This is a genomic window from Enterococcus songbeiensis (genome assembly GCF_005405265.1).
GTDB classification, from domain to species: domain Bacteria; phylum Bacillota; class Bacilli; order Lactobacillales; family Enterococcaceae; genus Enterococcus_C; species Enterococcus_C songbeiensis.
In genome coordinates this window covers 1-57,671 of sequence record NZ_BJDS01000016.1, presented here as the reverse complement: position 1 = coordinate 57,671, position 57,671 = coordinate 1, and the positions used below count along the sequence as shown (strand labels likewise).

Sequence of the window (57,671 nt, the reverse complement as noted above, 5' to 3'; positions counted from 1 at the left end):
ATTGATGACCCGATTAACGGTGGTAATAATCTCAGATGTATTAACAATTTCTCCTTCTAAAAGCCCTTCCAAAATGACCGTATACAAATTGTCTTGTTTTTCCAGCAGAGTACCTAATCCCTGATTGATAGGCTGAACCACAACGGCACTCCCGTTGAAGTGTCCGGCTTTGTTCATTTGCTGCAATTGCCAATCAAAAAAGCCCCGCATAAAGTTGCCTTCACCAAATTGAATGACCTTTTCTGGATAAAAAGTAAATTCTTGATACTGCTTGTTTAATTGTTTCATAAGTTCCTCCTGTCTGCACACGTTAACATCAAATTTATATTTTTTCCCCTTCCAAGTTCGAAGGGGCTAAATAACGGAATCACGTATTTCTAATGAGGTGTCAATCAAAATTTGTTTTTCTTGAACGACTTCTTTTTGGATCAAATGCAACAACGCTTGAGTGCCCGCCTGACTGATTTTCATCACTGGTTTGCGAATGGTTGTCAGTGCCGGAGAGGTGTAGTGGGTAAAAGGAATCCCATCAAATCCCATCAAGGAAATATCCTCCGGTACATGTAATCCATGGGCATGGCAAGCTTTTAGAGCCCCGATGGCCATATCATCATTGGAGCAAAAAATTAATTTTGGTACTTGAGAAAGCTGCAGCAGCTTTTCGCAGGCGATGCGTCCGCTTTCGATACTGTAATCACCGACTGCAACCCATTCTGGACGAAACGGAATCATGTGTGCCGCTAAACTATCAAGATAGCCTTTTTTTCGTTCAATGGTGGAACGAAAGCCTTTTTTGCCTTCGATAAAACCAATTTCACGAATTCCTCGAGCAATGGCATACTCCATTCCTTGGAGGACTCCTTGGCGATCGTTGCTGGTGACACTAACAAAATCTTTCGGGTCTGCCTGACGGTTCAAAATGACAAACGGAATTGCGGCTGTTTGCAGTGCCGTAATAAATTGATCATCTTGATCAGTTTGGCTCATAACGATGACCCCGTCAAAACGTTGCAGTGAAAGAAAATCAAAATTTTTAAGGGTATCGATCCCTTTGACGGAAAGATTGTATTGATCCGGCAAAACGGAATTGATGCCTTTAATAACTTCTACTAAAAAACTATCACTGGTTCCATGTTCCAGAGAGGAAAAAAACAGCCCAATCATAAAGGAACGCTGCGTCACCAAACTTTTTGCATTGACGTTGGGCACATAATTTAATTCCTCTGCGATTTTATGTATTTTTTCTTTCGTTTCGGGACGAATCAACGAACTGTTATTTAATGCTCGTGAAACGGTCGTGTGAGAAACGCCGGCAATTTTTGCGATATCTTTGATAGTAACCATTTTGTGACGCTCCTCTCTGTACAAAAATAGCATATAGTGAAATGAGTAAAATGTCAATACAACAATGATGCACACGTTAAAATGATTATATAAAAAAGACCTTGTGATATTGTTTCAATATGATAGAATGAATGAGATGAGAAAATGATTATTTAATTCCCAGTAAAAAGTAAAGGAGTCTGTCGATGAAAATAAGGCAAAGATTTAATCATTCCGGTTTTTTTTATAGTATTTTTATCCCGGTTTTTCTTGTAGGAATGTTGATGATCATCAGCTTCAGTATTTACACCTACCAGAAAACCTACCAGACAATTCAAGAAAATTTAATTGAAGATCGAGCCAGTAACCTTCAGCAAATCAAAAACAACATAGAACAAAAGGTAAAAACCGTTGAATATTCTTTCTCTACATATAGTACCACCAGCAATTTTCAAAAAATTATCGCCAAACCCCTCACTTACCGCAGCTACACAGATGTTCGTGAAGTCACTTCTCAGCTTGCCTATATTAGTGTGATGGGAATTGAAAACGCCTCCTATGAATTGATCAGTCTTGAACAATCTTGGCGGATCGCCAATGGCTCGCTGGCATTTTTGACGGAGGAAGAAAAAAATGAAATCGATCAAATGACGCGGGACAGTTCTTCCTATCTTTTTTGGCAGCCGAAGAAAAAAAGTATTCAGATGTTTATTTCTTTGCCGATTTTTAAAACCAGCCGTTCTGCGGTGGGACGAGTGACAATTCCTAAAACGACCATCAATCAATTACTGACAGGCTCACAGGAACAGCTGCTTGATATTTACACGTATGATGGGCAGCAGTTATTTGCCAATAAAGAAAGTCTGTCGAAAAAACAGCAGCAGATTCTTAATCAGACAACGGATAAAAATGGAACTTTTAGTGATGAAGCCGGAGATATTTACCTGTACAGCAAATCTGATTACAACCAGTGGGTCTATGTTTCCCGACTGACCCATCAGCAGGTGACAGGCGCAATTAGAAATCTGGTGATTGGTTTAGTTGCAATTACTTTTGTGGTTCTCATTTTGCTGGTGTTTGTTTCCTATCTGGTAGCTAACCAAGCAGCTCGACCTTTGCGGGAAATTCGGGATCGTTTGGAAGTCCCGCGAACACCCGGCGGACGAAAAGCAGAAATCAATCAGATTCTTGGAGGGATTGAAGAAATTGTCGTGCAAAACGAAGGCATGACCAACAAACTCAAGACCCAACAACCCGAGCTGGAAACTCTATTTATCCTCAACCTATTTCGTAATCAAGTGGCGGTGGCGGATATTCCTCGACGTTTGGCACAATTTGGTTATTCGGAGGGAAAAGAATTTGTCACGTTGCTGATTCAAATCGATGATTTGGGTGGACGACAAGAAAGCACAAGAGATATTCTACTTTTAGCTTTGGAAAAAGTCGTAGGAGAAATTCTACCGGCATCCGAGCGCTTTTTGCCCATTGTGTTGAATAATGACACTCAAGCAACGATTTTACAAATTTCAGAAGAGCAGTGGAAGCGTCAGATTATCACTTACTGTCAGGCGATTCGAAAAGCCGCCAAAGACTACCTGAAAATAAAAATCAGTTTTGGTATTTCACAGGTTTATGCGTCATTGGAAGAAAGCAAACAAGCAGTCGACAATGCGAAGGAGGCACTGCATTTTCGAATCAATCTGGGAGCAGAGGCATTGATTTTTTATGATGAGATTGCTCCACAGTTGGATGCAAACTCGGTTGTGAAATATCCGGTGGACGAAGAATTGCTGCTAAACGATGCGATGCGGGCCGGTGACCAGACAGGGATCGATCAGGCATTTTCAACCGTGATTACCAGTATTTTTTCTGCCAATCATACACCTATTACTATTGAGACGGCCTTGTTACGATTGGTAAACAATATCATTCAACTAGGACAGCTTTTAGGCGCAGATGCCGAAGTTTTCCAAAATAATCATCGGATTTACTTAGATGTGCTGAATAATGACAATCCTGAAAAAATCAAAGGATTGATTTACCACGCATTGATTTTGCCTATCGTGTCAACAATTCAGGATAAGACAGACCGGGAGATTCGTTCCCTGTCGCAAAAAATGGTTCACATCGTTCATCAGCAATATGATCAAGAAATATCTTTAGACATCATTGCCGATCAGCTTCATTACAATCCCAATTATTTAAGCAGTGTGTTTAAAAAAGAAATGCAGTCCAACTTCGGGGATTACTTGCAAAATTATCGGCTATCTGTTGCTAAGGATTGGCTTATCAACACGAATTACACCATCAAAGAATTATCCGAGAAACTCCAATACAACAATCCGCAAAACTTTATCCGTTTCTTTAAAAAACGGGAATGTATGACGCCAGGCGAGTATCGCAAACAGTTTAAAGCATAAAAAAGGTTGTGATGTCACCCGCGTGACACCACAACCTTTTCAATTGATTTATCCTTTGACGGAACCGATCATTACTCCTTTGACAAAATAGCGTTGTACAAAAGGATAAACGATCAGCATTGGCAAAGTAGCCAGCATGATGACAGCCATTTTTACGGATTGTGCAGGAGGAACGACATCAAAGCCGGAAGCATCGGCGTTCATTCCGCTAGAGACGATGACAATCTGTCGCAACAATACTTGGATCGGCCATTTGTCAGAGCTGGTGATGTAGAGAATGGCTCCTTGATAGGTGTTCCAGTAAGTGACTGCGTAAAACAAAGAGATAGTAGCAATAGATGGCAGAGATAAAGGCAAAATGATTCGGAAGAACACGCCCCAGTCGGTACAGCCGTCCATTTTTGCGGATTCTTCCAAACTGTCTGGAATTCCTTGGAAGAAGTTTCGCATGATAATCATGTTGTAGGCACTAATTGCTCCCGGTAAAATCAAGGACCACAGAGAATCAATCAATCCTAATTGTTGCACCAAAATAAACATCGGAATCATACCACCGCTGAAAAGCATCGTGAAGACTACCATAAAGTTGATAATTTTTCTGCCGTGCAGGTATCTACGAGAGAGTGCATAGGCCATAAATGAAGTTAGAACCATGCTGACAAAAGTCCCCACCACTGTGACGAAAAGGGATACGCCGATACTTTTAAAAATCGTAGGTGTAGAAAGAATGTAGCGATAGGCATCCAAGGTAAAGGTTCGCGGGATCAGGATGAAAGGACGAGTTGAGATTTCTCCTGCTGTTGCGAAAGAACTAGCCAAGATGTTCAAAAAGGGCAGTAAACACATAAGAGAAAAAATAACTAGGAAGGCGATAATTAAGCCCTGCACGATTTTTTCACTAGTTGAAACGCGAATCTTCTTTTTTATTGTTGTTTCCATATTAAGAACCTCCAAATTCTTTTTAAAGTAATAAAACGTTTACAAATTGACTTTAGCATCCCCCTTTCATGACGTATATAATCACCTTTACAGATGCTGAAATGAAGAAAAGACCGTCAGTTTTCAGCCGAAAGAAAAAAACACGAAAAATCTGTGTTATAACAAGGTTTCTTTTGGAAAAAGAGTGAATGCGGTTACATTTGTAATGAGATGATTATATACGTAATGAACCATCACAACGTATGCTAGGACTATCAATAAAGAAAGAAATGGAGGAAATCATTGTGGAAACATCCGTTGTGATTGAACAAACAAAAAAACAAGAAAAAATTCGTGCACGAAAAAAGAAATGGGCGCAGATACGAACCAATAAATGGTTGTATGCGATGGTCCTACCCGGTGTGTTATATTTTGTTATTTTCAAATATATTCCTATGACCGGACTTGTCATTGCTTTTCAAGATTATCAACCATTTTTAGGAGTCATGGGGAGTCCTTTTGTCGGTGTTAAACATTTTATGCGGTTATTCACGGAAGACACTTTCCGTTTACTGATGCAAAACACGCTGGCTGTCTTTGGTTTGAATATCGCATTTTCTTTTCCTTTCCCTATCATTTTGGCATTGATGTTGAATGAATTGCGCCAAGAAAAATTGAAAAAAGGCATTCAAACAATCATCTATTTGCCTCATTTTATGTCATGGGTAATCGTTGTTTCGATTTTTTATGTATTGCTGACAACTGAAGGCGGCGTGATCAACAACTTAATTGAAGCACTTGGCGGCGAACGAATTTCCTTCCTAACAAGCCAAACGTGGTTGCGGCCGATGTATATCTTCCAACAAATGTGGAAGGGCGCTGGTTGGGGGACAATCGTGTACTTAGCAGCCATCACAAATGTAGATGAACAATTGTATGAAGCAGCTGAAATGGACGGTGCCGGAAAATTACGGAAAATGTGGCACATCACATTGCCTTGTATCCGACCAACAATTGTTACCTTGCTGATTCTAAAAATCGGAGATGTGCTGGAGCTTGGATTTGAGCATATGTTCCTATTAATGAATTCAATGAACAGAGAAGTAGCACAAATTTTTGATACCTATGTGTACACAGCAGGTATTCAAAATGGACAGCTGAGCTATTCCACAGCAGTTGGTTTGTTTAAAGGTTTAGTCGGACTGCTCCTCGTAGTTATGGCAAATAAATTAGCGAAAAAAGTCGGCGAAGACGGCGTTTATTAAGAAAGGTGACACAAAATGACCCTCGAAAAAATCAATAAAATGAACGATGTGTTAATCGGGATTTTAAAAGTTGCCTATTTGAATCTATTGTGGCTGGTGTTTACTTTACTGGGATTGTTTTTTTTCGGCATTGGTCCGGCAACCTATGCCATGATGAAATACTATGACCGCTGGCTGCGGTTGAAAGAAGCTTTGCCGGTAACAAAAAGTTTCTGGCGTTTTTACAAAGAACGCTTTCGTCAATCCGTGGCAATCAGTTGGATCTATTTAGTTCTATTCGGTATTTTGTGGGTCAATTTGTTTTCATTGACTCAGTGGTACTTGCAGGCGGCAAATGTTGTGATTCTGGTGGTGGTTTTATTTTCACTGACGCATGTTTTTACTGTCATGGCAGCGACAAGTTTTAAAAAGATTTGGGAAGTTTTGCGGGGAGCAGCATTGTTGGGATTGGGGTATTTGCATTACACCATTATCAGCTGGACCGTTATTCTTGGCGGGTATGTGCTTTTAGCAAGAACCGCACCGGCAGTCGTTTTTCTTTTTGGTGTAGGTGGAGCAGGCTTTATTTTAGGCATAGCCGGAAAATTGATTTTGGAAGGATTCATGGAACCAGAGGAAGTACCAACAGAAATATAAACAAAGCACACAGATTTATTAATGGAGGGAACAAGGTGAAATTATCAGAAGTTGCACTAAAAACAACCATGGAACGCTATCCATCACTGCCGGAGGTCAAACGCTATCACGGTAAATGGTCTTATGACTTTGGGGTTGTCTTAAAAGGGATTCAGGCGGCCTATCAGCAAACCAAAGAGGAAAAGTATTTTAACTACATTCAAGAGACCATGGATTTTTTCATCCAGGAAGATGGCAGCATCAAAAACTATTCCTATGAATCTATGAATATTGATTACGTCAATAACGGCAAATTATTGTTCCTGCTGTATCAAGAAACCGGAGCAGAAAAGTACAAAAAAGCATTGGATACCTTATTTGACCAATTGCAACATATGCCTCGTACCTCAGAGGGAGGATTTTGGCATAAAAAAATCTATCCATACCAAATGTGGTTGGATGGTTTATACATGGGAGCCCCTTTTTACGCAGAATATCTACTGACCTTTAAAAATGGAGAAGGTATGGAAGATGTTATCAAACAGTTTGAGCTGTGCTATCGCCACACACTAGATGAAACCTCCGGGCTGCTTTATCATGCCTGGGATGAAAAGAAAGAACAATTTTGGGCAGATCCCAAAACTGGTGTATCACCGAATTTCTGGGGACGTTCACTGGGTTGGTTCATGATGGCGCTGGCAGATACGATGACTCTTTTAGAAGGAGAACAACAAGCAAAACTGCAAACCATGTTTATTGATTGTTTGACTGCATTGCAAAAAGTACAGGACAAACAAACCCATACGTGGTATCAGGTTTTGGATCAAGGAGCACGACACGGCAATTATTTAGAAGCCTCAGCTTCCAGCATGATTGTTTATGCAGCAGCAAAAGCATTGAAGGCTGGCTTGCTTGAAGAAAACTGGCGGGACTTTGTTGAAAAAAGTTATCAAGGTCTAGTGGATGAATTTGTTTTTTATACGGAAGAAGGCTGGATTAATTTGATCCGCAATTGTGAAGTCGCCGGTTTAGGAGGCGAGGACAAACGAGACGGTTCTTTCGTCTATTACATCAGTGAACCGATCATCACCAACGATTTCAAAGGCTATGGGGCATTCTTACAAGCAACAGTAGTTATGGAACCATTGAATCAATAATTGGAGGCTTGAAAAATGGTACAAACAAGGATTACAGATTTTGGTGCAACAACAGATGGAACGCTGGTCACAAAAGCAATCCAGCAGGCAATTGATCACACTGCCGCACAAGGTGGCGGTCGGGTCAGTGTACCGGCGGGAAGATTTTATACCGGTGCTCTTTTCTTAAAAGACAATATCGAGTTGCATTTGATGAACGGTGCAGTGCTGGTATTTTCGGACGATCAAGCAGATTATCCAGTAGTAACTTCTCGATGGGAAGGCGTGAAGCAGGAAGTATATGCTTCTTGTCTTTATGCAGAAAATGCCCGCAATATTGCGGTCACTGGCTTTGGAACTTTAGATGGTAATGGACAGAAATGGTGGCACGTGTTTCGAAATGAGCGGGAAAGTCTGCGCTATCCTCGTCCAAAACTGATTAGTTTTGATTCCTGTGAACGAATTACCTTGAAGGATTTTCAAGCAATCGATTCACCAAGCTGGACGATCAATCCGATTCTTTCGGAAAATATCACCATTGACAACCTCAGCATAAAAAATCCAGCTGATTCCCCGAATACAGATGGAATCGATCCGGAATCTTGCAAAAATGTCCGCATCAGCAATTGCAGCATCGATGTCGGTGACGATTGTATTGCGATCAAGGCAGGGACCGAGGATACGGCACAACGGGTTTCCTGTGAAAACATCACTATCACAAACTGTACGATGGTCCATGGTCATGGCGGTGTGGTTTTAGGTAGTGAAATGAGCGGAGATATCCGCAATGTCACCATCAGTAATTGTGTGTTTCAAGAAACCGATCGTGGCATACGGCTAAAATCTCGACGGGGTCGTGGGGGAATCGTTGAAGATATTCAAGTAAGCAATATTGTCATGGATAATGTCATCTGTCCTTTTATTTTGAACTTGTATTATTTCTGCGGTCCTCGAGGCAAAGAAAAATATGTATGGGATAAAAATCCGTATCCAATCACGGAAGAAACACCCATGTTCCGTCGAATTCATTTTGCCGATATCACTGCAAGAAATGTTCACGCTTCCGCTGGGTTTATCTATGGACTGGCTGAACAATTTATTGAAGACATTACTTTCCACAACATTCATTTGTCTATGGCGCAACAAGCGATTCCAGGCCGTCCGGCGATGATGACGGGAATTGAGGATATGACGAAACAAGGCTTTTACCTTGGTTGCAGCAAAAATATTTTGTTTGACCGAGTAACGATGGAGGGCTGTGAAGGTCCGGCATTCCACATCGAAAACAGTCAGGAAATCGAAATTATTCATTGCCGTGAAAACGGCGAACCAATCGTTTATGAAGAAGGCGTGACGGTTGACAACTAGAGAAAAACTCGTGGCTTTTTTGGGAACACCGCTGACGGTAGAACCTAAAGCGCAACGATTGGAAAAACAGGTTTTTGAAACGTATACGCTAGAAACATTGCAACTGACGTTGAATACAGTAGAGACCGTACCTGCCTATTTCGCCTATCCTAATCAGAAAAAAGCGGCACCTCTTGTACTGTTCAACCATTCTCATGGAGGAGATTTTACACGGGGAAAAAACGAGCTGCTTCACAGTAGTGCGTATCTGCAACCGACTTCTTTTTTGGAAACCTTGATTGACGAAGGTTATGCCGTAGGGTGCATTGATATGTGGGGGTTTGGTGAGCGACAAGGAAAAAAAGAAAGTGAATGGTTCAAGGAATTTCTGGTCAAAGGTCACACACTCTGGGGCATGCGCCTGTTTGATAACCAACAGTTTTTGACGTATTTGCTGCAACGACCGGAAGTTGATGAAACCCGGGTCGGCACGATTGGGCTGTCGATGGGGGGATTAATGAGCTGGTGGTTGAGTGCAATTGATCAGCGAATCACCTGTTGCGTGGATCTTGCTGGACAGGTTGATTTGGCGGCATTGATTGAGCAGCGGGGATTGGATCATCATGGCTTTTATTATTATTTGCCGGGAATTTTAACGGCCTTTCAAACGATTGATATTCAACGGCTGATCCTTCCCCGTCCGCGATTAAGCATCGTGGGGCGGGAAGATCGCATGTGTCCGGCAAAAGGAGTCGCATTTTTAGATGACCAGTTGAAGGAAGCCTATGCTGCCAATGGCGTGCTGCCAAATTGGCAATCCTTGCAGTTAACGGGAGGACATCAGGAAACAAAGGAGATGCGAGAAGCATGGAAGCACTTTTTCCGAAAATGGCTGTAACAACGAAATATATTGGATCAGCAGCTTTTTGTGATTATCCAACAATCACAGCGGCTTTTCAAAAAGCACATTCCCACACGATTTTTTATCTATTGCCGGGAATTTATCAGGAAACACCACGGCTGTATGGGAAAGAAATCCAGGTGATCGGTTTGGGGGAAGTCATCATTGAAGGCAAACTTTCCGCAAGGCAAAAAGATGCAAACGGCAAGCCGTTAGGTACTTTTCAAACAGCAACTTTTTTCGTAAATGGGGAAGAAATTCTTCTAAAAAATTTGACGATTCGAAATGCCGCAGGTCCCGGTGAATGTGTCGGACAAGCCGTTGCTCTTTATCTTGAAGGCACGAAAATCACGGTGGAAAACTGTTGCCTGCAAGGACATCAGGACACCCTTTGTCTAGGCCCCTTGCCGGAAAGCGATAAACATGGACGACCACTTCAAAGTCCATGGCGAGAAAAAACTTATGAGCAGCAACAGACGCGGTTTATCCAGTGTGAGATTGAGGGCACAGTTGATTTTATTTTTGGCGGTGGCAACGGACAGTTTATGCACTGCCTTTTAAAATCGCTGAAACGTGTGGATTCCGACACGTCCAATTATTTGACCGCAGCTTCCACTTGTAAAGGACAACCGGGATTTGTTTTTGAAAACTGCATTGTAGTGGGTGAGCAACCTTACTTTTTAGGTCGTCCGTGGCGGCCGCACGCAGCAACCCGCTTTTCCCATTGTTTTTTTGATAAAAAATTAGCGCAAGAGGGGTGGGAGGACTGGAACAAACCGGAACAACGGCTGACCAGTCGTTATGCAGAAGAAAATTGCTGGTATGAAGCTTCCCCGAAAAGAGCAGAATGGATTACCTTCAAATCTAAGGAGGACAAACAAGATGAATCGTAAAATCGAAAAGGGATTGGGAATCGTCGGGATGGTGTTAGTGACACTTTTTCTGGGAGGATTTTCCGTCGTCATGAACCAGTTATCCACAGAAAGCTATCAAAAAATTTTTCAGCCGGTTTTCAGTGAGGTAGTAAAAAATCTTTCTGTCGATGAGGGCATTCTGTTATTTAAAACGCTGGGAGCCTGGTTTGCCATAACCGTTGTCGTAGTCCTATTCGTAGGAGCGGCAGCCAGTTTGTTCATCACAAAAAATAAATACCCGAAATTAGCGGGAATTTGCTATTTCATTGCAGGACTTGCCGCATTGATTGGGAGTCAATTACTGGCTTTTCCTTTTGCCTTTTTATTCTTTGTAAGTTCGATATTATGTTTTTTCAGAAAGGATACTCTCAATGGTACAAACAACAATCAAGAACCCCATTCTGCGTGGGTTCAATCCTGATCCGAATATTTTGCGGGTGGAGGACACGTATTATTTAGCCGTTTCATCTTTTGAATGGCTGCCGGGAATTCGAGTGTACACTTCTAAAGATCTGGTTAATTGGGAACATGAAACAGATATTTTGACCGACCAGGTGGAGTTGCAGGGCAATCCGCAAAACGGCAGCATTTGGGCACCGCAGATCAGCTATTGCGATGGACTGTTTTATTGTATTTATACGGATGTCAAAAGTACCCGTCGCCCCTTCAAAGATTGTCATAATTATTTGATTACCGCACCCAGTATCCATGGTCCTTGGCAGACACCAATTTATTTAAACAGCAGCGGATTTGATCCTTCCTTGTTTCATGATAATAACGGGAAAAAATGGCTGTTAAATGAAATTTGGGATTATCGAATGACCACTGGGAATAAATCAGCGGGGATTGTTTTACAAGAATACGATGCAAAAAAAGCTCGTCTAGTTGGTCCCGTACACAAAATTTTTGATGGGACACCATTGGCAAAAACAGAGGCACCGCATCTTTACCGTCACGGCGACTATTATTATTTGATTACAGCAGAAGGCGGGACCGGGAAAGATCATTCTGTTACAGTATGTCGTTCGAAAACACTCACAGGTCCGTATGAAGTTGATCCTGACTATCCCATGCTGACAGCCAGCGACAAACCGGATTCACCGTTACAATGTTCTGGACACGGCAGTATCATCCAAACGCCCCAAGGAAAATGGTACATGGCCTACTTGACTACCCGTCCGCTGCTGAGTGCGGCGATTCTTGGCAGAGAGACAGCAATCCAAGAAGTCGTTTGGACAAAAGAGGGGTGGTTACGTTTAGCCAGTGGGAAAAATGCACCAGAGCTTACCACTACAATCGAAACAGCAGAACCCGTCACGCAAAAAATTCAAACGGATTTTTCTGATAATTTTAGCGGAAAACTAAAAAAAGAGTGGAACACTTTACGGATTTTGGCGAAAGAGACATGGTGTGACCTTCAAAGCCGACCAGGTTATTTACGCCTATCTGCCGGCGAATCGCCACAATCGTTATTTGACCATCATATTTTAGCAATTCGACAAAAAGATTTTGCCTTCGAAGCAAAGACCCGAGTCGATTTCGAGCCGCAAACTTTCAATCAAATGGCAGGCTTGCTCCTTTATTTAAATGATACCAACTATTTATATGCGTATGTGACTTACGAGGAGAATCAGGGGAAAGTGTTGCGTTTCATGCGTTGTGAAAATGGCGAATGCCATATATCTGAAACAGCTATACCATTAACAGAGGCAACAACTTGCTTAAAAGTATCCGTCAATGGTCCGACCGGAAAATTCTATTATCGGGAAGATCAGAAAAATAATTGGCTGCCTCTTAATGAAGTACAGGACTTGTTATTTCTTGCCGGTGGGTTTACCGGAAATTTTGTTGGAATTGCTGTTCATGATATGGACAAAAAAGCTGGTTGTTTTGCTGACTTTGACTTTTTTGACTATCACGGGAATGACAGCGAATAAATAGTTATTTTAATCGGATAAAAAAGGATAATCAATTCTTATCATTGAGCACATAGAACAGGGAATAAACCAATAAATAAAGCGATTTCATCATGTTAAGAATTGATTATCGACTTATCCTAAATAGAAGTGTACCATTTTTAGTGTAATTGAATGCGCTGTCAAAGGTGTTCGAAATAATAATTCATTCTAAAGGAGCGAAGAAACATGTTAAAGAAAAAAAATTGGGGCAAAGCTTTGGGCGGGTTACTTCTAGCTAGTCTAGTTTTAGCAGGCTGCAGCGGAAATTCAGGAAATGAAGCAAGTGGAAAAGATTCGGAAGGAAGCACCAAAGATTCTGTTTCATGGATGGCCATGCTACATACACCAACACCTCCGGCCGGTGATATCGAAAATAAATTGGAGGAATATACCGGCGTAGATATTGAATTTAACTGGGTTCCAGATGCATCAAAAGATGAACGAATCAATGCAGCCTTAGCATCTAATTCCTTATCAGACATTGTTTCATTAACACAAATCTCTAGTACTACTGTTCGAAATGCGTTAGGTTCCGGCATGTTCTGGGATGTTGAACCTTATTTGAAAGATTATCCGAATTTAGCAAATATTTCTGAAGATCGATTGGAAGCATCACGAATCAAGGGACATATTTACGGTGTGCCTTTCCAAAAACCGATTGCCCGTTATGGAGTTTTAGTAAGAAAAGACTGGTTAGAAAACTTAGGTTTGGAAACACCAAAAACATTGGATGAATTGCGGGAAGTGGCGCAAGCCTTCACCGAAAACGATCCTGATGGTAACGGACAAAAAGATACTGTCGGTTTTGTTGAGCGAAATGAATCCTTCAATGTTGGTTTCCGTTCATTGACTGGGTACTTTGGCGCCGGCAATCATTTCACTGTGACAGAAGAGGAAGAAGTCATTCCATCCTTCATGCAACCTGAATACAAAGAATCGATGGAATGGTTCCGTGATATTTATGAAAATGGCTGGATGAACTCTGATTTTACCGTTATGGCGAAAAATGATCAAAAAGATTATATTGTTCAAGGAAAAGGCGGAATCGTTATTTCCGGCTTGCAGGAAGTCCGCAACTATGTAAACGATGCTAAAGGAACCGATCAAGAACATATGGAATGGGAATTGATCAATGACATGACGTATGGTGACGTAGAACGTCGAATTCTATCTGATACCAACGATGGTATGGGCGGATGGCTATCAATTCCAAAACAACAAGTAAAATCAGAAGAAGATTTAAAAGTTGTTTTGCAGTTCATCAACGATTTGATGGATGAAGAGCCTTATACGCTGATGACACAAGGGGTTGAAGGGGAACATTTCCAAATTACCGATGATGAAGCCTACGAGCAAATCGATACGACGAAATGGCAACAAGAAGTACAACCATTTTCTTCTTCTCGCCCGTCTGAATTGGTAACGACCTTTAAATCAACCGATTCTTATGCCAACTTAGCAAACAAAAAAATTGCCGAAAACGAAGAATTTGCTATTACGAATCCGGCACAACCATTGACTTCAGAAACTTATGATACACAATGGTCAACACTGATCGAAGGAATAGAAGATGCCTACTATAAATATATGATGGGTGACATCGACATGGACGGTTTCGACAAGGCGGTTGAAAACTTCCGCAACAGCGGTGGCGATACAATGATTAAAGAATTCACTGAAAGCTACAAAGAAAGTAAATAATCGATTTTTCTTAAACGTCAGCGAACTTGCTGACGTTTTTTTCTACGCTTTGAAAGCGTTTAGTACATAGAGTATACTAGCGTAAAAGAAGATGTTTTTATGGGAGGTGCTGGCAATGGAACGAGTGGTTGTTAGTAAAAATGATGAGCTGTTGCAGGCGTTAAGGAGACAATCGGATGAGATCTTAATTACCGGAGATTTAGCCGATAGGATCCATCAATTATTCCAGCAACAGTTAAGTGATGAGGCACGTATGGGAGTAGAATTAGGCACTCAGGGAAGCGCGACACTTGTTGAGCCGGTGTTGAATCACTTGTTTGGAAGTTTTAAAGGTGCAACAAAGGAAGACACAGCGATAAATAAGCAGCTGCTCACTTTGTATAAATTGAAAAGAAAGCAGCCTAAAATTGCTTTGGTCCGCTTGAAACAGTTGGAATATTAGAATGAATCAATTATACAAAGAGAGAAAGCCCAATGCTGAATTAGCATTGGGCTTTCTTACTAGGATATATATGGAAAAAAGGGGGAGCGGATTAAGGAAGCTTGATCACTAGTTCTGTTTCTTTGTCGAAGAAGTGACCTTTACTAATATTGAATGCCAAGTTGATGTTTTCGCCTGGTTTATGGAAATCTCGAGCGTCAACTTTAGAAACAAATTCTGTTTCGCCAGTTTTTGTATACAACATGGATTCAGCACCAAGCAATTCAGAAACGACGACTTGAGCGTTTACTGTTGCTTCTGGTGAAGCTTCAATAGCGATTTGTTCGCTATGGATATCTTCTGGACGAATACCAAAGATAATTTGTTTGCCTTCATAGCCTTTTTCAACTAAGACTTTATTTTTCCCTTCAGGAATACGTAATTTCAAACCAAAACCGTCTGTGATAACGCCTTGATTTAGTGTTACGTTAAAGAAGTTCATTGCAGGTGATCCGATAAAGCCGGCAACGAAAACATTTACTGGTGTATCGTAAACTTGTTGTGGTGTGCCGATTTGTTGGATAAAGCCGTCTTTCATGATAACAATCCGGTCAGCCATGGTCATTGCTTCTGTTTGGTCATGGGTAACGTAAATTGTTGTTGTTTCCAAACGTTGGTGTAATTTAGCGATTTCAGCACGCATCGCCACACGCAATTTTGCATCCAAGTTAGATAAAGGTTCATCCATCAAGAAGACTTTTGCATCACGCACGATGGCACGTCCAAGAGCTACCCGTTGTCGTTGTCCACCAGATAAAGCTGCTGGTTTACGGTCTAGATATTCAGTCAAGCCCAAAATTTCAGCGGCATTTTCTACCCGTTTTTTGATATTTGCTTTGTCGTATTTACGCAATTTAAGTCCGAAAGCCATGTTATCATACACGGTCATATGTGGATATAATGCGTAGTTTTGGAATACCATGGCGATGTCGCGGTCTTTTGGAGCCACATCGTTCATGACTGTTTCACCGATACTTAATTCACCTTCTGTGATATCTTCCAATCCAGCGATCATCCGCAAAGTTGTTGATTTTCCACAACCGGAAGGACCAACGAAAACGATGAATTCGCGATCTTGGATGTTTAAATTGAAATCGGTAACAGAATAGTTTTCTGCGTTGTCGTATTTTTTATACACGTGATTCAATGCCATTTGTACCATAAAAAATTCCTCTTTTCTTTTTCTTATGGGTTAACTATAAATGAAAGCGCTCCACATGGTAAGTGGCAAAGTGCACAAAAACCAAAAGAAATTCTTGTGCAGTTTGTTGAAAGCCTTTTATCTAAAAATACAAAAAGAAATGAAATGGAAAAAATCCATCTCATACAATTAATCAGCGGTGAGTCAATTAGTTGCCACACCTGCGGATATCATTGATAATAAAAGAAGGACTTGAAAATAATTAATAAAAGTATATTTGACTATTAATAAAAATAGCAGTAGGATAGCTGTGAGTTTAAGTCTAATTTACTTTTATTGAAAGAAGGAGTTTTCTTATGACGACGATCTATGATTCAAACGCGTATTTAGAAAAAATCGATGCTTGGTGGCGTGCAGCCAATTTCATTTCAGTTGGTCAATTATATTTGAAAGATAATCCTTTATTGAAGCGTCCTGTAGAAAAAGACGATTTAAAAGTCCATCCTATTGGACACTGGGGAACGATTGCTGGTCAAAATTTTATTTATGCCCACTTGAACCGAGTTATCAATAAATACAAACTGAATATGTTTTACATCGAAGGACCGGGACACGGCGGACAAGTGATGGTTTCAAATGCTTATTTAGATGGTAGTTACACTGAAATTTATCCTGAAATCACCGAAGATGAAGCAGGGTTGGCGAAACTTTTTAAACAATTTTCCTTTCCGGGTGGGGTAGCATCTCATGCGGCACCAGAAACTCCTGGATCCATTCATGAAGGTGGCGAATTAGGTTATTCAATTTCTCATGGTGTCGGAGCAATTTTGGATAATCCTGATGTTATTGCAGCAGTTGTCGTAGGGGACGGGGAGTCAGAAACTGGGCCGTTGGCGACAAGCTGGTTTTCCAATACATTCATCAACCCAGTGAATGACGGGGCAATTTTGCCGATTCTTTACCTCAATGGTGGAAAAATTTCCAATCCTACGATTTTAGCTCGTAAGTCAGATACAGATTTACGGAAATATTTTGAAGGAATGGGTTGGGATCCACTTTTTGTTGAAGGAACAGATCCGGAGAAAGTTCATCCGATCATGGCAGAAAAATTAGACAAAGCCATTGAAAAAATCAAAAAAATTCAAGAATTTGCCCGCTCCAGTGTGGCGGAAAAAGCAGAAATGCCTCAATGGCCTGTGCTGATCGTCCGAACACCAAAAGGCTGGTCAGGACCAAAAGAATGGGATGGCGAACCCATCGAAGGTGGTTTTCGTGCTCATCAAGTACCGATTCCGGTTGATGCCGAACACATGGAACATGTTGATGCATTGACTGATTGGCTGAAGTCTTATCGACCAGAAGAATTATTTACACCAGAAGGAAAATTAAAACCAGAACTTAAAGAATTGGCACCAAAAGGTAATTACCGGATGGCGATGAATCCAATTACGAATGGCGGATTAAATCCTCGTCCGTTGAAAGTGACGGATTGGAAAAAGCATGCCATTGATACCCGCACACCGGGAGCGGTCACTGCACAAGATATGATTGAATTTGGTAAATTTGCGAAAGATTTGATTGTTGCCAATCCGGATAATTTTCGGATTTTTGGGCCAGATGAAGCCAAATCCAATCGTTTGAACAAAATTTTTGAAGTGACCAACCGCCAATGGCTGGAAGCAAAAAACGATGCTTATGATGAATGGATTTCTCCTGTTGGTCGAGTAATTGATTCGCAATTATCCGAACATCAAGCAGAAGGCTTTTTGGAAGGGTACGTTCTAACCGGGCGGCACGGATTCTTTGCTAGTTATGAAGCCTTTTTGCGAGTGGTAGATTCCATGATTACCCAACATTTCAAATGGTTGCGAAAAGCCAAAGAGCAAACGTGGCGAAACCATTATCCTTCCTTGAACTTGATAGCAACGTCAACCGTTTTTCAACAGGATCATAACGGCTATACTCATCAAGATCCAGGGATTTTGACCCATTTAGCTGAAAAGAAAGCAGAATTTGTTCGAGAATATTTGCCAGCAGATGCAAATAGTTTGATGGCGGTGATGGCGGAAGTTTTGAGCAGCGAAGAAAAAATCAATTTGGTGGTTTCTTCAAAACACCCTCGTCCACAGTTTTATTCGGCGGAAGAGGCAGAGGTTTTGGTCCGAGATGGCTTGAAAATTATTGATTGGGCATCAACGGACGGAGACAGTGAGCCGGATATCGTGATGGCTGCTGCTGGAACTGAACCTAATTTGGAAATTTTAGCAGCAATTACTCTCTTGCATGCAGAATATCCAGCGTTGAAAATTCGTTTTATCAATATTGTCGACATTTTGAAATTACGTCATCCATCAATTGATCCGCGGGGCTTATCTGATGAAACGTTTGATACCTACTTTACGAAAGACAAACCGATTATTTTTGGCTATCATGGTTATGAAGGCATGATTCGTGATCTATTCTTTGATCGCCACAATCATCGTGTGCATATTCACGGATATCGTGAGAATGGGGATATTACCACACCATTTGATATGCGGGTCCTTTCTGAATTGGATCGTTTCCACCTTGCACAAGATGCGGCAACCGCTGTCTACGGAGAAAAGGCTGGCGAGTTTGCTCAAAAAATGACCGATCAATTGAACAAACATCATGATTACATCCGGACGTATGGCGTTGATCTTCCTGAAGTCAATGAGTGGCAATGGCAGTTGAAATAAGGAATAGCTCTGGTAATTTGCGAAGCCAATAAAAAAATAGAAGCGGGCTCCTATCGATAATGGATAAGGGCCCGCTTTTATGGTGTATTTCTGAAAAAATTCGTTGGCACTGTGCGTCATTTTACTGTATCAACTCCAACCACCAAAGAGAGTGATTAGAGCGACAACTGCAACGGCAAGTGCAAAGACGATGCTTGACCACAGACTGACCAGCAAAAAGGAAGAAGTTGCCTCATTTCCTTGTTTCTTTGTGTTGTCTAGCGTTTGTTTGGTTGCCCAAAGTTGCCAAACAGCCAAAACTAAAAATGCTGCACCAATAAATTTGGTAAACATAAACCCATCTCCTCGTCACCGATTATAGTCCTTTAATCTCCCGTTGCAAGGAACGGGGGTTGATTGGAAGAGGGAGAAAAAAACTTCTGCTAAAAAATCTTTGAGATTTTTTGACAGAAGTTTTTTGTTTAGATTTTTTCTTTTCGTTCTTTTAATCGAGTCTTGCGGGTTTTTCCAATCACTAATGGAATGGTTTCATATTTTACTTCACTGTACTCAAGTCCAAACCATTTTTGGGGACTGATGGCATGGCTTTTAATGAATAATTTTGCCTGCATGATCTGCCGTTCCCAGTGGTCCAGCACTGTGTTGTTGGATAATTCTTCTTGAATCAGCACAAATTGGAAATCACCCACTTCACGACCTGGGGTCAGGGAGTAACGTTGGGGTTGTTTTGGTAAGCGTCCATCTTTCATTAAATCATGGATAATCTGGCGGATATAGACGTTGACTTCCTGTTTGCTACGAAAGCCTAGGAAAAATTTGACCTTCACGATAAAATCAGTTCCCATTGTATCAACTTCAAATTCTTGAGTAAAGGGTTCATCCGTGACTTCCACGTTGACGAACCAATAGACATTGGCACGTTTTGGTTGCTTATCTAAAATTGAATAGACAAATTGTCGACCCACCATGTCTCCTTCAATACGTGGCACTAAAAAGACGACATTCGTTTGATAAATCGGGATACTATTGTCATCCTTTAATGCCGCAAGCTGCGGAAGATACTCTTTTAAATCGACCTCTTCGGCAACTTTTTCTTGAATGATATTTCCTCGTTCCCAAATCGTCATTAAGACCAAAATGACAAGGGCGATGGCAACTGCGACAAAACCACCACGGAAAAATTTTGCCACGCTGGATAGGAAGAAAATCGATTCAATCAAACCGAAAAATAATGTCGTTAGTAGTGACAAGATGCGGGAACGACCACTTTGAACCAAATAGAAATACAAAAGAATTGTCGTCATCAGCATGGTCACAGTAATTGAAAGTCCGTAGGCTGCCTCCATATGAGAAGAGGTGCGGAAGGTCAAAACAATCAAGGAACAGGCAATCCACAAAATTAAATTGACCGCTGGAATGTACATTTGACCGATTGATTTTCCGGGATACATGATTTTCAATCGTGGCAATAATTTTAATTTGATGGCTTCAGATACCAAGGTAAAGGAGCCGGAAAGCAGCGCTTGAGAAGCAATGACCGCAGCCAATGTAGCAAAAATTACGCCGAAAACCATCCAGCCGGCAGGCAAGATTTGGAAAAAAGGATTCAGATGTTCGATTGCCTGCATTTCAGGATTTTGATATGCCTTCATCAACCAAGCCGCTTGACCAAAATAATTCAGAACCAGACAAATTTTTACGTAAGGCCAACTGATGCGAATATTTTTTTTGCCGACATGGCCCATATCAGAGTACAACGCCTCTGCTCCGGTAGTTGCCAGAAAAATATTTCCAAGAATAAACAACCCTAATTTATTTTCAGGACTGGTTAACAAACGTAGTGCATAAATCGGATTTAGTGCCCGAATGACTGAAAGATCTCCGCTGAAATTGATAATTCCTACCAATCCTAGAAACGTGAACCATAAAAACATGATGGGACCAAACGCTTTTCCTACAAAGTCGGTACCAAAGCGTTGAATCGCAAACAAAACAAGAATGATGACCAAGGTGATGATTACGATGATATTTTGATCCATACCAAAGCGATCGACAAAGCTTGGAATCCCACGCAAACCTTCGATAGCTGTTGTCACGGTCACAGCAGGTGTCAATACTCCGTCAGCCAAAAGCGCCGCGCCACCGATCATGGCTGGAACAATGATGTATTTACCGCTTTTTCGTACCAATGTGTAAAGAGAGAAGATCCCACCTTCCCCATGATTATCCGCATTTAGCGCAATCAAGACATATTTAATCGTTGTCAGCAGTGTAAGAGTCCAAAAGATCAGTGAAACTGCCCCCAAAATAAAATCAGGATTAATGCTTTTCAAGCCGCCGTTTTCTTCCACGATGGCCTTCATTACATATAACGGACTCGTCCCAATATCCCCATAAACCACGCCCATTGCTACCAAAAGGCCAGCAAAGGATGCTTTGTTCATTTTTTTTGTCATCCCGACATCTCCTTATTCGTATGAATGTATGAATTTTTCTTAGCAGAAAAATTCATTTGATTCTCATACCGTATATCATTCCACTAGAGTACTTGGAAAAAGTGGAACTGACATCCTTATTCGTATGAATGTATGAATTTTTCTTAGCAGAAAATTTCATTTGATTCTCATGCCGTATATCATTCCACTAGAGCACTTGGAAAAAGTGGAACTGACATCCTTGTTCGTATGAATGTATGAATTTTTCTTAGCAGAAAAATTCATTTGATTCTCACGCCGTATATCATTCCACTAGAGTACTTGGAAAAAGTGGAACTGACATCCTTATTCGTATGAATGTATGAATTTTTCTTAGCAGAAAAATCCATTTGATTCTCATGCCGTATATCATTCCACTAGAGCACTTGTAAAAAGTGGAACTGACATCCTTATTCGTATGAATGTATGAATTTGTTCTTAGCAGAAAAATTCATTTGATTTCACGCCGTATCCACCTTCCACTAGACAACGTGGAGAAGGTGAAAATAAATTTTAACCTTCCTATTGGTTCATTTGTTTTCAATAAATAGCAGAAAATTGACGAGAAGTGGCGTCTCTCAATACAGCCCATTATCGGAAATTGTGGTAGGGATGTCAATCATTTCTTACTTAAAAAAATAAAGGGCAAAAAAAATGAGAATTGTGACAAAATTCACTAGTTTTTTCGAAATAGGGATTGCTTTTTTTTTCAAATATCGTAAAGTAAAAAAAGCACGGATAAAGGAGAGAGATGAACAAATGCACACACCAGAAGAAATTATGGAATTGAGTATTCAGTACGGACAGAAAAAAATTCACAAGCCATTGCGGGCAAAGCTGATTTTAGGATTTATCGGGGGCGCAATGATTTCCTTGGGGTACTTGGCATATATTCGCGTTTCCGCATCAATTCCTGAAAGTTTAGGCAGTTTAACAAGTTTAGTTGGCGCTTCGGTATTTCCAATTGGGTTGTTGGTGATACTTCTTGGCGGTGGGGAACTGATTACGGGGAATATGATGGCAGTTGCAATCGCTTTTATGGATAAAAAAATTCGGTTGGCGGATTTATTGAAAAATTGGCTGATCATCACCTTTGCGAATGTCATTGGCGGAATTTTTGTTGCTTATTTCTTTGGACATGTCGTGGCACTGACGCATTCTGGTCCCTATTTAGAACAATTAATTGATCTTGCTCACCACAAAATCAATGTCACAACGATTCAAGCAATCGGCTCAGGAATTGGCTGTAACTGGTTTGTCGGCTTGGCTTTATGGTTGTCTTATGGTGCCAAAGATGCTGCTGGAAAAGTATTGACGATTTGGTTTCCAGTAATGATTTTTGTTGCGATCGGCTTTCAGCATAGTGTCGCAAACTGTTTTGTGATTCCGGCTGCAATCTTTGAAGGTCATGCAACATGGATGGATTTCATCCGTAATTTTATTCCAGTTTATCTTGGAAACATCATTGGCGGTTCAATTTTTGTTTCGGCATTTTATTATTTAAGCTACAAGCACTAATTCAAAAACGCTGCACCAATTACCGGTGCAGCGTTATTTTTTAGACAGTGATAAAAAGCGGCTCATAGCCAAGATGAGTGAGCATTTTTTCGAAATCATGAAACTGGATCATCAATGTCGTGGTATTGATATTTGGATGAAACCCCACTGTATCTTCTCGGTCGATCTCACGGTCAATTACGACGGTGATGCGATGTTCGTGATCATGGGGCAAGGCTAACGGGGTGACCGTACCTGCCGGAATTTTCAATAAATTGAAGAGATCTGACTCTGAAAGAAATGACAGACGTTTTTCAGATAATTCTTCTGCAATCAATGCCAGATTTGCTTGTTTTTCATCTGGCAAAATGACCAGATAGACTCCTTTACCCTTTTTTGCTTTCAGCACAAGATTTTTGACTTGCGGTCCGGGAAGCTCAAAGGGAACATTTTTAACTGAGGTGATTGCCGGATGATCCACCCGAAGATAGTTGATAGATAGCTGATTCAACAAATCATAAGCTTCTTTTTCAGTAGCAGTCATACACATTCCTCCAAAAAAAAAATTAAAAACAGTTGACATTTTGGTTAAATACAGGTAAATTGTTAACAACTTAATAATACGACATCGAAAAGAAGAGTAGCAAGTAAATTTGTTTTTAGAGAGTCTCTGGTTGGTGAAAAGAGATAACAGTTCCTGCGAAACACATCTTGGAGTCGAATTTCTGAAAAGAGTAGGAATTTCCGGGTTGGCCCGTTATAGCCGCAGTCATTGTTGGATGACTAGTTGAGATCAATCGCTGCGAAGCGTTGATAAAAAAAGGTGGAACCGCGTAATTTACGTCCTTTAGTCTTATGACTAAAGGATTTTTTATTTTTATGGGTTCAAAACTAGTGATGCAGTGACTGCAGGAGCTTCTCTTTGCGAAAAGAGAAGGAACTGAGGTGGAACCACGTAGTGAACGTCCTCTGGCACAATGCCAGAGGACTTTTTTTATTTTCGAATGTAGGAAAAACGCAAAATTTTGGAGGGAAAATCATGGAGTATTTAATTTCAGTTATGCCGCAAATTTTAAATGGAGCAGGAATCACCATTAAATTATTTGCTTTTACACTTTTAGGAGCCATTCCGATCGGGATCATTCTCGCATTTGTTTTAGCGAGTCATTTGCAGCCGTTCAAATTTATCGTACAACTTTATGTCTGGTTGATGCGGGGAACCCCTCTTTTGTTGCAACTAATTTTTGTTTTTTACGGGTTGCCATTAGTGGGAATCGTTTTTGATCGATTCGATGCAGCAGTGTTGGCTTTCGTTATCAACTATGCCGCTTACTTTGCAGAAATTTTCCGTGGGGGAATTCAGTCGATTGCGAAAGGGCAATACGAAGCCGCACAGGTTTTACGCTTGAGCAAAGGACAAACCATTACCAAAATCATCATTCCACAAGTAGTAAAGATCACGTTTCCTTCAGTAGGAAATGAAATTATTAATTTGGTCAAAGACACTTCCTTGGTTTATATTCTTGGCTTATCCGATGTCATGCGTTTGGGAAAAATCGCAATGGAACGAGATTCCACGTTACTGCCTTTAGTAGGTGTTGGTTTGGTTTACTTAGTAATGACCGGAGTATTTACCGTATTATTGAAAACAATTGAGAATAAAATGGATTACTACCGTTAGTCGGTCAGGATGTTAGGAGGAAAATCATGTTAGAGCTTAAAAATATTTCAAAGGCATTTGGCAATAAAAAAGTGATTGAACAATTAAATTTGACGATTCCCGATGGCAGTATCCTCGCAATCGTCGGACCTTCCGGCGGTGGAAAAACGACATTGCTGCGAACATTAGCCGGTTTGGAAACGGTAGATAATGGGGAGTTTTTATTGGATGGCAAAGCATTTGACCCGACAGCTTTGAACGAACAGGAGCAAGTTGTCGGCGTCGTTTTTCAAGATTTTCAATTATTTCCCCATTTGAGTGTCGTTGAAAATATCACGTTGGCACCAAAAATGGTTTTAAAGGAAAGCAAAGAAGCATACACCGAAAAAGCGCGGCATTTAGCAAAACAGTTAGGATTGGAAGAATTATTGGAACAATATCCTTTTCAACTTTCCGGCGGTCAAAAGCAACGGGTAGCCATCGCACGAGCAATGGCGATGAACCCTAAAGTATTGGCTTACGATGAACCCACCAGTGCCTTAGATCCTGAACTGCGGCAACAGGTGGAACGATTGATTTTAGATTTGAAAAAACAAGGTGTGACACAAATCGTGGTAACCCATGATTTGACGTTTGCGGAAAATATCGCAGACAATTTATTGCAAGTAAACCCAAATACAAAGGAGGAAACAAAATGAAAAAAATGAGTAAAGCAGCAAGCTGGTTGGTTGTCGGGTTAAGTCTGTTGAGTTTGGCAGCCTGTGGGAAAGGCAAAGAAGAAGCCAAAGATACCTCAAAAGAAGTTATTGTGGGGTTGGATGATACCTTTGTACCAATGGGATTTAAAGATGAGGATGGGGAATTAGTCGGTTTTGATATTGATTTGGCAAAAGCCGTTTTTGAAGCAGAAGATATGAAGGTCACTTTTCAACCAATCGATTGGTCGATGAAAGAAACCGAATTATCCAATGGCACTATTGATCTCATTTGGAACGGTTACAGTAAAACAGCCGAACGAGAAAAGAAAGTACTATTTTCTGATCCGTATATGGAAAATGACCAAGTACTGGTCACTCCAAAGAAAAGCAACATCACAACTTTTGACGGAATGAAAGACAAAACTTTAGGTGCACAGGAAGGTTCTTCCGGTTATAGCTTGTTTACAGATCAACCAGAAGTCTTGAAAGATTTGGTGAAAGACAACGATGCAGTCCTTTATGCAAGCTTTAATGAAGCCTTCATCGATTTGGAAACTGGACGAATTGATGGCTTGTTGATTGATAAAGTCTATGCAAATTATTACCTGACACAAAAGGACCAATTAGAAGACTACACCATCACAGAAGGACCATTTGAAAGCGAAGATTTTGCAGTCGGTATGCGTAAGGATGACAAAAAACTTGCAGATAAAGTCAACGAAGGGCTCAAGGAATTACAGGAAAATGGCGAATTTGCCAAAATTTCTGAAAAATGGTTTGGAGAAGATGTTTCGGTGAAGTGAGCAATAGGAATAGACAGGAGGCAGTGAAAGCTGTCTTCTTTTTTCTTCTTATTGAATAGTGTCTGCATTTCAAACGGCTCAAATCAAAAAACAAAACTTTTGTTCGCCTCTTTTTTTTTGTATAATGGGAAGTGATGAAATGAGGGATCGGTGAAATGGCACAAAAGAAACGCCAGAAAAAAAGAAAAACGAAAAAGCAAATGCAGCAGCAGGAAAAGTTGATTATGATTTTACTAGGTCTGGTCTTTGTTCTGTTGGCTGGCTTTGGTTTATTTAAATTAGGATTTTTAGGGACATTGGTCGCAAACGGGTTTCGGTTGATTGGTGGCAATACGTATCCATTGTTATGCCTTGCGTTGGCAGGGTATGGGGTATGGTTGATGTTGCGAACGACGGAAGCAAAGATTACGAATTATCGGCGCTTTTTTGGGGGAGTGGTTTTTTATTTGGGCATTTTGCTTCTTTTACATGCCCATCTATTCAGTAAATTACAAAGCAGTGACCCAAATATTTTTCAAACGACTTGGCAGGCATTGCTCAGTGACTTGCGAATCAATCAAGTAAGCCAAAATGTTGGCGGTGGACTGGTTGGGGCTCTTTTATATCAAGGTAGCTATTTTTTGGTCTCGCAAGTGGGAAGCTATCTGATTGCAGTGATTTTACTAGCGGTCGGCGGGTTCTTATTCAGTATGATGAGCGGTCATCAAGTTATTGATGGCTTGCAAGGGTTAAGCGACCGGTTGCAACAGCTTTTAGCAGAGGACCCGGAGAAAAAAGCTCAACGAGAAGAGAAAAAAGCGGCTAAGAAAGCAGAAAAAGAAGCCAAAATTGCGGCAGAGCGGGAAAAAGTTCTCGCTGAAATGAAAGAAAACGAAAAAAATCAAGTCCGTCCATTGGCGGAGGAGCCGGAAGAAAGTGAACCACTTGCTGAACCGGAGCAATTAAGTTTTGTTCCCATCGACAGCTTTCAGCAAAATATTCCGGCAGAAACGAAAGCAGAAACAAAAGCAGAGCCGACAACTGAAGTTCCGGAAGATGACGGAGAAGATTTGGATTTTGAAATTTCTGAAGAGGCAGAAGATCAGGATTATGAGTTGCCGACAGCAGTCTTGTTGGATACAATCCCTGCCACTGATCAAAGTGATGAATATTCAAAAATCGAACGCAATATCGGTGTGTTGGAAACAACCTTCAAAAGTTTTGGCGTGGATGCCAAAGTTGTCAAAGCCAGCTTGGGCCCAGCCGTAACAAAATTTGAAGTACAACCGGCTGTCGGGGTAAAAGTCAGCAAAATTGTCAGTTTAACAGATGATATCGCATTAGCACTGGCGGCAAAAGATGTGCGGATGGAAGCGCCAATTCCCGGAAAATCATTGATTGGGATTGAAGTACCAAACAGTACTGTCAGCACGGTTTCCTTTAGAGAAGTTATTGATGCTCAACCGCTACATCCAGATAAATTGTTGGAAGTTCCATTGGGTAGGGATATTTCCGGGCGAGTACAAACAGCCGATCTGACGAAAATGCCTCACTTGCTGATTGCCGGATCAACTGGGAGCGGGAAGTCAGTCGCAATCAACGGAATTATCACCAGTATTTTGATGCAGGCAAAACCCCATGAAGTGAAATTGATGATGATCGACCCTAAAATGGTGGAACTGAATGTTTACAATGGCATCCCCCATTTATTGACTCCGGTTGTGACGAATCCTCGGAAAGCGGCACAAGCATTGCAAAAAGTCGTAAAAGAAATGGAAGAACGTTACGAAAAATTTGCAGCTACGGGCGTCCGAAACATTACTGGATACAATGAATTGGTCATTGAAAAAAATCTTGAAGATGGCGAAAATCGTCCAATTCTACCTTTTATTGTTGTCATCGTTGATGAATTGGCAGATTTGATGATGGTTGCCAGCAATGAAGTGGAAGATGCAATTATTCGTTTGGCACAAATGGCACGGGCGGCGGGTATCCACATGATTTTAGCAACGCAACGTCCAAGTGTCGACGTTATTACGGGAATCATCAAAGCCAATGTTCCCTCGCGAATCGCTTTTGCTGTTTCCAGCGGTGTTGATTCTCGAACGATTATCGACAGCAACGGTGCGGAAAAATTACTTGGTCGTGGAGACATGCTGTATCTGCCGATGGGAGAAAATAAACCGATTCGGGTACAGGGCGCCTTTATTTCTGATCACGAGGTGGAACGAGTGGTTGAATTCATCACCAATCAGCAAGGGGCAAACTATGAAGAAAAAATGATGATTACGGAAGAATCAGCCGGTCCAAATCAACAACCTCAAGATGAACTCTACAATCAGGCAAAAGCTCTAGTAGTGGATATGCAGACTGCCAGCGTTTCTTTGCTGCAACGACGCTTTCGAGTGGGCTACAACCGTGCAGCTCGGTTGGTGGATGAATTAGAAGCTCATGGTGTGGTTGGTCCTTCAGAAGGTAGTAAACCTCGAAAAGTTTTGCTTGAACCAGAACTGGAAGAAAGTACCGATCCTTTGGAACCACAGTAAATCGCAAATACTGCAAGACGTTGTCAAAAATGGCAACGTCTTTTTTTCAGACGAAAGTCGGATGTTTTTAATGAAAAGACAGGATAGGATAAGAGAAGCAGACATTTTAAGTCACTATAAAAGGATATAACAAAATTGTTAGACCGTTGTTATCTGGATGAATGGTCAGTAGTTAATCTTTTCGGTAGACTAGAGTCAAATAAGGAATAGGAGCGACGATATGTTACAAGTAAAAAATCTGAGAAAAGTTTATGGCACCTCCATAAAATATGAAGCATTAAAAGGAATTGACTTAACGGTTGAAGATGGCGAATTCGTAGGAATCATGGGACCCTCCGGATCGGGAAAATCCACCTTATTGAACCTGTTGGCAACAATCGATAATCCAACTTCTGGAAGTATTGAATTGAACGGCAAGAATCCCCATGAGATGAATCAAGAGCAAATTGCAAAATTTCGCCGAAAAGAGTTGGGCTTTGTTTTCCAAAATTTCAATTTGATGCCGACGTTAACCGTAGAAGAAAACATTGTGCTGCCTTTAACATTAGATGGTGAAAAGGTTGCGGTAATGCAGCGGGCTGCGCAAGAAGTCGCACAGCGTTTAGGAATTTCTGATTTATTGAAAAAACGAATCCCGGAAATTTCTGGCGGACAACAACAGCGGGTCGCCGTCGCACGGGCGATGATTCATCGACCTAATCTAGTTTTAGCCGATGAACCAACGGGAAATCTTGATACAAAATCTTCAAAAGATGTGATGCGTTTGCTGCGACAATTAAATGAAAAAGAAAAAGCAACGATTTTGATGGTGACCCATGATCCATTGGCAGCCAGCTATTGCAAGCGAATCATTTTCATCAAGGATGGCGGACTCGTACGAGAAATTCGCAACGACGATCAGCAGAAGAATTTTTATGACCGCATCATTGCCGACCTGGCCCATGTGGAGGAGGTCGAAAATGAATTTTAATCAATTTGTCTTTCGCAATACGATTCGCAACAAGCATTTATATTTGGCCTATTTTTTAAGTACCACTGTATCGGTGATGGTCTTCTTTGCTTTTACTGCCTTGGCAAATCATCCCGCCATTGTTAACGGTTCGTTAGACAAACGGGCAGACATGGGGATGTTGACGGCGGCCATCATTATCTATCTTTTTGCTTTTCTCTTTGTTTTCTACTCGATGGATGTGTTCATTCAGTCTCGGAAAAAAGAGTTTGGTCTGATGATGATTCAAGGGATGAGTCCCAAGCAGTTGAAGAACATGATCTTTATTGAGAATTTAGTGATTGGTTTTTTTGCCACGATTTTTGGAAGTCTTATTGGAATCGGCTTTACCCAACTTATTATTTTATTGGCAAATAAAATGATGCATCTGGATTTTAGTTTATATTTTCCAACGCAGTCGATTTTAATTACCGTTGCGGCATTTGCCCTTTTGTTCGTTGTGATCTCTTTCTTGATTCGGACACGCTTGCCAAAAATGAGCGTGCAAGAGCTGTTACAGGCGGGAGATTTGGGCAAAGGTGTGATCAAATTTTCAAAAATTAAAGCGATTCTTGGTCTTCTACTGATTGGAATCGGTTATGCCGTAGCCTTGTTGGTACCGGGTGTCGGAGTAATCATGGCGACATTGCCGGTTGTGGCAGTGGTTATTGTGGGAACCAGTCTCTTTTTCAATCAAGCCAGTGTCATGATTATTGAAGGATTAAAGAAGAACACGAAATTATTTTGGAAGAAAACCAATATGATTGTCTTTTCTGACTTGTCTTTTCGGATGAAAGATAATGCCCGCTCTTTTATTTTAGTTGCCGTGATCTCAACAGTAGCCTTTGCTGCAATTGGCACACTCTATGGGGTAGAAAAGATTTTGTTGGGCGCTATTGAAGAGCAGCCCTATGAATTGGAAGTAATGGACAAAGCCCCAGTAGTACAAAAACAAGCCGAAAAAATTGACACTCTACTTTCTGAGAAAAAAATCACCGCTGATAAAGTGGAAACCACGATTTATTCGATGGATGACAAACAGTTTTTAACGGAGACGGATTACAATAAATTAGCAACGTTGCTGGATGAAGAGACCATTTCTGTAAAAAAAGCAGTTTCTCTCACACCGGCAAGTCAACAAGCGCAAATGGATGCTCAAACAACCACAGCGAAAACGGTGACGATCGGCACGCAAAAGCTGCAAGTTGAGAGAAAAGAGAAAACCAATTTGGTGGCGACCTATCTCCCAACGTATGTCGTACCAGATGGAACAAACTTTAGTAAAATGGAAGAAACAAAACGGATCGTTTGGCAACCGAAAAACACCTCCCGTGAAGCTCTGATCAAGTTCGGAGAAGCGTTGACAAAGGAATCGGAAACTTATGTGATGGCAAAAACCTATATCGTACAAACCGTGATCGATTCCTACGCACCTATTTTGTTTGTGGGCGTGTTTATCGGAGTGATTTTCTTCATTTCTGCCGGCAGCTTTTTGTATTTCCGACTATATAGTGATTTAGCAAAAGATACCGAAAAATTTGCGATGATTTATAAAATCGGTTTGACGAAAAAAGAATTAAAGAAGATGATCAGCCAACAGGTGGGAATTTTGTTCTTTACGCCGATTATTGTGTCGGTTATTCATGGCGGTGTGGCTCTGACTGCGATGTACCACATTTTTAATATGGGGATGCAAAAAGAAGGACTGATGGTCTTAGGACTGTTTGTCGCCATTCAGCTGATTTATTATCTGTTTGCCCGTCATTTTTACTTTAAAAAAGTTTATGCAAGTGTCCAACACTAAGAAAACTCCTTTGAGCCGTATTTTATTGGTTCAAAGGAGTTTTTGTCGTTTTCGACCGGTTGCAATCACTGAGGGAATCGGGTATAGTATGTAGCGAAGTTCGTGAAATGAGGGACAATTTGTGAATAAACCATCAATCTATGGTCTGACAAAAGAAGAAGTGATCCAATGGCTGGAGGAAAATCAAGAAAAGAAATTCCGCGGCAATCAGTTATGGGAATGGCTCTATGAAAAACGCGTGATGGATTTCTCAGAAATGACGAATCTTTCTAAAGATTTGATTCAAAAACTGACGGATAATTTTGTCATTAATCCATTAAATCAAACCATCGTTCAAGAAGCAAAAGACGGGACTGTCAAATACCTTTTTGAATTGCAAGACAAACACATGATCGAAACCGTGTTGATGCGACAAGAATACGGGATGTCTGTTTGTGTGACCACACAAGTTGGCTGCAATATCGGCTGTACGTTTTGTGCCAGTGGTCTGCTGAAAAAGCAACGAGATTTAACTGCTGGTGAAATCGTGGCGCAAGTCATGATGGTACAGCATTATTTTGATTTACAGGAATCAGAAAATCGAGTTTCTCATGTTGTTGTGATGGGAATCGGAGAACCTTTTGACAATTACGACAACGTAATGAAGTTCCTGCACATCATCAATGATGCGAAAGGCTTAGCAATCGGTGCACGGCATATCACAGTTTCTACCAGCGGTTTAGCACCAAAAATCAAAGAATTTGCTGAAAACGGGTTGCAGGTCAACTTGGCGATTTCACTTCATGCACCAAACAATGAAGTGCGGACTTCTATGATGCGGATCAATCGTAGTTTTCCAATTGAAAAATTGATGGAAGCCGTTGATTTCTATTTGGCAAAAACCAATCGTCGAATCACCTTTGAATACATCATGTTGCAAAATGTGAACGACCGACCAGATCACGCCCAACAATTAGCAAACTTGCTAAGAGACAAGAAAAAACTGGTTTACGTCAATCTGATTCCGTATAATCCAGTCAGTGAGCACGATCAGTATTCCCGCAGTAAAAAAGCGGACGTGCTGAAGTTTTATGACATTCTTAAAAAGAATGGAATCAACTGTGTTATTCGTAAGGAACATGGGACAGACATCGATGCTGCCTGCGGACAATTACGCAGCAAACAAATGAAAAAAGAAGCTGCTGTATAACCCAAAGTCAATCTGAGCAATCCGCCCCTTTTCATGGGGTGGGATTGTTTTTTTGTGCCTGCTGTTTTTTCAAAAAGCAAATCAGTAACATTTTTTTTGAATGACTGGTAGAATCGATAAGAACGGGAGGCGATTGCTTTGATTATTACAGAATTTGATCGAGAAGATGTGGTCATGCGGGATCAGTTGGCGGACCTGTTGAAAAAAACTTGGCCGGAGGAATATAGGGAGGAATCGCAGATTAACGCCTTGTTAGCAGAAGAACGTTTGGCAGTCGCGGCGCTGGAAGAGGATATGTTGATTGGATTTATCGGCGCAATTCCACAATACGATCATACAGGATGGGAGCTGCATCCGTTAGTCGTTGGAGATGCCTATCGTCGACGAAAAATCGGTATGCGTTTGGTGGATTTCTTAGAAAAAGAAGTTGCTTCTCATGGTGGTATCACCATGTATCTGGGGACAGATGATGAAAATCATGCCACTTCATTGAGTGAGCTGGATTTGTATCAAGATACGTTTCAAGCCCTCAGTCAAATCAAAAATTTAAAAAATCATCCCTTTGAATTTTATGAAAAACAAGGCTATCAGATTGTGGGTGTTATCCCAGATGCCAATGGCTGGAACAAACCAGATATTTTAATGGCAAAACGAATTGCCGAACCGGAAAATGAAAATTCTCCCTCATAAAATCAAGGAAATGAAATTTGAAAAGAAATAGAACTGTTTCTTATCTGGTAGTTCTCAGAAAGTTACACTTACAATGAAAGTTATCTCATTTTTGTTTGTTAATAAAAATAAGATTGAGTGAAAAAATCCTTTATCTGCTTTGCGGATAAAGGATTTTTTTGTTTTTCTCATTTAATTAAATTCTGCCATGATTATCTAATTAAATGAGAAAAATTCTGAAATCCGGCGATTTTTTCAAAAAAAGTGAAATTATTTAAAAAGAAATCACTTGAATAAAGAAGTTGAGATATATCACCAATAAGAGCGCTTTCTAAAGGTGTGTAAATTATCAGAATAATGATAATTTACTGTTTTTTTATGCGAAAATGATGAAATTGCTATTGCTTTTTTAATAATTATTAATTAAAATTCTATTCAACTTCAGAAGTTGCTAAATTTTCTGAAAATTACAAACTAAAGGGGTAACGCAAATGAAAAAGAAATCGTTATTGGGCATCGTAGCAGTCTGCGGTTTCGTTCTTGCTGGATGTTATGGTGGCGGCAAATCCACAGATGACAGTGCAGCAGCGGGCGATTCAGGCAAAGGAGGCAGTAAACAAGTTTTTAACTTGGTCGTACCACAAGAAATGCCTACCGCTGATTTATCAGTAGCTACTGACACAATTAGTTTTACCGCGTTGAACAATGTGTATGAAGGTCTTTACCGTATTGATGAAGACAATCAACCCATTCCTGCCGGTGCAACCGAACTGGCAGAAGTCAGCGAAGACGGTTTAACGTACAAAGTAAAATTGCGTGAAGACGCTAAATGGTCTAATGGCGAGAACGTTACCGCAGCAGATTACGTCTATGGCTGGCAACGGACAGTTGATCCCAAAACCGCCTCTGAATATGCGTATCTTTACGAACCTGTAAAAAATGCGGCAGAAATCACAGCCGGCAAGAAAGACCCATCTGAATTAGGAATCAAAGCTGTAAGTGACTATGAATTGGAAATCACTTTGGCAAAAACCACACCTTACTTTGATTACTTGTTGGCCTTTGCTTCTTTCTTCCCACAAAGCCAAGCGGTTGTAGAAGAAAACGGCAAAGAATATGCTTCTGCCAGTGACAAAGCAGTTTATAATGGTCCATTTACTTTAGAAGAATTTGATGGTCCGGGTTCTGATACGGATTGGGTTTACAAGAAGAACGATCATTATTGGGATAAAGATTCTGTAAAATTAGATCAAATCAACGTCAGTGTTGTGAAAGAATCTTCCACTAGCTTGAACCTATTTAAAGATGGTCAAGCAGATGACGTTATCTTGACTGGTGAATTAGCACAACAAAATGCAAATGACGAAGCGTTCTATTCAGCAAAAGAAGCACGTACAACATATGCGGAATTCAATCAACGGGATGAAGATTCCCCATTCAACAATGCGAACTTGAGAAAAGCGTTCTCTTATGCAATCGATCGTGATGCATTGGTGGACAAAGTCTTGGGTGACGGTTCTGTTGTTTCCACCAGTTTGATTCCGGTAGACTTGGCTAAAAATCCTGAAACTGGGAAAGACTTCACCGAAGATGCCGGTACATTGGTTTCCTTTGATGCTGACAAAGCCAAAGAATATTGGGAAAAAGCGAAAAAAGAATTAGGAATCGACTCCTTAGAATTCGAATTGATGGCTTCTGATGATGATTCATCGAAGAAAGTAATCGAATACCTACAAAATGTATGGGAAGAAACATTGGATGGTGTCAAAGTCACACCAACACCTGTACCGTTCTCTGTTCGATTGGATCGTTCAAATTCTGGTGATTTCGATGTCGTATTAGGTGGTTGGGCAGCTGATTATTCTGATCCAAGCAGCTTTACTGACTTGTTCGTAACGGGAAATTCATACAACCGTGGCCAATGGAGCAACGCGAAATACGATGCCGCTGTCAAAGAATCCTCTTCAACAAATGCGGGAGATCCAGCAAAACGTTGGCAAAATATGCTGGATGCAAACCAAATCATCATGGATGAAATGGGCGTACTTCCAGTTTATCAAAAAGCAGAAGGACACTTGGTTAATCCGAAAATCAAAGGAATCGTTCACCACGGTGCCGGCGCTTCATGGGATTACAAATGGACTTATGTAGAAGAATAAAAGTAAGAGTTTGAACTTGAAAAAAAGTCGGGACATTAATCAACGATCGATTAATGCCCCGGACTTTGTTTTGTTCAACCTATAAATAATGGATTAAAAGCAGGAGAATGGAAAGTCCAATTAAACTCCCTGCGATAATCAGCCAAAAACGATAGGCATGAGCGCCGACTTGTGAAAGCGGCATGAAGTTAGATTTTTTCTTTTGTCTTCTTCCGAAGGCTTCATGCATCGAGCGTTGAAAGGTGTCGAAGAAGCCAGAAGAAAAAACCCATAACAAACTGCCGACAATCAAAAAAGGCAGTCCCACTAAAAAGAGAGAATCAGAAAGCTGGATAAGCGTAAAACTTTTTTGAAGAAAATGCCACAATAAGATGGCGGCGATTCCTAAAAGGGATAGAATATAGGGTAAGTTGCGTTTATTCATAAATAGGCTCCTTAAAGTTTATTCTTATATAATGTAGCGAAACCAGCAAAGAAAGTCAAAGACAAGAAAGAGTAGGGGGAAAAATAGTGAACAGTTTTATTAAATACTTTCTAAAACGTCTGCTTTTCGGTGTGATCACCTTGTGGCTGATTGCAACAGTAACTTTTTTCTTAATGAAATTACTGCCGGGCACACCGTATACCAATGCGGAACGGTTAAGCCCTGAGACCATCGAGTTGCTGAATAAGCAAGTTGGTTTAGACAAACCAGTATTGGTTCAATATGGCATTTATTTACAAAATTTGGTGCAATTTGATTTTGGTATTTCCTTCCAATTTAAAAATCAACCGGTTGCCGCTTTATTGGCTAATCGAATTGGACCTTCCTTGCAATTAGGGATGCAGGCCATCATCTTTGGAACATTGTTCGGTATTATTTTAGGAACGATTTCAGCAATGAAACAAAATTCCTGGGCAGATACGTTAGCAACCCTAGTGGCAATTTTAGGTCGTTCGATTCCAAACTTCGTATTTGCAGTTTTATTACAATATGTGTTTGCAATTCAGTTGCATATGTTGCCAATCGCAAAATGGGAAGGCTTTGCCTATACGATTTTACCAACCATCGCGTTAGCCATGTCGCCATTAGCCGATTCTGCCCGCTTTATTCGAACAGAAATGGTGGAAGTTATGCACAGTGACTTCGTCGAATTGGCTCGCGCGAAAGGGCTGGGGCGTTGGGAAATTGCCTTCAAGCATGGCTTGCGGAATAGTTTAATTCCATTACTGACATTATTAGGACCTTTGGCAGTTGGTTTGATGACTGGTTCTTTGGTTGTTGAAAACATCTTTGCTATTCCGGGAATCGGAGAACAATTTGTAAAATCGATCACCACGAATGATTACCCAACGATTATGGCAGTTACACTAATGTATTCTGGTATGTTAATCGTAGTCATTTTAATCGTCGATATTTTATATGGCATCGTTGATCCACGGATCCGCGTTTCAGAAGGGAGCAGAGGCTGATGGAAGTATCAAAAAACTACTCGGAAATCGCAAAAATTCCCGCAACAGACTTTGAATTGTTGCAAAAAGATACCGTAAAAGAACGGGAAGCAATCGCGGCTCCTTCATTGACCTTTTTACAGGATTCATGGCGGCGTTTGAGAAAAAACAAAGCGGCGGTTTTCTCCATGTCGTTACTTGGCATCATTATTCTGATCGCTTTTGTAACAATTTTTGTTTCTCCCCACAATCCGACGAAGCAAAATGTGAGCTATATTAATTTGCCCCCTCGAATTCCGGGAATCGATATTGATGGTTTGAACGGAAAAGCAATGGTGGGCGGAGAATTAGTCGACAAATATGCGCAAGCGAAAGTACCAGACAATGTAAATTTCTTTTTTGGTACAGATGGTTTAGGTCGGGACGTTTTGAGTCGCTTATTCATGGGAACACGAATTTCATTGTTGATTGCTTTTGTAGCGGCAATGTTTGATATCGTGATTGGTGTCAGCTACGGTTTGATTTCTGGATTAAAAGGCGGCACTACAGACAACTTGATGCAACGTTTCCTTGAAGTCCTTTCCGGGATTCCCAATCTGGTTGTAATGATTTTGATGCTGGTTATGTTCAAACCGGGGTTCATGTCGATTGTAGCGGCAATGGCAATCACCAACTGGATTCCTATGGCGCGGATTGTACGGGCACAGACCATGAAGCTGAAGGATCAGGAATTTGTTTTAGCAGCAAAAACACTGGGAGAAAGCAATGTCAAAATTGCCTTCAAACATATTCTGCCTAATATTTCCAGCGTAATCATCGTTCAGATGATGTTCAGTATTCCGACAGCGATTTTCTTTGAAGCTTTCCTAAGTTTTATCGGTTTAGGTTTGACACCACCTTCAGCTTCTCTAGGAATGATGTTGAGTGATGGCTACAAAACCTTCCAATATTTACCTTATCTATTATGGATTCCGGCAGTGACGCTGTCTGTGATCATGATTGGTTTTAACCTGTTGGCTGATGGCTTGCGGGATGCCTTTGATCCGAAAATGAAGGAGTGAGGACTATGAAAAAAGCACTAGAAGTAAAAGATTTAGAAATTTCATTTGATACTTACGCCGGAAAAGTTCGGGCGATTCGTAACGTCAGTTTTGATTTGAATGAAGGAGAGACCTTAGCAATCGTTGGAGAATCCGGTAGCGGCAAGTCCGTGACAACACGGACGATCATGCGCTTGTTGGCAAGCAACGCCAACATTGATAATGGGTCGATCTTATTTGAAGGAGAAGACTTGGTGCATAAGTCTGAAAAGGAAATGCAAAAAATCCGCGGAAAAGAAATCGCAATGATTTTTCAAGATCCAATGACTTCTCTTGATCCGACCATGACAATCGGCAAACAAGTGGCAGAGTCTTTGCGAATCCACAACAAAGTATCGAAAAAAGAAGCGATGGCTTCAGCGCTGGAACTATTGAAACTTGTCGGAATTCCAGATGCAGAAAAACGGTTAAAGAATTATCCCCACCAATTCTCCGGTGGACAACGCCAACGGATTGTGATTGCCATTGCGCTGATTTGTTACCCGAAAGTTCTGATTGCCGATGAGCCGACTACAGCACTAGATGTAACGATTCAGGCCCAAATTTTAGAATTATTGAAGGATATCCAACAAAAAATCAATACCTCAATTATTTTTATCACCCATGACCTTGGTGTCGTGGCAAATGTGGCTGATCGGGTGGCAGTTATGTATGGGGGAAGAATCATTGAAGTTGGAACAGCAGAAGAAATCTTTTATAATCCGCAACATCCGTATACATGGGGACTTTTAGGTTCCATGCCAACGTTGGAAGGAACCGGCGATCGATTGTATGCCATTCCCGGTTCTCCGCCAGATTTATTGAAGCCGCCAACAGGGGATGCGTTTTATCCTCGGAACGAATATGCGTTGAAAATTGATACCCAGCAAGCGCCACCATTTTTTGAGGTATCACCGACCCATAAAGCGGCAACGTGGCTTTTGGCACCACAAGCACCAAAAGTAGTGCCACCAAAAGAAATCCAAATTCGTTGGGAAAAATTCCGTTCCAAGCAAGCCAATGAAACAGCTTAAGCCGGCATTCCAATCATCTAATGGAACAAAGAAAATTAAGGACATTAAATAGAAATAAAGGAGGGAAGCCCGGTGAAAAAAGTCTTATTAAAAGTGGACGGCCTGAAACAATATTTTAACGTTGGTCGCAAAGACGAAGTAAAAGCCGTTGATGATATCAGCTTCCATATTTATGAAGGAGAAACGTTTGGTTTGGTGGGTGAATCTGGTAGTGGAAAATCAACGACTGGACGCACAATCATTCGACTGAACGAACCTACAGGCGGTGAAGTTGATTTTGACGGTGTGGATGTCACTAAAATCAAAGGCAAAGCGGCGTTGAAAGAATTTCGTCGAGACGTGCAGATGATTTTCCAAGATCCCTATGCTTCACTGAATCCTCGGATGAAGGTTCGCGATATCATTGCAGAAGGAATCGACATCAATGGGTTGGCAGCCTCTGACACGGAACGAAATAACCGCGTAGATGAACTGTTGAAGATTGTGGGCTTAAATCCCAGTCACGGTACCCGTTACCCCCATGAATTTTCTGGCGGGCAACGGCAACGGATCGGCATTGCTCGGGCGTTAGCTGTCAAACCCAAATTCATTATCTGTGACGAACCTATTTCGGCTTTGGACGTATCAATCCAAGCCCAAGTGGTAAATCTACTGCAGGATTTGCAAGCAGAACAAAATTTGACCTATCTGTTTATCGCCCATGATTTATCCATGGTGAAACACATTAGTGATCGAATTGGCGTGATGCACCATGGCAAATTATTGGAAGTCGGTACGAGTGATGCCATCTACCATCACGGTGTCCATCCTTATACAGAAAGTCTATTATCTGCGATTCCATTGCCTGATCCTGAGTATGAACGCACTCGCACACGAATCAAATATCAGTCAGAACCAGAGGATGGACGGGTTCGTGGAATGCATGAGATCGAAGAGGGACACTACATTTATTGTACAGAAGACGAAATCGCCTTCTACCAAAAGAAATTACAGAAAAAGAAAGAAGGCAGTTCTGTCGCAAGTTAAAGGGGTGTTTGGATAGATGTGCGTTTTAAAAGCTTATAAATTTCGACTCTACCCAACGGGCGAACAGCGACAATTTTTTATTGAAACTTTTGGCTGTGTTCGCTTTACTTATAACATGCTATTAAAGCAACGGCATATTGAGCAGCCCGCCGGAAAATTAACGCCGGCTAAATTAAAAGAAGACTTTCCTTTTTTAAAGAAGACCGATAGCCTTGCCTTGGCAAATGCTCAGATGAATTTGGAGCGAGCCTTTCGTAATTATTATGAGGGGCGTGCCGGCTATCCCAAACTGAAAACCAAAAGAAGCGTTTGGCAGTCGTATCGAACAAATAATCAGCAGCACACGATTTATTTTCAGGAAGGAAAACTAAAGCTCCCTAAGCTAAAAACCTTGATTCCTGTCAATATCCATCGAAGGGTCTACGGTCATATCAAGTCTGCCACCATTTCTGCTAAAAATGGTCAGGAATTTTATGTGTCGATCCTCTGCGAAGAAAAAATCGAACCACTGCCTCAAACCAATCAAGTCATCCAGCTGCACTTTTCACCGGAAACACTGGTTGAATCCTCTGAGCTTTCCTTTGATGTTCCTATTTTCTTATCAGAAAATGATCAGATTCGTTTGAAAAAAGCAGAGAAGAAATTGGCCACTCGGGCAAAGGCTGCTCAGAAGCGAAAGGTCCATTTGTCTGATGCGAAGAATTATCAAAAGCAAAAACACAAAGTTGCCACTCTTTACACTCGTTATTATGATCGAAAAAAAGCCTATCTTGATGAATTATCGATTGGCATTATTCGGCAATATGATGTGATTCACGTAACTAATCTTTGTCAGATGGAAGAAAAAGGCCTTTTTAGCGAATCAGATTGGCTGCACTTTATCCAAAAAATAAAGTACAAAAGCACGTGGTATGGCAAAACAATGCTCCTCAGTGAAGGACCAAGCAGTTGAAGAAAAGAAAGTAAGAACTGGAAGGGGCTCCAGGGATCGCCTAGGCCATAGAAAAAATTTGCAAAAATTTTTGTTTCTAGGAATCATTGCTCACTAATTATGATAAACCAAAAACAAACCCAGCGTTCCAAGGCTGAAAAGCCAATGGATGACGCTGGGTTTCTTTTATCCCTCTTCAGGAATAATCGATTCTTTTAGACGATAAATTTTGGAAGGACGACCAATTCCCACCGGACGTTCACCAATTTCATCAAAATATTGCAGCATTGCTTTTTTAAAGTTGGAATGGTCAATGGTTTTGAAATCCATACCTAAAAATTTAGCAAAAACTTTCCGTGCTTCGGTGATGGTGAAAGAATCTCCTAAAACTTGCAGCACAAGGGGTTCATGCTCCATCTTGTTTGCAATCCGGTTGAAGGCCTTCAAGATAATCTCGCTGTGGTCAAAAGCCAGTGTATCACGACCATAAGAGGTTCCGGTTTGCAGATCCAAGATAATCTCGACATCTCCGTTAGTCAAATGGATATTGTTGCGTTTGCGTTCCAACGTAAACCAACGGACTTCTGCGGCATCGTCACCGGCACTCAAAGGCTCTTCTCCAATGAAAGCCAAATAGCTGACGGTCACCACCCAACCACGAGGGTCACGGTCTGGTCGACTGAAGGTGTGCAGTTGTTCGATATTATGATTGGAAATCACCACGCCGGTTTCTTCTTTGGTTTCTCGAATGACGCTTTCGCCAGTCGATTCATTTGCTTCGACAAAGCCCCCCGGCAAAGCCCATGAGTTTTTATACGGATGACTTTTTCGTTGAATCAACAAGGTTTTGATCTGATCTTCTTCCTTGTTGTAACACATCAATACCATATCTACCGTTAAGGCAGGTTTTTCATATTCTGGCTGTTCTTGCTGCTTGTACCAGCGAAGAAACTCTTCTTCGCTTGCCTGTTGTTCAAAATATATTTTTTCTTCAGCTTTGGAAGAAAAGTGTTTCATAAATGGCACCTCGCTTGTTTTGATTGCTCATTCTTATTGTAGCACGCATAGAAAAAAAACAAACCGTTCAGCGAAAAATAAATGGCAAAATCAAGTTAAAGAGAAAAAATGCCAAATAAAAAGGAATCGCTTTTTTCACTTGTTCCCGCAAGCTGAGAAAGCCGCCGATACCGATAGCTCCCAAAAAAAGAACTCGAAGAATCTGTGTGAGTGTGACAAAGCCTTGCACACCTTGATGAAGATTAAAGTAGCCGTAGAGTCGCTGATAAAAAGTACAAAAAATCAGGTGGAGAATAGAAAGAATCAGAATGCCGATAAGAAAATTTCGATGTTTTTTTGTCATAGACAACTTCCTTTGTTTTGATCTTTTTTTATTATACCAAATATCTAGCGGCATGCAGGAAACAAAGGGGAAAGAATTCGCAATTTGGCGGAAAATTCTTAAACAAAACCTAATTTATGGTATACTATCAAAGAACATATTCACAGTAGTGAGAAGGAGGAAACACGCCCGTGGCTGAAAAAGATACTTTTTATATTACGACGCCGATTTACTATCCAAGTGGCAAATTACACATTGGAAACTCTTATACAACGATTGCCTGTGATGCAGTTGCTCGGTATAAGCGTTTAATGGGCTTTGATGTATTTTATTTAACAGGGGTCGACGAACACGGCCAAAAAATCGAAAAAAAATCTGAGGAATTAGGGGTCAAACCACAAGAATACGTGGATAAAATGGCTGCCGATATTCAAAAATTATGGAAAACCCTTGATATCAGCTATGATAAATTTATCCGCACGACGGATGATTACCACCAAAAAGCAGTTCAAAAGATTTTTGACCAGTTATTGGAACAAGGGGACATTTATCTTGGAGAATACGAAGGCTGGTACTCTGTATCAGATGAAGAATTTTTCACTGAAACCCAATTGGCTGAAGTTTATCGAGACGAAGAAGGCAACGTAATCGGCGGAAAAGCGCCAAGTGGACATGAAGTAGAATTAGTCAAAGAAGAATCCTATTTCTTCCGTATGAGCAAATATGCAGATCGTTTACTGGCCTATTATGACGAACACCCAGAATTCATTCAACCAGAATCCCGCAAGAATGAAATGATCAATAATTTTATCAAACCTGGATTAGAAGATTTAGCCGTTTCTCGGACGACCTTTACATGGGGAATCCCGGTAAAATCTGATCCACGACATATCGTTTATGTATGGATCGATGCGTTATCCAACTATATTACAGCATTGGGCTACGGCTCGGATGACGATAGCCTGTTCCAAAAATATTGGCCGGCAGATGTGCATATGGTCGGAAAAGAAATTGTGCGTTTCCACACGATTTATTGGCCAATCATGCTAATGGCATTAGACTTGCCATTGCCAAAGAAAATTTACGGTCATGGCTGGTTATTGATGAAAGACGGCAAAATGTCGAAATCAAAAGGTAACGTTGTCTATCCTGAAATGTTGGTAGAACGCTACGGACTTGATGCGTTACGTTATTATCTTTTACGGGCAGTTCCTTTTGGCAGTGATGGCGTGTTTACCCCTGAAGATTTTGTTTCCCGGGTAAATTATGATTTGGCAAATGATTTAGGAAATCTTCTAAACCGAACGATTGCCATGATTAACAAATATTGTGAAGGCACCGTGCCGGATTATGCATCAAAAGTGACGGCATTTGATAGTGAATTATCGACAACTGCCGCTAACGTGATCGGACGTTACCACCAAGCAATGGAAAAAATGGAATTCAATACAGCTTTAAGCGAGGTTTGGACGTTGATTTCCAGAGCCAATAAATACATTGATGAAACACAACCTTGGATTCTTGCAAAAGACGAAGAAAAACGCGGAGAGTTAAACAGTGTGATGGTCCATTTAGCAGAAAGCTTACGGATCGTTGCGATTTTATTGCAACCAATCATGACAGAAACACCGGCGAAAATCTTTGAACAACTGGGACTAGATGTGGAAGCAATGAATTTGCAAGAACTACATTTTGGCGAATTCCCAAGTGGAACCAAAGTCGTAGGTAAAGGAACGCCGATTTTCCCTCGTCTTGATATTGAGACGGAAGTAGAATTTATTCAGAAAAAAATGTCTGAAGGTGTTCAAACCGAGGAAGCCACTGTGAAGTGGAACCCTGAAGAAACTGAACTGGTTTCAACCAAAAAAGAAATCAAATACGATGATTTTGACAAAATCGAATTAAAAGTTGCAGAAGTCATTGACTGTCAAAAAGTCAAAGGTGCAGATAAGCTACTGCAATTCCGTTTAAATGCCGGAGATAAACAAGATCGCCAAATTCTATCGGGAATCGCTGAATTTTATAGTGATCCAGCTGCATTGATCGGTAAAAAGGTCGTGATTGTTGCCAACTTGAAACCACGAAGAATGCGAGGACAAGTCAGCCAAGGTATGATTTTATCCGCCGAAGATGAAGCAGGAAATTTAGCAATCGTCGAAGCACCAAAAGGGATGCCTAACGGAGCGATTATTGCGTAAATATAAGTGAGGATTTGGAATAGCTCTTATTCCAAATCCTTTTACTCTATTAAAGAGCAGGTTTTTTTCACTGCTACAGATTATTTGTTGATTTCTTTCCTAAAATGCGCATTTTTAAGAAATCTAAAAATGTTGCCCTATCAGATAATCTACTATATAATGATTGGTGTAATTATTTAATTTTCATGAGGGAGTAACTGGCAGCATACGCTGTGGCAACGTCACCAATCCTGGAAGAAATTTCTGGTGTTGCCTTAATTAGTGAGACTTATGTATGTTCGTTACATACACAGGTCTATTTTTTTTCAATTTTGAAAAATAGAGCGGTGTGTAGCGACAAAATCAAAGGAGGAGAAACATTGGCAGAGGAAACGAACAAAAAAGCGCAGGTAAACCAACCTTTCTATTCGCAAACTGACAGCGAAGTCTTGAAAGCGATGGATACTACCGTCGATGGACTATCGAGTGAAGAAGCAAAAAAACGTCTTTCACAATATGGTCCAAACGAATTGGATGAAGGTAAGAAAAAAACCATGTTCCAAAAATTTATGGAGCAATTCAAGGATCTGATGATTCTTGTCTTGTTGGTAGCGGCTGTTATTTCTGCAGCAGTTTCCCATGAAATCGTGGATGCTGCGATTATTTTAGCGGTTGTTATCATTAATGCAATCATGGGGGTTGTGCAAGAAGCGAAGGCAGAAGAAGCCATCGAATCTTTGCGAGAAATGTCTACACCAAATGCAAATGTTCTGCGGGATGGGCATACGATTACCATCAAGAGTGATGAATTAGTTCCAGGGGACATTGTTTTACTAGAAGCAGGAGATGTTGTTCCTGCAGATATGCGTTTAGTAGAAGTTAATTCGATGAAAATCGAAGAAGCTGCATTGACAGGTGAATCTGTGCCGGTTGAAAAAGAACTTGTTGTCCTTGAAGGTACAGAAATTGGTATCGGAGACCGCATCAACATGGCCTTCTCAAATAGTAACGTAACGTACGGTCGCGGAAAAGGGATCGTTGTCAATACGGGGATGAATACCGAAGTAGGGAAAATCGCCGGAATGTTGGCGCAAGCAGATGAAACAGAAACACCGTTGAAAAACAACTTGAACCATTTAGGTAAATTCCTGACAGCTGCTATCGTGGTTATTGCTGTTGTTATGTATTTTGTTGGTACACTGTTTAACGATACTTCATGGAGCGACATGTTGCTGACGTCAATTTCACTAGCCGTTGCGGCAATTCCAGAAGGTTTGCCAGCTATTGTTACAATCATCTTGGCATTGGGAACACAAGTCATGGCAAAACGAAATGCTGTCATCCGTAAATTGCCAGCTGTAGAAACATTAGGTTCAACAGACATCATTGCTTCTGATAAAACTGGAACACTGACACTGAACCAAATGACCGTTGAGAAATTGTATACAAATGATCGCCAATACAGCTCTTCACAACATATTCCTGAAGACAATATGGCATTAAAGATTATGAACTATGCGAATGATACAAAAATTGCCCAAGACGGTAGTTTGATTGGTGATCCGACAGAAACAGCCTTGGTTCAATTCGGAAATAATCAGGGCTTTAATGTAACAGCCAAAGTCCAAGAACAACCTCGGGTAGCCGAAATTCCTTTCGATTCTGAACGTAAATTGATGACAACAATCCACAAAGAAGCAGAAGGACGTTACTTAGTAGCTGTCAAAGGTGCTCCTGATGTCTTGTTAGGACGTGCTTCAAAAGTTCAAATCTTTGATGAAATCAAACCAATGACTAACAAAGAAGAACAAACAATTCTTGAAAACAACAAAGATATGGCAAAACAAGCTTTACGTGTTTTAGGAATGGCTTATAAATATGTGGATGCAATTCCAGAAAGCTTGGAATCAGACATCGTTGAAAATGATTTGATTTTTGCTGGTTTAGTCGGCATGATCGATCCAGAACGTTCTGAAGCTGCAGATGCTGTACGTGTAGCTAGAGAAGCTGGTATCCGTCCAATCATGATTACTGGGGATCACCGGGACACGGCAGAAGCAATTGCCGGACGTTTAGGGATCATCCAACCTGGTGACGATGCTGCAGTCTTGACTGGAGCAGAATTAAATCAAATGTCCGACGAAGAATTTGCACGTAATGTAGAAAAATATTCTGTTTATGCACGGGTTTCTCCTGAGCATAAAGTTCGTATCGTTAAAGCATGGCAAAAAGAAGGCAAAGTAGTTGCCATGACCGGTGACGGTGTTAATGATGCGCCTGCTTTGAAACAGGCGGATATTGGTATTGGTATGGGGATTACCGGGACAGAAGTTTCTAAAGGAGCTTCTGATATGGTACTTGCCGATGATAACTTTGCAACCATTGTCGTAGCGGTAGAAGAAGGACGTAAAGTTTTCTCAAATATTCAAAAAGCAGTTCAATATTTATTGGCAGCCAACTTAGGTGAAGTTTTAACCTTGTTCTTGGCAACTCTTTGGGGTTGGGATACGCTATTACCAATTCATTTGTTGTGGATCAACTTGGTAACCGATACATTCCCTGCTATCGCATTGGGAATGGAACCTGCCGAAAAAGATTTGATGGAACACAAGCCTCGTGGACGTAATTCGAACCTATTCTCAGGTGGCGTGTTAAGCAGTATTATTTATCAAGGGTTGCTGGAAGCAGCAACTGTTCTATTTGTATACTGGTCTGCCATTCAATGGCCAGTGCATGAAGGATATGATGCTATTCATGCGGATGCGTTGACGATGGCCTTTGCAACATTAGGTTTGATGCAATTGTTCCATGCCTTTAACGTGAAGTCTGTTCACCAATCATTATTCAAGGTAGGACCATTCCGCAACAAGACCTTCAACTGGGCAATCCTGTTGTCCTTTGCGTTAATGATGGTCATTATCATTGTTCCGGGATTAAATGACATTTTCCGCGTTGCACACCTTGATTTGTATCAATGGGGTATCGTGTTAGGTTCATCCTTTGCAATCATCCCGATTGTAGAAATCGTCAAAGCAATCCAACGGGCAATGGGCAAAAGCTAATGGAACTATTGATTGAAATAAAAAGTAAAAGAAAAGCCTTTTAAATGGGCTTTTCTTTTTTTACGAAAGATAGATTGAGATGAGAGTTCAATTATGATTTTAAATAGGGTAGAAAAAAGATGGTTTGACTAGTCAAGAGATGCTTTTTGGATGGTACTTAATCTGTTGTTTTGCTAGTGGTTTTGTTTACAAAATGGGTGAAAACATAAATAAAAACTTAATCGAGCCGAGGATGTCTGTTAGCTGTAACTAACAGGTACCTATTTTTTTATAAAAAAAGCACCACCTTTTCACCAAATCTGCTCCGATTAGCGTTGAAAAAGAGTTCTTGCAGAGGAAATGAACAGGTAGTCTGAATTTTTTGCACTTCTCTTTTTTGGAGAAAAAAAGGATGGTCGGTGAGAATTTGCCGGTCACTCTTCCCTAAAGTCGAAAAAAACGGTAAAATAGCCATAAATAGAGCAGAAAGTAGGAATAATTTGTGAGACCTAATTTAGGATTTTATGTTCAAGCAATTAATGATATCGTAAAAACAACCGAAGAAATCGGTGAAAAAATGAACCCCAGCTATGAAGCAATCCGTAAAGCAATCGATGAGGATAAAACAGCGGAAATCACAGCAGAACAACTGAAAGAAACTGTTGCGTTATTTAGCGAGGGAACGGTGAAATACAAAGACATGCTGAAACAGATCAGCAATTTGCGTCCACCGGCAAAAGTAATGGGAATCCATAAAAAATTTGAACGTTCATATGTTAAATATGTTGCCGGCTGTGAAGAAATGACGACCAGCCTCCAAGTAGAAGGAATTGATGTGGCGGCATTTGATGCCTCAGAGAAAAAACAAGACGAAGCCACAGACGAAATTTCTTTTGCGATTCAACGGATGACGAGTCTGTTGCTGAAATAAAACGTATCCAAAAAACGAGAGTTATCTAATTTAAATATAACGTTATTTTTAGGACAAAAATAAAAAGAACCGCTATACTTAACTCATAACCAACAACAACCTTTTTATTTTTCATTTTACTCCTTATAAGAGTAATTACTCCTTTTTCCATTGGGCTTAACCGACCCAATGGTTTTTTTATGTCTGTTATGAAATGATTTTATTTCGTCATTTAATTCTCTTTTATTCGTCTTTCTTCTTAAAATATGCTACTCTTTTCTGAAAAAAGGAGGTCGTGTCTTTTGACCGTTATCGAGCATTATATTCATGAAGCACCAGCTGAGCATCAGGCAATTTTAAACGAAGTCTATCAACTAATTAAGAAATTAATACCGGATGCAACAGAAAAAATCAGCTACGGAATGCCAACTTTTTATTTTCATGAAAACCTAGTGCATTTTGCTGCAGCGAAAAAACATCTGGGCTTTTATCCGACACCTTCAGCGATTGCGCAGTTTCAAGAAGAGCTGATAAATTACCCTTCTTCAAAAGGTGCTGTTCAGTTTGTCTACACGCAGCCATTACCGACGGAACTGATTAAAAAAATGGTTTTGTTTCGTAAAGAGGAAGTAGTGAAGAAGTTAGAATTGCCAAAATAGCAATCTCGTGCTATTCTAAATTTATTAAAAACGAAATGAGGGATCCTGCGTTGAAAAACTAACCAATTGATTGAAGCTGCATTAAGAGTGTGCCTAATTTATGATGTATTCAATAATTTATGGGGACAGTGTGCAGATTTTCAGGATTGGTGTGGTTTTTCAATTGGCGGGGTCTTTTTTGTCTATCCGTCTGCCGTGAAAGCCTGTCCTGAAAATAGGAGAGGTTTTTTTATTGAGGTGATGAAAAAAATGACAATTACAATTAAAAATTTAACGTTTGGCTTTGATAGTCAGACAATCAATCTTTTTGACCACACAAATCTAACGATTGACACCAATTGGAAATTGGGTTTGATTGGGCGAAATGGTCGAGGAAAAACGACACTACTGAATTTATTGAGGGGAAAACTACCTTATAGCGGGAAAATCGAGCATCAAATGACCTTCACTTATTTTCCTCAAAAAATTGAGGATAAGCAGCAGTTGACCTACTATGTCTTGCAGGAATTATCCGATTTTGAGCAATGGAAGATCGAACGGGAGCTGAATTTGCTGCAGGTAGACCCGGAAATTTTATGGCGGGAATTTTCCAGCCTTTCAGGGGGAGAACAGACAAAAGTTTTATTGGCTTTATTGTTTGTAGACGATGTGAATTTCCCCTTGATCGATGAACCCACCAATCACTTGGATATCGTTGCCCGGCAACAGGTAGCGGATTATTTGCGGGAAAAACGGCAGGGGTTTATCGTGGTCAGTCATGATCGACGATTTGTCGATGAAGTCGTGGATCATATTTTATCTATCGAGAAAAGTCAACTGGTTTTGTATCAGGGTAATTTTTCGGTTTATGAAGAACAAAAACGATTGCGGGATCAGCATGAGCAGGAAGAAAATGCCAAGCTGAAAAAAGAAATTGGACGTTTGAAACAAACTGCCGCTGAAAAAGCAGAATGGTCGCGTTCCCGTGAAGGAGATAAAACGAAAAAGAAAAAAGGGTTTATCGACACGGAAGCCCGACGAACGAATAAAGGAGCTATCGGTGCGGATGCTGCCCGCACCATGAAACGTTCCAAGGCAATTGTGAAACGTATGACCGATCAGGTATCGGAAAAAGAAAAACTGTTAAAAGATATCGAGTATATCGACCCGTTAACGATGAATTTTCAGCCGAGTTATCATAAATCACTGTTGCAGGTCGAAAATCTGCAGTTAAGCTATGAAAAGCCCCTGTTTGCCCCAATCACCTTTGATTTGGAAAAAGGGCAACGTATCGCCTTACGGGGAGCAAACGGATCAGGAAAATCTTCCATTATTAATTATTTGTTGGGACAATTTAACGGAGAAGCAACTGGGAAAATTCTCCGTCCGCAAAATGTTGCTATCAGTTATGTTCGGCAAAATTATGAGGACAATCGGGGGACGTTGACAGAATTTGCAGAGGAACATCATTTGTCCTATCAAGAATTATTAAACAATTTGCGTAAATTAGGTGTTGAGCGAACCGTTTTTCAAAATCGAATTGAGCAAATGAGTATGGGTCAGCGGAAAAGAGTTGAGCTGGCAAAATCTTTGGCAACACCCGCAGAACTATTTATTTGGGATGAGCCGTTGAATTATTTGGATGTCTTCAATCAAGAACAGTTGGAGCAGATTATTCAAGAAATTCAACCAACGATGCTAATCGTAGAGCATGATGAAACGTTTTTACAAAATGTGGCAACGCAAATCGTTACGTTGCAGCCAGAATAAGAAAAACGCCAAAACAACCGTTATTGCGGTCTGTTTTGGCGTTTTTTTATTTTTGATTAATTTTCAACATTACGAACGTAGTCGTCGAAGTATTTGATCAAATCAGCTTTTACTTTTTGATAATCTTCTTCGCTGTATTCTTTGGCTTCGACTTTTCCGTTAAAAAAAGGGAGATTTAATTCTTCCTTTAAACGTGCAACAACTTCATCTTGATTCATTCAGAGTTCCTTCTTTCTTTCGTCTTAAAAAAGCTGAAAGGCAGCGGTCAAGGCTTCATACTCATCCCGCATTTTTGCCAAACGTTTCTCAAGGGAAGGCAGGTCATCATCCGCATGGAACAACACCTGCTTTAGTTCAAAATAAAAATCATCGAAAGCATTGATGAAGTTTTCCACTTCGGTTGTTTGCAACTGGGGATTTTGATCACAGCGGACATAGGTTTTTTCCGCAATGGCATAGGCCTCGGCAGTCGTCAAAATAGCCAGATTTTCGTTGTAGCGGCGGCTTAGCACCAAGTCGTACACCGATTGGCATTTATTCAACAGATTAGAAAAATCCTTAAGCAATAATTCTACAGGGGTTTTCGTAAACATAAGATTCCTCCATTAGTTTTCAAATAAAACACAAACAGTTTCCGGTGCGTAGACATCTTTTTGAAGCAGAGTCAATTTACCGGATTCACTGTCGCGACGGTAAAGAGTCAAATTGTCGCTGTTTTGATTCGCTGCTACGAGATAGTGATCGCTTGGATCTAAGGCAAAATCCCGTGGAAAGTCGCCTTCTGTAGAAATGTGTTGAACAAAGGCAAGCTGTTGTCCGTTGTCTGCCGTTTGAAAAACAGCGATGGAATTATGTCCCCGGTTTGATGCATAAACGAAGCGACCGTCATTAGAAACACGAATGGCAGCCCCACCATTAAATTCATGAAAATCTTCCGGCAAGGTAGAAATTTTTTGTAACGCCGCAAAGCTGCCATCTTCTTTGTTGTAACGCAGTACTGTAATCGTACTGTCCAATTCACCAAAAAGATAAGCAATTTCTTTGTTTGGATGAAACGCCAAATGACGGGGACCAGTTTTGTCTTCTGCAACATAAACGGCAACTTCTGAAAGTTTGCCTTCGATGGAAACATCGTAGGTGTACACACGATCTGTACCAAGATCGCAAACAGCCAGCCGCCCATCTGGTGTTAGGTCAGTATAATGGACATGGGGTTTGTCTTGATTTTCGTGGCTGCCGGTCGGTTCGTCATGGTACAAAGCATCTGATGCTGCCAAAGAGCCGTCTGCCAGAATGCGGTAGACATTGACTTCCCCCTTGTGGTAGTTGGCGCCATAGACTAATTTACGTGGTTCGTCAACGGAGACGTAACAAAGGGGAGCACCTTCTTCGGTAATGGCATTTAAAAAGGTAAAATTCTCATTGTAAGCCGCACAACCGCCTTGGCCTTCCACGGAAGTTACCGAGTAAGTATTGCTGTCTTTGCTGCGGGCAAGATAGGTTGGGCTATTTTCTGATGCAACAAGTTCTAATTGTTCCAGTGTTTCTTTTTCGGTGTCTAGTACGATTGAGTAGATGCCTTTGCTTTCTCGGCGAGTATACGTACCAAGCAATATTTTTTTTAACATAAGCTACCTCCTAAGAAATGAATACTCTTTTATTTTACCATATAAAGGATTGTCAGCGTTCACCAAATGATCGACTGTGTTATAATATTTTTGAATGGACGAAAGGAGATCGAAGCTATGACAAAAGGAAAAATCGTTGCGATTGGCAAAGAAGCCATCGATGAAAATGAAAAAATTTTGCTTTTCTTCGGAGACGGGGCGACGGAGGGCTTGAAACGTTATTCGGTGATTCAGGAGATTTCAGATCCGAAAACCATCGAAATCAAGCAAGGAGACCAAATTACTTTTGGAGATAAATCCTATGTGGTGACTTTTACCGGAAATACTGTCAATCAAAATCTGCACTCATTGCAACACGTGACCTTTGTTTTTGACGAAGTACCGGAAACTAATGTGATCGCCAACGGGGTCTATTTAGCACCAGATGCATTACCGAAAATTGCAGTCGGGATGACAGTTACTTATCCATAGGAGGTCGTGATGGAACGAAAAGACAAACACAAACTTTCCTGGTTTTGGAAATGGTTTTTGAATAATCAATTTGTGACAGCATTGCTGATTATTCTGCTGATCCTGTTGATTCTCAATGCTTTTACAAAGGTTTCATATCTGTTTACACCAGTGGTTCAATTTATTGGTGTTGTGAGTCTGCCCATTGTCATGGCGGGAATTTTGTATTACTTGATGAATCCGGCAGTTGATTTTTTAGAGAAAAAAGGGTTAAAACGTGTTTATAGTATCACTTTGCTGTTTTTACTGTTGATTGGCTTGCTTGTTTGGGGAATTGTGGTCATTGTACCAAAAATCCGTGAGCAATCGTTAAGCTTTGCCGAAAATTTTCCCGGGTATCTGACAGTGGTGGATGATAAGGTACAGGAAATATTGAATGATCCGATTTTTTCACAGATTCAAGATCAAGTCGAAGAATACGGCGATAAAGTAATGAGTTGGTTGACTGCTTTTATTCAGGATTTTTCAAAATCAACGATTGAAAATATCGGTCATTTTGTCGGTGCAGTGGCAACAGTGGTGGTGGCGATTTTAACGATGCCGTTTATCCTCTTTTATTTATTGAAAGACGGACGTAACCTTGCACCTTATTTTGTGAAATTTTTGCCGACTCGCTTGCGGAAACCAACTTTGAAAGTTTTAAAAGAGGTTAATGAACAAGTTTCTTCCTACATTCGTGGGCAGTTGACGGTTGCGTTGGCCGTAGGAATTATGTTTATCATTGGTTTTTCAATCATCGGATTGGAGTATGCCGTTACTTTGGGAATCATCGCAGGATTTTTAAATTTGATTCCTTACTTAGGCTCATTTTTGGCAATGGTTCCAGTGGTTTTTCTGGCAATCGTAGTGGGACCTTTCATGCTGGTAAAGGTTTTGATTGTTTTTGTCATCGAGCAGACAATTGAAGGACGGTTGATTTCGCCGTTGGTTTTAGGCAGTCAGTTGTCGATCCATCCGGTAACAATTCTGTTGGTTCTGCTGACTTCTGGAAAACTTTTTGGTGTTATCGGCGTTATCTTCGGGATTCCTGTCTATGCAGCCGCCAAAGTGGTGATTACCCACTTATTTGAATGGTATCGCAGCATTTCCGGTTTGTATGAAAAAGAACCAGAGGAAATCAAAAAAGAATAAGTTTCTGCAGATGAAAAAATCCGACCAATAGCAAAGCTGCTGCATTATTAAACAGCGGGAAACTTTTGCTATTGGTCGGATTTTTTTTGCCATATTTTTTGTCGCCTTGATTCATTTAATTAAGCAGCGAGCTGCCCTAATGCCCGCATTCCGCCAATCACATGGACAGCAGTAAACCCTTTGCTGGTTAGGTAATTCGCAATGATTTCGGAACGACGACCAGAATAACTGATGATGTAATAGGTTTTTGTCATATCTAAGGTATTCAAGCTACCAGGGATGCTGGTGGCAGGAATCGATTGAGCGGTTGCTAAGTGGCGAAGGTCAAAATCTTGAGTATCACGAATATCGAGAATCGCGAGATCTTTTTCTGCACGCAAGGAATTGAAATCTTGCATCGAAATAGAGGTCATTTTTTTACCAACTTTCATTTTGTAAGATGGTAGAATTTTAGGACATTTCCATAGAATTTTCAACCTTTCTGATTAATTGTAAGAAAATAATGAGCAAGATTTTCAGAAAGTAGTTGCAGGCAGAGATTCATTGGTTTTTTTGTCAGAGAAAATAAGAGAAAAAATGAGAAAAAACGCTATAAAAAATCAAAGCATGTCGAATTGACGATAAAGTTTCTCCAAATCAGCGATCTCTTGCGTGATTGTTTTACCAATTGTCGTGTCTTTGACGGTGGTCCGTTTTTTTGCCACAGCAACTAAACGAAGGACGGATAAAATGTCGGTTCCGTTGGTCACAGCATCCGCCACGGAAGTAAAAGGCTGGTGGGCAGCTAGTTGTATACCGTAGCTGTTAGCTAACAAGGTGTAACCGGCGATGCCGGTTTTTTTCTGGTAACCTTTTGCATAGCCACCATCAATTACGATTAATTTGCCGTTAGCTTTGATTGGATTTTCCCCATTTTTTTCTTGAACGGGGGTATGTCCGTTGATGATATGTCCACTTTCCGGCAAACCAAACAGTGTGAGAATTTCACGGCATGTCTGTTCTTCCTTTCGCAGACGATAGTAGGCGTTCTTTTTCTCATAGTGGGTATGGGAATCTTTTAAATAATAGCGCTCAAAGGTCGTCATGGCTTCTTTGCCGAACAAAGAAGAGCATTCTCCCATCCAGAGATACCATAATAGATCGGTGGCTAGATCGGTTTGTTTTTCTGGTTCGTGATAGCTTTTGCGAATTTGCTGTTCATAATAATCCAGCAGGTCTTTACCGGCATAATTGATTCCTTCTATCCGCAGTGATTTTAAATCGCCGTTTTCATGAAGAGGAATACACCCGTGAAACAATAAATTATTATTGAAGCAAAGATACATACCACCTTTTTCCATTAAGAAATCGGTATGTCGAGTTAATTTTTCAGACTGCTGAAATGAAGCAAGCAGTCGTTGAATCAACTGATTTTCTTCCTCTGTCAAAGCAGTAGGATCAGTAGGATCAATCGTTGGGGCGTAAAAATCAGTCAAGGGGTAGCTGCCGCTGTCTAAATGAATCCGTTGTGTCGGAAAATGAATCCGCTCCAAGACATTTCGCTGCTGCAATAAGAAGCAAGGTCGCCGCTGGATTAGTTGTCCTTCTAATTTGAATTGCAAAATTGCTGCTGCTTGCTGCACCTGATTAAGAAGTTTTCTTTCCTCTTTGTGATGGCAGGGAACGTCATCGAATTTAGGATCAAAAGCCGGAGAAACGGTGTAACGTTTGCTATAGTGCAGTAAAGGGCGCAAATTGATGCCGTAACTGTCTTCTAATAAGGCGAGATTATTGTAACGGGCGCAGATGCGAATCACGTTCATCATTGCAACAGGAGAGCCGGCAACCGCCGCAAGCCAAATCAAATCGTGGTTGCCCCATTGGATGTCGACGGAGGGAAGTTGCATCAATCGCTCGATGATTGCATCAGGTTTAGGTCCTCGATCAAAAATATCTCCGACCACATGCAAATGATCCACCACCAAACGTTGAATTGTATACGAAAGAGCCACGATCAACGCCTCGGCTTGTTCAAGAGCAATTAATTTTGTAATGATTCCTTCGAAATAATCGATTTTATCTTTTTGCGCTTCGACTTCGCTTAATAATTCTTCTAAAATGTAAGCAAATTGAGGTGGCAATGTTTTGCGGACTTTTGAACGGGTATATTTTCGTCCGGCATAATTGGTTACCCGCAGCAAAGCCAGTAATTGTTGGCGAAACCAGACGGGGCGTTTTTCAGGAGACAGCTGTAACTGTTTCATTTTTTCTTCCGGGTAATAGATCAGTGTACATAAGTCCAGTAATTGTTCCTCGGAAAACGTGGGGAAACATTCTCGAACTTTTTCTTTCACACTTCCTGAACCATTACGTAAAACATGATCGAATGCTGCGAATTCACCGTGGATATCACTGACAAAGTGTTCGGTGCCTTTTGGCAGGCGATGAATCGCTTCTAAATTGATCAATTCCGTCAAAACGGCTTCTTTCGTTGCAAATTTTTCTTTCAATAGGTGCAAGTATTTTTCTTCCACGATTTTCGCTCCTTTTTACATGGTCACTTTCCAATATAGCAAATAACAAATTAAAAGTATAGGTGTAAATAATGATATTTCACGCTAATTATTCGTGTTATAGGATAAATGGTATACATGGTGTTTTCTGAGAAAAAATAAGTAGCGAAGAGGAAATCGCTGTAGAAATCAAAAAATAGATTACAAAGCGACCTCTTTTTTTTGCAGGAAAAAACGAATAATTTGCGGTAATCTGCTTTTTTTCAAGGGATATCAGTTGCGCCATTTCTGGTTTGTCAGTAAAATGTTGATGGGACAGAAGGGAGCAATAGGCATGGTAGAATTTACTGTAGGTAGACAGTCACGTATCAAGACGATTGCAATTCGTGTAAAAAACCGTGATAAAATGATTGAGTTTTATCGTGATATGATTGGCTTTTCTTTGAAACGAGAAGAAAACGAACTAGCGATTTTTGGGACGATTGATCAACCAAATGAATTGTTGTGGTTGGAGGAAAGCCCACGAGCAGAAGACTTTTTAGGAGAAATCAAAAAATTACAGCGCCTGCGTTTAGTCGTATCGGATACCGAAGCAGCGGAAATTTTGAAACGCTTGAATGATCGGGAGTACGCGCTTGAATATGCAACCTATGAACAAGCTTGGGGAATTTTAGTGGCAGATCCGGAAGGCAATCCGCTGGAAATTTATTATGAAGCAACTGAAACAGCACCGGAAGAATTAGCAACGCAAGCGACAGGCACCTTTGCCGGTTTGACAGAGCCCGCTCATTTTGGAAAAGTTCATCTTCACGCCAGCAATTTAAACGAAGAAGTCCTCTTTTTTGACGAATATTTGAAGTTAGCTGATTTTGCCGCAGCAGATGGAACGTCAGAAGCGAGCTTCGAGGTGGAATTAACAGAAGCCCATGGTGGAACGATTGATCTGGAAACCCACAAAGTATTAGGGTTGGATTTTTTCAAGGTGAGCGTAACAAATCAAGAATTAGAAGCGTTGGAAAATCGCTTGGAAGCGAAGAAACAATCGTTTTATTACGATAAGAAAAAAGGTATCTTAACTATTTATGATGCTATTGGTCTTGAATGGTGGTTTGTGGCAGATGCCGCAAACTAAACAGAAAATAGAAAAAAAAGGCTCTTTGTCAAATAGTGTTGTTTTGAATTAAATCTGGAAAAGAGAGCATTCCGGTGTTCTCTTTTTTTGTTATTT

The 57,671-nt window shown here is 40.7% G+C and carries 50 protein-coding genes and 1 other annotated feature (1 of these 51 running past the window's edge); of the genes, 35 read left to right on the top strand and 15 right to left on the bottom strand.

Annotated features, from left to right (window positions below; translation table 11 throughout):
• On the bottom strand, positions 1-288 hold the start of the coding sequence (locus tag FFM66_RS08625) for a tagaturonate reductase (RefSeq protein WP_137605643.1). 1,161 nt of this gene lie to the left of the window's left edge; 288 of the gene's 1,449 nt are visible here — the first part of the coding sequence; the start codon lies at positions 286-288; the stop codon falls past the left edge of the window.
• A 66-nt stretch (positions 289-354) separates the two neighbouring features.
• A complete protein-coding gene (locus tag FFM66_RS08620) occupies positions 355-1,344 on the bottom strand; it encodes a LacI family DNA-binding transcriptional regulator (RefSeq protein ID WP_137605642.1) in 990 nt (329 codons plus the stop codon).
• Between the two features lie 185 nt (positions 1,345-1,529).
• Here FFM66_RS08620 and FFM66_RS08615 point away from each other — a divergent pair, with 185 nt between their 5' ends.
• The gene (locus FFM66_RS08615) at positions 1,530-3,743 is read left to right on the top strand and encodes a helix-turn-helix domain-containing protein (protein ID WP_137605641.1); all 2,214 of its coding nucleotides are present in this window, start codon (positions 1,530-1,532) and stop codon (positions 3,741-3,743) included.
• A gap of 48 nt (positions 3,744-3,791) precedes the next feature.
• Here the strand turns inward: FFM66_RS08615 and FFM66_RS08610 are convergent, their stop codons facing one another.
• Positions 3,792-4,682, bottom strand: a complete 891-nt coding sequence (locus FFM66_RS08610) for a carbohydrate ABC transporter permease (protein ID WP_048603847.1) — start codon at positions 4,680-4,682, stop codon at positions 3,792-3,794.
• 269 nt (positions 4,683-4,951) lie between these two features.
• Between FFM66_RS08610 and FFM66_RS08605 the strand changes: the two genes are divergently transcribed.
• From FFM66_RS08605 to FFM66_RS08560, 10 genes are all read left to right on the top strand, one after another.
• Positions 4,952-5,926: an ABC transporter permease gene (locus tag FFM66_RS08605; protein ID WP_048603848.1), complete on the top strand. Its 975-nt coding sequence runs from the start codon at positions 4,952-4,954 to the stop codon at positions 5,924-5,926.
• Positions 5,927-5,941: 15 nt separating this feature from the next.
• On the top strand, positions 5,942-6,562 hold the full coding sequence (locus FFM66_RS08600) for a YesL family protein (protein ID WP_137605640.1): 621 nt from the start codon (positions 5,942-5,944) through the stop codon (positions 6,560-6,562).
• 68 nt (positions 6,563-6,630) lie between these two features.
• Positions 6,631-7,698, top strand: coding sequence for a glycoside hydrolase family 88/105 protein (locus FFM66_RS08595; RefSeq protein WP_137605651.1), 1,068 nt, complete (start codon positions 6,631-6,633; stop codon positions 7,696-7,698).
• A 15-nt stretch (positions 7,699-7,713) separates the two neighbouring features.
• Positions 7,714-9,045, top strand: coding sequence for a glycoside hydrolase family 28 protein (locus tag FFM66_RS08590; RefSeq protein WP_137605639.1), 1,332 nt, complete (start codon positions 7,714-7,716; stop codon positions 9,043-9,045).
• The gene (locus FFM66_RS08585; RefSeq protein WP_048603851.1) at positions 9,035-9,922 is read left to right on the top strand and encodes a dienelactone hydrolase family protein; all 888 of its coding nucleotides are present in this window, start codon (positions 9,035-9,037) and stop codon (positions 9,920-9,922) included. The genes FFM66_RS08590 and FFM66_RS08585 overlap by 11 nt, the downstream gene beginning before the upstream one ends.
• On the top strand, positions 9,892-10,818 hold the full coding sequence (locus FFM66_RS08580) for a pectinesterase family protein (RefSeq protein WP_137605638.1): 927 nt from the start codon (positions 9,892-9,894) through the stop codon (positions 10,816-10,818). The genes FFM66_RS08585 and FFM66_RS08580 overlap by 31 nt, the downstream gene beginning before the upstream one ends.
• Complete coding sequence (locus FFM66_RS08575) at positions 10,808-11,260, top strand: DUF4064 domain-containing protein (RefSeq protein WP_171000828.1); 453 nt, start codon at positions 10,808-10,810, stop codon at positions 11,258-11,260. Before FFM66_RS08580 ends, FFM66_RS08575 begins: the two co-directional genes overlap by 11 nt.
• Positions 11,211-12,776, top strand: coding sequence for a glycoside hydrolase family 43 protein (locus FFM66_RS08570; protein WP_137605636.1), 1,566 nt, complete (start codon positions 11,211-11,213; stop codon positions 12,774-12,776). The genes FFM66_RS08575 and FFM66_RS08570 overlap by 50 nt, the downstream gene beginning before the upstream one ends.
• A 207-nt stretch (positions 12,777-12,983) precedes the next feature.
• Positions 12,984-14,498, top strand: coding sequence for an extracellular solute-binding protein (locus FFM66_RS08565; RefSeq protein ID WP_048603855.1), 1,515 nt, complete (start codon positions 12,984-12,986; stop codon positions 14,496-14,498).
• A gap of 115 nt (positions 14,499-14,613) precedes the next feature.
• Positions 14,614-14,940, top strand: coding sequence for a hypothetical protein (locus FFM66_RS08560; RefSeq protein ID WP_137605635.1), 327 nt, complete (start codon positions 14,614-14,616; stop codon positions 14,938-14,940).
• A gap of 91 nt (positions 14,941-15,031) precedes the next feature.
• Here FFM66_RS08560 and FFM66_RS08555 read toward each other — a convergent pair whose 3' ends face one another.
• A complete protein-coding gene (locus FFM66_RS08555; RefSeq protein WP_048603857.1) occupies positions 15,032-16,141 on the bottom strand; it encodes an ABC transporter ATP-binding protein in 1,110 nt (369 codons plus the stop codon).
• 335 nt (positions 16,142-16,476) lie between these two features.
• On the opposite strand from FFM66_RS08555, the gene FFM66_RS08550 reads away from it, so the two are divergent.
• On the top strand, positions 16,477-18,840 hold the full coding sequence (locus tag FFM66_RS08550; RefSeq protein WP_137605634.1) for a phosphoketolase family protein: 2,364 nt from the start codon (positions 16,477-16,479) through the stop codon (positions 18,838-18,840).
• Between the two features lie 129 nt (positions 18,841-18,969).
• On the opposite strand, the gene FFM66_RS08545 is transcribed toward FFM66_RS08550, so the two are convergent.
• Together FFM66_RS08545 and FFM66_RS08540 are read right to left on the bottom strand one after the other, a co-directional pair.
• Positions 18,970-19,173 carry a hypothetical protein gene (locus FFM66_RS08545; RefSeq protein ID WP_137605633.1) on the bottom strand — a complete coding sequence of 68 codons (204 nt, stop codon included), beginning with the start codon at positions 19,171-19,173 and terminating at the stop codon, positions 18,970-18,972.
• Positions 19,174-19,301: 128 nt separating this feature from the next.
• Positions 19,302-21,296, bottom strand: coding sequence for a KUP/HAK/KT family potassium transporter (locus FFM66_RS08540; protein WP_137605632.1), 1,995 nt, complete (start codon positions 21,294-21,296; stop codon positions 19,302-19,304).
• Positions 21,297-22,073: 777 nt separating this feature from the next.
• Between FFM66_RS08540 and FFM66_RS08535 the strand changes: the two genes are divergently transcribed.
• A complete protein-coding gene (locus FFM66_RS08535; protein WP_137605631.1) occupies positions 22,074-22,832 on the top strand; it encodes a formate/nitrite transporter family protein in 759 nt (252 codons plus the stop codon).
• 40 nt (positions 22,833-22,872) lie between these two features.
• On the opposite strand, the gene FFM66_RS08530 is transcribed toward FFM66_RS08535, so the two are convergent.
• Positions 22,873-23,355, bottom strand: a complete 483-nt coding sequence (locus FFM66_RS08530; RefSeq protein WP_137605630.1) for a YbaK/EbsC family protein — start codon at positions 23,353-23,355, stop codon at positions 22,873-22,875.
• A gap of 75 nt (positions 23,356-23,430) precedes the next feature.
• Positions 23,431-23,662 (top strand) — a binding site (T-box leader).
• Between the two features lie 188 nt (positions 23,663-23,850).
• Between FFM66_RS08530 and FFM66_RS08525 the strand changes: the two genes are divergently transcribed.
• From FFM66_RS08525 to FFM66_RS08485, 9 genes are all read left to right on the top strand, one after another.
• Positions 23,851-24,492 (top strand): amino acid ABC transporter permease, encoded by a 642-nt coding sequence (locus FFM66_RS08525; protein ID WP_048604181.1) that lies wholly within the window; start codon positions 23,851-23,853, stop codon positions 24,490-24,492.
• A gap of 26 nt (positions 24,493-24,518) precedes the next feature.
• Complete coding sequence (locus tag FFM66_RS08520; RefSeq protein WP_137605629.1) at positions 24,519-25,169, top strand: amino acid ABC transporter ATP-binding protein; 651 nt, start codon at positions 24,519-24,521, stop codon at positions 25,167-25,169.
• Positions 25,170-25,174: 5 nt separating this feature from the next.
• Positions 25,175-25,972: an amino acid ABC transporter substrate-binding protein gene (locus FFM66_RS08515; RefSeq protein ID WP_371851518.1), complete on the top strand. Its 798-nt coding sequence runs from the start codon at positions 25,175-25,177 to the stop codon at positions 25,970-25,972.
• 155 nt (positions 25,973-26,127) lie between these two features.
• Positions 26,128-28,497, top strand: coding sequence for an FtsK/SpoIIIE family DNA translocase (locus tag FFM66_RS08510; RefSeq protein WP_137605627.1), 2,370 nt, complete (start codon positions 26,128-26,130; stop codon positions 28,495-28,497).
• A 220-nt stretch (positions 28,498-28,717) separates the two neighbouring features.
• Positions 28,718-29,467 (top strand): ABC transporter ATP-binding protein, encoded by a 750-nt coding sequence (locus FFM66_RS08505; protein ID WP_048603864.1) that lies wholly within the window; start codon positions 28,718-28,720, stop codon positions 29,465-29,467.
• Entirely contained in the window at positions 29,457-31,289 is a 1,833-nt protein-coding gene (locus tag FFM66_RS08500) for an ABC transporter permease (RefSeq protein WP_137605626.1), read from the top strand. The genes FFM66_RS08505 and FFM66_RS08500 overlap by 11 nt, the downstream gene beginning before the upstream one ends.
• Positions 31,290-31,410: 121 nt before the next feature.
• The gene (gene rlmN / locus FFM66_RS08495; protein ID WP_137605625.1) at positions 31,411-32,478 is read left to right on the top strand and encodes a dual-specificity RNA methyltransferase RlmN; all 1,068 of its coding nucleotides are present in this window, start codon (positions 31,411-31,413) and stop codon (positions 32,476-32,478) included.
• A 138-nt stretch (positions 32,479-32,616) separates the two neighbouring features.
• On the top strand, positions 32,617-33,168 hold the full coding sequence (locus FFM66_RS08490) for an aminoglycoside 6'-N-acetyltransferase (protein WP_048603867.1): 552 nt from the start codon (positions 32,617-32,619) through the stop codon (positions 33,166-33,168).
• Between the two features lie 470 nt (positions 33,169-33,638).
• Entirely contained in the window at positions 33,639-35,306 is a 1,668-nt protein-coding gene (locus FFM66_RS08485; protein WP_137605624.1) for a peptide ABC transporter substrate-binding protein, read from the top strand.
• Positions 35,307-35,385: 79 nt separating this feature from the next.
• On the opposite strand, the gene FFM66_RS08480 is transcribed toward FFM66_RS08485, so the two are convergent.
• Entirely contained in the window at positions 35,386-35,730 is a 345-nt protein-coding gene (locus FFM66_RS08480) for a DUF3899 domain-containing protein (RefSeq protein ID WP_137605623.1), read from the bottom strand.
• An 86-nt stretch (positions 35,731-35,816) separates the two neighbouring features.
• Here FFM66_RS08480 and opp3b point away from each other — a divergent pair, with 86 nt between their 5' ends.
• The 5 genes from opp3b to FFM66_RS08455 all read left to right on the top strand — a co-directional run bounded on the left by opp3b (position 35,817) and on the right by FFM66_RS08455 (position 40,828).
• Positions 35,817-36,758 carry an oligopeptide ABC transporter permease gene (opp3b, locus tag FFM66_RS08475; protein ID WP_048603870.1) on the top strand — a complete coding sequence of 314 codons (942 nt, stop codon included), beginning with the start codon at positions 35,817-35,819 and terminating at the stop codon, positions 36,756-36,758.
• Complete coding sequence (locus FFM66_RS08470; RefSeq protein WP_048603871.1) at positions 36,758-37,798, top strand: ABC transporter permease; 1,041 nt, start codon at positions 36,758-36,760, stop codon at positions 37,796-37,798. The genes opp3b and FFM66_RS08470 overlap by 1 nt, the downstream gene beginning before the upstream one ends.
• Positions 37,799-37,803: 5 nt before the next feature.
• Positions 37,804-38,850: an ABC transporter ATP-binding protein gene (locus FFM66_RS08465; protein ID WP_048603872.1), complete on the top strand. Its 1,047-nt coding sequence runs from the start codon at positions 37,804-37,806 to the stop codon at positions 38,848-38,850.
• A gap of 72 nt (positions 38,851-38,922) precedes the next feature.
• Positions 38,923-39,876, top strand: a complete 954-nt coding sequence (locus FFM66_RS08460; RefSeq protein ID WP_137605622.1) for an ABC transporter ATP-binding protein — start codon at positions 38,923-38,925, stop codon at positions 39,874-39,876.
• Positions 39,877-39,892: 16 nt separating this feature from the next.
• The gene (locus tag FFM66_RS08455; RefSeq protein WP_137605621.1) at positions 39,893-40,828 is read left to right on the top strand and encodes an RNA-guided endonuclease InsQ/TnpB family protein; all 936 of its coding nucleotides are present in this window, start codon (positions 39,893-39,895) and stop codon (positions 40,826-40,828) included.
• Between the two features lie 165 nt (positions 40,829-40,993).
• Here FFM66_RS08455 and FFM66_RS08450 read toward each other — a convergent pair whose 3' ends face one another.
• Together FFM66_RS08450 and FFM66_RS08445 are read right to left on the bottom strand one after the other, a co-directional pair.
• Complete coding sequence (locus tag FFM66_RS08450) at positions 40,994-41,824, bottom strand: NUDIX hydrolase (RefSeq protein ID WP_048603875.1); 831 nt, start codon at positions 41,822-41,824, stop codon at positions 40,994-40,996.
• A 67-nt stretch (positions 41,825-41,891) separates the two neighbouring features.
• Positions 41,892-42,167, bottom strand: coding sequence for a hypothetical protein (locus FFM66_RS08445; RefSeq protein WP_137605620.1), 276 nt, complete (start codon positions 42,165-42,167; stop codon positions 41,892-41,894).
• A gap of 170 nt (positions 42,168-42,337) precedes the next feature.
• Here FFM66_RS08445 and metG point away from each other — a divergent pair, with 170 nt between their 5' ends.
• The 5 genes from metG (at position 42,338) to FFM66_RS08420 (ending at position 50,682) form a co-directional block, all read left to right on the top strand.
• Positions 42,338-44,344 (top strand): methionine--tRNA ligase, encoded by a 2,007-nt coding sequence (gene metG / locus FFM66_RS08440; protein WP_137605619.1) that lies wholly within the window; start codon positions 42,338-42,340, stop codon positions 44,342-44,344.
• 359 nt (positions 44,345-44,703) lie between these two features.
• Positions 44,704-47,385, top strand: a complete 2,682-nt coding sequence (locus FFM66_RS08435; protein WP_137605618.1) for a cation-translocating P-type ATPase — start codon at positions 44,704-44,706, stop codon at positions 47,383-47,385.
• A gap of 481 nt (positions 47,386-47,866) precedes the next feature.
• The gene (locus FFM66_RS08430; protein WP_048603879.1) at positions 47,867-48,295 is read left to right on the top strand and encodes a hypothetical protein; all 429 of its coding nucleotides are present in this window, start codon (positions 47,867-47,869) and stop codon (positions 48,293-48,295) included.
• Positions 48,296-48,576: 281 nt separating this feature from the next.
• A complete protein-coding gene (locus FFM66_RS08425; protein WP_048603880.1) occupies positions 48,577-48,933 on the top strand; it encodes an iron chaperone in 357 nt (118 codons plus the stop codon).
• Positions 48,934-49,182: 249 nt separating this feature from the next.
• Positions 49,183-50,682: an Lsa family ABC-F type ribosomal protection protein gene (locus FFM66_RS08420; RefSeq protein ID WP_371851517.1), complete on the top strand. Its 1,500-nt coding sequence runs from the start codon at positions 49,183-49,185 to the stop codon at positions 50,680-50,682.
• A 56-nt stretch (positions 50,683-50,738) separates the two neighbouring features.
• Here the strand turns inward: FFM66_RS08420 and FFM66_RS11380 are convergent, their stop codons facing one another.
• From FFM66_RS11380 to FFM66_RS08410, 3 genes are read right to left on the bottom strand one after another with little or no spacing between them, the layout of a single operon-like run.
• A complete protein-coding gene (locus FFM66_RS11380) occupies positions 50,739-50,900 on the bottom strand; it encodes a hypothetical protein (RefSeq protein WP_171000827.1) in 162 nt (53 codons plus the stop codon).
• Positions 50,901-50,924: 24 nt separating this feature from the next.
• The gene (locus tag FFM66_RS08415) at positions 50,925-51,275 is read right to left on the bottom strand and encodes a hypothetical protein (protein ID WP_048603882.1); all 351 of its coding nucleotides are present in this window, start codon (positions 51,273-51,275) and stop codon (positions 50,925-50,927) included.
• Between the two features lie 12 nt (positions 51,276-51,287).
• The gene (locus FFM66_RS08410) at positions 51,288-52,310 is read right to left on the bottom strand and encodes a lactonase family protein (protein WP_048603883.1); all 1,023 of its coding nucleotides are present in this window, start codon (positions 52,308-52,310) and stop codon (positions 51,288-51,290) included.
• 117 nt (positions 52,311-52,427) lie between these two features.
• Between FFM66_RS08410 and FFM66_RS08405 the strand changes: the two genes are divergently transcribed.
• Positions 52,428-52,781 (top strand): PTS glucitol/sorbitol transporter subunit IIA, encoded by a 354-nt coding sequence (locus FFM66_RS08405; RefSeq protein WP_048603884.1) that lies wholly within the window; start codon positions 52,428-52,430, stop codon positions 52,779-52,781.
• Between the two features lie 9 nt (positions 52,782-52,790).
• On the top strand, positions 52,791-53,951 hold the full coding sequence (locus tag FFM66_RS08400) for an AI-2E family transporter (protein ID WP_137605615.1): 1,161 nt from the start codon (positions 52,791-52,793) through the stop codon (positions 53,949-53,951).
• A 119-nt stretch (positions 53,952-54,070) separates the two neighbouring features.
• Here the strand turns inward: FFM66_RS08400 and FFM66_RS08395 are convergent, their stop codons facing one another.
• On the bottom strand, positions 54,071-54,364 hold the full coding sequence (locus FFM66_RS08395; protein WP_048604183.1) for a rhodanese-like domain-containing protein: 294 nt from the start codon (positions 54,362-54,364) through the stop codon (positions 54,071-54,073).
• Between the two features lie 186 nt (positions 54,365-54,550).
• Positions 54,551-56,464, bottom strand: coding sequence for a fructose-1,6-bisphosphatase (locus FFM66_RS08390; RefSeq protein ID WP_137605614.1), 1,914 nt, complete (start codon positions 56,462-56,464; stop codon positions 54,551-54,553).
• A gap of 313 nt (positions 56,465-56,777) precedes the next feature.
• Between FFM66_RS08390 and FFM66_RS08385 the strand changes: the two genes are divergently transcribed.
• A complete protein-coding gene (locus tag FFM66_RS08385; protein ID WP_137605613.1) occupies positions 56,778-57,575 on the top strand; it encodes a CppA N-terminal domain-containing protein in 798 nt (265 codons plus the stop codon).
• The last annotated feature ends 96 nt before the right edge of the window (positions 57,576-57,671 follow it).

What these genes read in the sequence shown, in the direction of transcription:
- FFM66_RS08620 (WP_137605642.1), bottom strand. Translation starts at nt 1,344, where the DNA reads ATGGTTACTATCAAAGATATCGCAAAAATTGCCGGCGTTTCTCACACG.
- FFM66_RS08615 (WP_137605641.1), top strand. Translation starts at nt 1,530, where the DNA reads ATGAAAATAAGGCAAAGATTTAATCATTCCGGTTTTTTTTATAGTATT.
- FFM66_RS08610 (WP_048603847.1), bottom strand. Translation starts at nt 4,682, where the DNA reads ATGGAAACAACAATAAAAAAGAAGATTCGCGTTTCAACTAGTGAAAAA.
- FFM66_RS08605 (WP_048603848.1), top strand. Translation starts at nt 4,952, where the DNA reads ATGGAGGAAATCATTGTGGAAACATCCGTTGTGATTGAACAAACAAAA.
- FFM66_RS08600 (WP_137605640.1), top strand. Translation starts at nt 5,942, where the DNA reads ATGACCCTCGAAAAAATCAATAAAATGAACGATGTGTTAATCGGGATT.
- FFM66_RS08595 (WP_137605651.1), top strand. Translation starts at nt 6,631, where the DNA reads ATGGAACGCTATCCATCACTGCCGGAGGTCAAACGCTATCACGGTAAA.
- FFM66_RS08590 (WP_137605639.1), top strand. Translation starts at nt 7,714, where the DNA reads ATGGTACAAACAAGGATTACAGATTTTGGTGCAACAACAGATGGAACG.
- FFM66_RS08580 (WP_137605638.1), top strand. Translation starts at nt 9,892, where the DNA reads ATGGAAGCACTTTTTCCGAAAATGGCTGTAACAACGAAATATATTGGA.
- FFM66_RS08575 (WP_171000828.1), top strand. Translation starts at nt 10,808, where the DNA reads ATGAATCGTAAAATCGAAAAGGGATTGGGAATCGTCGGGATGGTGTTA.
- FFM66_RS08570 (WP_137605636.1), top strand. Translation starts at nt 11,211, where the DNA reads ATGGTACAAACAACAATCAAGAACCCCATTCTGCGTGGGTTCAATCCT.
- FFM66_RS08565 (WP_048603855.1), top strand. Translation starts at nt 12,984, where the DNA reads ATGTTAAAGAAAAAAAATTGGGGCAAAGCTTTGGGCGGGTTACTTCTA.
- FFM66_RS08560 (WP_137605635.1), top strand. Translation starts at nt 14,614, where the DNA reads ATGGAACGAGTGGTTGTTAGTAAAAATGATGAGCTGTTGCAGGCGTTA.
- FFM66_RS08555 (WP_048603857.1), bottom strand. Translation starts at nt 16,141, where the DNA reads ATGGTACAAATGGCATTGAATCACGTGTATAAAAAATACGACAACGCA.
- FFM66_RS08550 (WP_137605634.1), top strand. Translation starts at nt 16,477, where the DNA reads ATGACGACGATCTATGATTCAAACGCGTATTTAGAAAAAATCGATGCT.
- FFM66_RS08545 (WP_137605633.1), bottom strand. Translation starts at nt 19,173, where the DNA reads ATGTTTACCAAATTTATTGGTGCAGCATTTTTAGTTTTGGCTGTTTGG.
- FFM66_RS08540 (WP_137605632.1), bottom strand. Translation starts at nt 21,296, where the DNA reads ATGACAAAAAAAATGAACAAAGCATCCTTTGCTGGCCTTTTGGTAGCA.
- FFM66_RS08535 (WP_137605631.1), top strand. Translation starts at nt 22,074, where the DNA reads ATGCACACACCAGAAGAAATTATGGAATTGAGTATTCAGTACGGACAG.
- FFM66_RS08530 (WP_137605630.1), bottom strand. Translation starts at nt 23,355, where the DNA reads ATGACTGCTACTGAAAAAGAAGCTTATGATTTGTTGAATCAGCTATCT.
- FFM66_RS08525 (WP_048604181.1), top strand. Translation starts at nt 23,851, where the DNA reads ATGGAGTATTTAATTTCAGTTATGCCGCAAATTTTAAATGGAGCAGGA.
- FFM66_RS08520 (WP_137605629.1), top strand. Translation starts at nt 24,519, where the DNA reads ATGTTAGAGCTTAAAAATATTTCAAAGGCATTTGGCAATAAAAAAGTG.
- FFM66_RS08515 (WP_371851518.1), top strand. Translation starts at nt 25,175, where the DNA reads ATGAGTAAAGCAGCAAGCTGGTTGGTTGTCGGGTTAAGTCTGTTGAGT.
- FFM66_RS08510 (WP_137605627.1), top strand. Translation starts at nt 26,128, where the DNA reads ATGGCACAAAAGAAACGCCAGAAAAAAAGAAAAACGAAAAAGCAAATG.
- FFM66_RS08505 (WP_048603864.1), top strand. Translation starts at nt 28,718, where the DNA reads ATGTTACAAGTAAAAAATCTGAGAAAAGTTTATGGCACCTCCATAAAA.
- FFM66_RS08500 (WP_137605626.1), top strand. Translation starts at nt 29,457, where the DNA reads ATGAATTTTAATCAATTTGTCTTTCGCAATACGATTCGCAACAAGCAT.
- FFM66_RS08485 (WP_137605624.1), top strand. Translation starts at nt 33,639, where the DNA reads ATGAAAAAGAAATCGTTATTGGGCATCGTAGCAGTCTGCGGTTTCGTT.
- FFM66_RS08480 (WP_137605623.1), bottom strand. Translation starts at nt 35,730, where the DNA reads ATGAATAAACGCAACTTACCCTATATTCTATCCCTTTTAGGAATCGCC.
- FFM66_RS08470 (WP_048603871.1), top strand. Translation starts at nt 36,758, where the DNA reads ATGGAAGTATCAAAAAACTACTCGGAAATCGCAAAAATTCCCGCAACA.
- FFM66_RS08465 (WP_048603872.1), top strand. Translation starts at nt 37,804, where the DNA reads ATGAAAAAAGCACTAGAAGTAAAAGATTTAGAAATTTCATTTGATACT.
- FFM66_RS08455 (WP_137605621.1), top strand. Translation starts at nt 39,893, where the DNA reads ATGTGCGTTTTAAAAGCTTATAAATTTCGACTCTACCCAACGGGCGAA.
- FFM66_RS08450 (WP_048603875.1), bottom strand. Translation starts at nt 41,824, where the DNA reads ATGAAACACTTTTCTTCCAAAGCTGAAGAAAAAATATATTTTGAACAA.
- FFM66_RS08445 (WP_137605620.1), bottom strand. Translation starts at nt 42,167, where the DNA reads ATGACAAAAAAACATCGAAATTTTCTTATCGGCATTCTGATTCTTTCT.
- FFM66_RS08420 (WP_371851517.1), top strand. Translation starts at nt 49,183, where the DNA reads ATGACAATTACAATTAAAAATTTAACGTTTGGCTTTGATAGTCAGACA.
- FFM66_RS11380 (WP_171000827.1), bottom strand. Translation starts at nt 50,900, where the DNA reads ATGAATCAAGATGAAGTTGTTGCACGTTTAAAGGAAGAATTAAATCTC.
- FFM66_RS08415 (WP_048603882.1), bottom strand. Translation starts at nt 51,275, where the DNA reads ATGTTTACGAAAACCCCTGTAGAATTATTGCTTAAGGATTTTTCTAAT.
- FFM66_RS08410 (WP_048603883.1), bottom strand. Translation starts at nt 52,310, where the DNA reads ATGTTAAAAAAAATATTGCTTGGTACGTATACTCGCCGAGAAAGCAAA.
- FFM66_RS08405 (WP_048603884.1), top strand. Translation starts at nt 52,428, where the DNA reads ATGACAAAAGGAAAAATCGTTGCGATTGGCAAAGAAGCCATCGATGAA.
- FFM66_RS08400 (WP_137605615.1), top strand. Translation starts at nt 52,791, where the DNA reads ATGGAACGAAAAGACAAACACAAACTTTCCTGGTTTTGGAAATGGTTT.
- FFM66_RS08395 (WP_048604183.1), bottom strand. Translation starts at nt 54,364, where the DNA reads ATGACCTCTATTTCGATGCAAGATTTCAATTCCTTGCGTGCAGAAAAA.
- FFM66_RS08385 (WP_137605613.1), top strand. Translation starts at nt 56,778, where the DNA reads ATGGTAGAATTTACTGTAGGTAGACAGTCACGTATCAAGACGATTGCA.